Source organism: Halobellus sp. GM3, assembly GCF_052545375.1.
This window is the reverse complement of record NZ_JBQWLT010000002.1, coordinates 1-54,680: the sequence shown is the minus strand read 5'-3', so window position 1 is coordinate 54,680 and position 54,680 is coordinate 1. Positions and strand designations below refer to the sequence as shown.

General features: G+C 66.9%; 57 protein-coding genes, 1 tRNA gene and 1 pseudogene (1 of these 59 running past the window's edge). 22 read left to right on the top strand and 37 right to left on the bottom strand.

Translation table 11 applies throughout. The annotated features are described in order from the left end of the window. On the top strand, positions 1-165 hold the end of the coding sequence (locus tag ACT3HL_RS03060) for an alpha-amylase family glycosyl hydrolase (protein ID WP_445085341.1). Its footprint begins 1,476 nt before the window's first position; 165 of the gene's 1,641 nt are visible here — the last part of the coding sequence; its start codon lies off the left edge, out of view; it ends in the stop codon at positions 163-165. 35 nt (positions 166-200) lie between these two features. Here ACT3HL_RS03060 and ACT3HL_RS03055 read toward each other — a convergent pair whose 3' ends face one another. Beyond that, the gene (locus ACT3HL_RS03055) at positions 201-611 is read right to left on the bottom strand and encodes a GNAT family N-acetyltransferase (RefSeq protein WP_445085340.1); all 411 of its coding nucleotides are present in this window, start codon (positions 609-611) and stop codon (positions 201-203) included. Positions 612-811: 200 nt separating this feature from the next. Here ACT3HL_RS03055 and ACT3HL_RS03050 point away from each other — a divergent pair, with 200 nt between their 5' ends. Then, positions 812-973 (top strand): DUF7838 family putative zinc beta-ribbon protein, encoded by a 162-nt coding sequence (locus tag ACT3HL_RS03050; protein ID WP_445085339.1) that lies wholly within the window; start codon positions 812-814, stop codon positions 971-973. Positions 974-1,003: 30 nt separating this feature from the next. Here the strand turns inward: ACT3HL_RS03050 and gcvPB are convergent, their stop codons facing one another. The 5 genes from gcvPB to ACT3HL_RS03025 all read right to left on the bottom strand — a co-directional run bounded on the left by gcvPB (position 1,004) and on the right by ACT3HL_RS03025 (position 7,090). Continuing rightward, positions 1,004-2,428, bottom strand: coding sequence for an aminomethyl-transferring glycine dehydrogenase subunit GcvPB (gene gcvPB / locus ACT3HL_RS03045; RefSeq protein WP_445085338.1), 1,425 nt, complete (start codon positions 2,426-2,428; stop codon positions 1,004-1,006). After that, positions 2,425-3,771 carry an aminomethyl-transferring glycine dehydrogenase subunit GcvPA gene (gene gcvPA, locus ACT3HL_RS03040; protein WP_445085337.1) on the bottom strand — a complete coding sequence of 449 codons (1,347 nt, stop codon included), beginning with the start codon at positions 3,769-3,771 and terminating at the stop codon, positions 2,425-2,427. The genes gcvPB and gcvPA overlap by 4 nt, the downstream gene beginning before the upstream one ends. Positions 3,772-3,891: 120 nt before the next feature. Then, positions 3,892-4,272 carry a glycine cleavage system protein GcvH gene (gene gcvH, locus ACT3HL_RS03035; protein WP_445085336.1) on the bottom strand — a complete coding sequence of 127 codons (381 nt, stop codon included), beginning with the start codon at positions 4,270-4,272 and terminating at the stop codon, positions 3,892-3,894. A gap of 33 nt (positions 4,273-4,305) precedes the next feature. After that, positions 4,306-5,403, bottom strand: a complete 1,098-nt coding sequence (gene gcvT / locus ACT3HL_RS03030) for a glycine cleavage system aminomethyltransferase GcvT (RefSeq protein ID WP_445085335.1) — start codon at positions 5,401-5,403, stop codon at positions 4,306-4,308. 142 nt (positions 5,404-5,545) lie between these two features. Beyond that, on the bottom strand, positions 5,546-7,090 hold the full coding sequence (locus ACT3HL_RS03025; protein WP_445085334.1) for a methyl-accepting chemotaxis protein: 1,545 nt from the start codon (positions 7,088-7,090) through the stop codon (positions 5,546-5,548). A 131-nt stretch (positions 7,091-7,221) separates the two neighbouring features. Between ACT3HL_RS03025 and ACT3HL_RS03020 the strand changes: the two genes are divergently transcribed. Then, entirely contained in the window at positions 7,222-7,740 is a 519-nt protein-coding gene (locus tag ACT3HL_RS03020) for an NYN domain-containing protein (RefSeq protein ID WP_445085333.1), read from the top strand. 554 nt (positions 7,741-8,294) lie between these two features. After that, positions 8,295-9,143 carry a TatD family hydrolase gene (locus tag ACT3HL_RS03015; RefSeq protein WP_445085332.1) on the top strand — a complete coding sequence of 283 codons (849 nt, stop codon included), beginning with the start codon at positions 8,295-8,297 and terminating at the stop codon, positions 9,141-9,143. A gap of 43 nt (positions 9,144-9,186) precedes the next feature. On the opposite strand, the gene ACT3HL_RS03010 is transcribed toward ACT3HL_RS03015, so the two are convergent. The 3 genes from ACT3HL_RS03010 to ACT3HL_RS03000 all read right to left on the bottom strand — a co-directional run bounded on the left by ACT3HL_RS03010 (position 9,187) and on the right by ACT3HL_RS03000 (position 10,454). Continuing rightward, on the bottom strand, positions 9,187-9,372 hold the full coding sequence (locus tag ACT3HL_RS03010; RefSeq protein ID WP_445085331.1) for a hypothetical protein: 186 nt from the start codon (positions 9,370-9,372) through the stop codon (positions 9,187-9,189). Continuing rightward, on the bottom strand, positions 9,369-9,728 hold the full coding sequence (locus ACT3HL_RS03005; RefSeq protein ID WP_445085330.1) for a HalOD1 output domain-containing protein: 360 nt from the start codon (positions 9,726-9,728) through the stop codon (positions 9,369-9,371). Before ACT3HL_RS03005 ends, ACT3HL_RS03010 begins: the two co-directional genes overlap by 4 nt. Before the next feature lie 84 nt (positions 9,729-9,812). Continuing rightward, positions 9,813-10,454, bottom strand: a complete 642-nt coding sequence (locus ACT3HL_RS03000) for a helix-turn-helix domain-containing protein (RefSeq protein WP_445085329.1) — start codon at positions 10,452-10,454, stop codon at positions 9,813-9,815. A gap of 104 nt (positions 10,455-10,558) precedes the next feature. Here ACT3HL_RS03000 and ACT3HL_RS02995 point away from each other — a divergent pair, with 104 nt between their 5' ends. The 3 genes from ACT3HL_RS02995 to hmgB all read left to right on the top strand — a co-directional run bounded on the left by ACT3HL_RS02995 (position 10,559) and on the right by hmgB (position 13,236). Beyond that, positions 10,559-11,008: a DUF7344 domain-containing protein gene (locus tag ACT3HL_RS02995; RefSeq protein WP_445085328.1), complete on the top strand. Its 450-nt coding sequence runs from the start codon at positions 10,559-10,561 to the stop codon at positions 11,006-11,008. 75 nt (positions 11,009-11,083) lie between these two features. After that, entirely contained in the window at positions 11,084-11,680 is a 597-nt protein-coding gene (locus ACT3HL_RS02990) for a DUF2150 family protein (protein WP_445085327.1), read from the top strand. A 218-nt stretch (positions 11,681-11,898) separates the two neighbouring features. Then, positions 11,899-13,236 (top strand): hydroxymethylglutaryl-CoA synthase, encoded by a 1,338-nt coding sequence (hmgB, locus tag ACT3HL_RS02985; RefSeq protein WP_445085326.1) that lies wholly within the window; start codon positions 11,899-11,901, stop codon positions 13,234-13,236. Between the two features lie 56 nt (positions 13,237-13,292). Here hmgB and ACT3HL_RS02980 read toward each other — a convergent pair whose 3' ends face one another. After that, entirely contained in the window at positions 13,293-14,000 is a 708-nt protein-coding gene (locus ACT3HL_RS02980) for a helix-turn-helix domain-containing protein (RefSeq protein ID WP_445085785.1), read from the bottom strand. 156 nt (positions 14,001-14,156) lie between these two features. Here ACT3HL_RS02980 and ACT3HL_RS02975 point away from each other — a divergent pair, with 156 nt between their 5' ends. Continuing rightward, on the top strand, positions 14,157-14,861 hold the full coding sequence (locus tag ACT3HL_RS02975; protein ID WP_445085325.1) for a metal-dependent hydrolase: 705 nt from the start codon (positions 14,157-14,159) through the stop codon (positions 14,859-14,861). Between the two features lie 253 nt (positions 14,862-15,114). Here ACT3HL_RS02975 and ACT3HL_RS02970 read toward each other — a convergent pair whose 3' ends face one another. After that, the gene (locus ACT3HL_RS02970) at positions 15,115-15,711 is read right to left on the bottom strand and encodes a transporter (RefSeq protein ID WP_445085324.1); all 597 of its coding nucleotides are present in this window, start codon (positions 15,709-15,711) and stop codon (positions 15,115-15,117) included. A gap of 48 nt (positions 15,712-15,759) precedes the next feature. Beyond that, complete coding sequence (locus ACT3HL_RS02965; RefSeq protein ID WP_445085323.1) at positions 15,760-16,212, bottom strand: pyridoxamine 5'-phosphate oxidase family protein; 453 nt, start codon at positions 16,210-16,212, stop codon at positions 15,760-15,762. 143 nt (positions 16,213-16,355) lie between these two features. On the opposite strand from ACT3HL_RS02965, the gene ACT3HL_RS02960 reads away from it, so the two are divergent. After that, positions 16,356-17,855, top strand: coding sequence for a replication factor C large subunit (locus ACT3HL_RS02960; protein ID WP_445085322.1), 1,500 nt, complete (start codon positions 16,356-16,358; stop codon positions 17,853-17,855). Positions 17,856-17,927: 72 nt separating this feature from the next. Here the strand turns inward: ACT3HL_RS02960 and ACT3HL_RS02955 are convergent, their stop codons facing one another. Both ACT3HL_RS02955 and ACT3HL_RS02950 read right to left on the bottom strand, forming a co-directional pair. Continuing rightward, the gene (locus ACT3HL_RS02955; RefSeq protein ID WP_445085321.1) at positions 17,928-18,467 is read right to left on the bottom strand and encodes a hypothetical protein; all 540 of its coding nucleotides are present in this window, start codon (positions 18,465-18,467) and stop codon (positions 17,928-17,930) included. Positions 18,468-18,518: 51 nt separating this feature from the next. Continuing rightward, positions 18,519-19,397 (bottom strand): COX15/CtaA family protein, encoded by an 879-nt coding sequence (locus ACT3HL_RS02950; RefSeq protein WP_445085320.1) that lies wholly within the window; start codon positions 19,395-19,397, stop codon positions 18,519-18,521. Between the two features lie 190 nt (positions 19,398-19,587). On the opposite strand from ACT3HL_RS02950, the gene ACT3HL_RS02945 reads away from it, so the two are divergent. After that, a complete protein-coding gene (locus ACT3HL_RS02945) occupies positions 19,588-20,808 on the top strand; it encodes a M24 family metallopeptidase (RefSeq protein ID WP_445085319.1) in 1,221 nt (406 codons plus the stop codon). Between the two features lie 199 nt (positions 20,809-21,007). After that, positions 21,008-23,251, top strand: coding sequence for a phosphate acyltransferase (locus ACT3HL_RS02940; protein ID WP_445085318.1), 2,244 nt, complete (start codon positions 21,008-21,010; stop codon positions 23,249-23,251). A gap of 146 nt (positions 23,252-23,397) precedes the next feature. Here ACT3HL_RS02940 and ACT3HL_RS02935 read toward each other — a convergent pair whose 3' ends face one another. After that, positions 23,398-24,099 (bottom strand): ribonuclease HI, encoded by a 702-nt coding sequence (locus tag ACT3HL_RS02935; RefSeq protein WP_445085317.1) that lies wholly within the window; start codon positions 24,097-24,099, stop codon positions 23,398-23,400. Positions 24,100-24,194: 95 nt separating this feature from the next. Between ACT3HL_RS02935 and ACT3HL_RS02930 the strand changes: the two genes are divergently transcribed. Further along, positions 24,195-24,716 (top strand): CBS domain-containing protein, encoded by a 522-nt coding sequence (locus tag ACT3HL_RS02930; RefSeq protein ID WP_445085316.1) that lies wholly within the window; start codon positions 24,195-24,197, stop codon positions 24,714-24,716. Between the two features lie 74 nt (positions 24,717-24,790). Then, complete coding sequence (locus tag ACT3HL_RS02925; RefSeq protein WP_445085315.1) at positions 24,791-25,720, top strand: EamA family transporter; 930 nt, start codon at positions 24,791-24,793, stop codon at positions 25,718-25,720. An 87-nt stretch (positions 25,721-25,807) separates the two neighbouring features. Here ACT3HL_RS02925 and cmk read toward each other — a convergent pair whose 3' ends face one another. Then, positions 25,808-26,422, bottom strand: coding sequence for a (d)CMP kinase (cmk, locus tag ACT3HL_RS02920; RefSeq protein WP_445085314.1), 615 nt, complete (start codon positions 26,420-26,422; stop codon positions 25,808-25,810). A gap of 302 nt (positions 26,423-26,724) precedes the next feature. Between cmk and ACT3HL_RS02915 the strand changes: the two genes are divergently transcribed. The 3 genes from ACT3HL_RS02915 to ACT3HL_RS02905 all read left to right on the top strand — a co-directional run bounded on the left by ACT3HL_RS02915 (position 26,725) and on the right by ACT3HL_RS02905 (position 28,412). Continuing rightward, on the top strand, positions 26,725-27,009 hold the full coding sequence (locus tag ACT3HL_RS02915) for a hypothetical protein (protein ID WP_445085313.1): 285 nt from the start codon (positions 26,725-26,727) through the stop codon (positions 27,007-27,009). An 81-nt stretch (positions 27,010-27,090) separates the two neighbouring features. Further along, complete coding sequence (locus ACT3HL_RS02910; RefSeq protein ID WP_445085312.1) at positions 27,091-27,672, top strand: DUF1684 domain-containing protein; 582 nt, start codon at positions 27,091-27,093, stop codon at positions 27,670-27,672. Between the two features lie 44 nt (positions 27,673-27,716). Then, the gene (locus ACT3HL_RS02905) at positions 27,717-28,412 is read left to right on the top strand and encodes a bacterio-opsin activator domain-containing protein (protein WP_445085311.1); all 696 of its coding nucleotides are present in this window, start codon (positions 27,717-27,719) and stop codon (positions 28,410-28,412) included. Between the two features lie 36 nt (positions 28,413-28,448). Here the strand turns inward: ACT3HL_RS02905 and ACT3HL_RS02900 are convergent, their stop codons facing one another. Further along, a complete protein-coding gene (locus tag ACT3HL_RS02900) occupies positions 28,449-28,763 on the bottom strand; it encodes a HalOD1 output domain-containing protein (protein ID WP_445085310.1) in 315 nt (104 codons plus the stop codon). 169 nt (positions 28,764-28,932) lie between these two features. Here ACT3HL_RS02900 and ACT3HL_RS02895 point away from each other — a divergent pair, with 169 nt between their 5' ends. Then, a complete protein-coding gene (locus ACT3HL_RS02895; RefSeq protein WP_445085309.1) occupies positions 28,933-30,024 on the top strand; it encodes an aminopeptidase in 1,092 nt (363 codons plus the stop codon). 96 nt (positions 30,025-30,120) lie between these two features. On the opposite strand, the gene ACT3HL_RS02890 is transcribed toward ACT3HL_RS02895, so the two are convergent. The 3 genes from ACT3HL_RS02890 to ACT3HL_RS02880 form a co-directional block, all read right to left on the bottom strand. Then, positions 30,121-31,239: a GNAT family N-acetyltransferase gene (locus ACT3HL_RS02890; protein WP_445085308.1), complete on the bottom strand. Its 1,119-nt coding sequence runs from the start codon at positions 31,237-31,239 to the stop codon at positions 30,121-30,123. A 94-nt stretch (positions 31,240-31,333) separates the two neighbouring features. Continuing rightward, entirely contained in the window at positions 31,334-32,437 is a 1,104-nt protein-coding gene (locus tag ACT3HL_RS02885; protein ID WP_445085307.1) for a hypothetical protein, read from the bottom strand. A 69-nt stretch (positions 32,438-32,506) separates the two neighbouring features. After that, positions 32,507-33,274, bottom strand: coding sequence for a DUF1405 domain-containing protein (locus ACT3HL_RS02880; protein WP_445085306.1), 768 nt, complete (start codon positions 33,272-33,274; stop codon positions 32,507-32,509). 140 nt (positions 33,275-33,414) lie between these two features. On the opposite strand from ACT3HL_RS02880, the gene pdxS reads away from it, so the two are divergent. Then, positions 33,415-34,323: a pyridoxal 5'-phosphate synthase lyase subunit PdxS gene (gene pdxS / locus ACT3HL_RS02875; RefSeq protein WP_445085305.1), complete on the top strand. Its 909-nt coding sequence runs from the start codon at positions 33,415-33,417 to the stop codon at positions 34,321-34,323. Here pdxS and ACT3HL_RS02870 read toward each other — a convergent pair. Further along, positions 34,320-34,481, bottom strand: a complete 162-nt coding sequence (locus tag ACT3HL_RS02870) for a hypothetical protein (RefSeq protein WP_445085304.1) — start codon at positions 34,479-34,481, stop codon at positions 34,320-34,322. The genes pdxS and ACT3HL_RS02870 overlap by 4 nt on opposite strands. A gap of 15 nt (positions 34,482-34,496) precedes the next feature. After that, on the bottom strand, positions 34,497-35,372 hold the full coding sequence (locus ACT3HL_RS02865) for a homoserine kinase (protein WP_445085303.1): 876 nt from the start codon (positions 35,370-35,372) through the stop codon (positions 34,497-34,499). A gap of 133 nt (positions 35,373-35,505) precedes the next feature. Here ACT3HL_RS02865 and ACT3HL_RS02860 point away from each other — a divergent pair, with 133 nt between their 5' ends. After that, positions 35,506-36,882 (top strand): FAD-dependent oxidoreductase, encoded by a 1,377-nt coding sequence (locus ACT3HL_RS02860; RefSeq protein ID WP_445085302.1) that lies wholly within the window; start codon positions 35,506-35,508, stop codon positions 36,880-36,882. Positions 36,883-36,902: 20 nt separating this feature from the next. Here ACT3HL_RS02860 and ACT3HL_RS02855 read toward each other — a convergent pair whose 3' ends face one another. From ACT3HL_RS02855 to ACT3HL_RS02825, 7 genes are all read right to left on the bottom strand, one after another. Beyond that, complete coding sequence (locus ACT3HL_RS02855; protein ID WP_445085301.1) at positions 36,903-37,520, bottom strand: DUF6149 family protein; 618 nt, start codon at positions 37,518-37,520, stop codon at positions 36,903-36,905. A 252-nt stretch (positions 37,521-37,772) separates the two neighbouring features. Beyond that, positions 37,773-41,018 carry a carbamoyl-phosphate synthase large subunit gene (carB, locus tag ACT3HL_RS02850; protein WP_445085300.1) on the bottom strand — a complete coding sequence of 1,082 codons (3,246 nt, stop codon included), beginning with the start codon at positions 41,016-41,018 and terminating at the stop codon, positions 37,773-37,775. 144 nt (positions 41,019-41,162) lie between these two features. Next, entirely contained in the window at positions 41,163-41,387 is a 225-nt protein-coding gene (locus ACT3HL_RS02845; RefSeq protein WP_445085299.1) for a hypothetical protein, read from the bottom strand. Positions 41,388-41,529: 142 nt separating this feature from the next. Beyond that, a complete protein-coding gene (locus tag ACT3HL_RS02840; protein WP_445085298.1) occupies positions 41,530-42,063 on the bottom strand; it encodes a DUF5815 family protein in 534 nt (177 codons plus the stop codon). 61 nt (positions 42,064-42,124) lie between these two features. After that, positions 42,125-42,376, bottom strand: coding sequence for a hypothetical protein (locus ACT3HL_RS02835; protein WP_445085297.1), 252 nt, complete (start codon positions 42,374-42,376; stop codon positions 42,125-42,127). Positions 42,377-42,467: 91 nt separating this feature from the next. Beyond that, positions 42,468-42,716: a hypothetical protein gene (locus tag ACT3HL_RS02830; RefSeq protein ID WP_445085296.1), complete on the bottom strand. Its 249-nt coding sequence runs from the start codon at positions 42,714-42,716 to the stop codon at positions 42,468-42,470. Positions 42,717-42,856: 140 nt separating this feature from the next. Then, on the bottom strand, positions 42,857-44,077 hold the full coding sequence (locus tag ACT3HL_RS02825) for a CBS domain-containing protein (RefSeq protein WP_445085295.1): 1,221 nt from the start codon (positions 44,075-44,077) through the stop codon (positions 42,857-42,859). Between the two features lie 119 nt (positions 44,078-44,196). On the opposite strand from ACT3HL_RS02825, the gene ACT3HL_RS02820 reads away from it, so the two are divergent. After that, positions 44,197-44,631: a DUF2267 domain-containing protein gene (locus ACT3HL_RS02820; protein ID WP_445085294.1), complete on the top strand. Its 435-nt coding sequence runs from the start codon at positions 44,197-44,199 to the stop codon at positions 44,629-44,631. 481 nt (positions 44,632-45,112) lie between these two features. Here the strand turns inward: ACT3HL_RS02820 and ACT3HL_RS02815 are convergent, their stop codons facing one another. From ACT3HL_RS02815 to ACT3HL_RS02795, 5 genes are all read right to left on the bottom strand, one after another. Continuing rightward, the gene (locus ACT3HL_RS02815) at positions 45,113-45,397 is read right to left on the bottom strand and encodes a type II toxin-antitoxin system RelE family toxin (RefSeq protein ID WP_445085293.1); all 285 of its coding nucleotides are present in this window, start codon (positions 45,395-45,397) and stop codon (positions 45,113-45,115) included. Beyond that, the gene (locus tag ACT3HL_RS02810) at positions 45,390-45,662 is read right to left on the bottom strand and encodes a ribbon-helix-helix protein, CopG family (protein WP_445085292.1); all 273 of its coding nucleotides are present in this window, start codon (positions 45,660-45,662) and stop codon (positions 45,390-45,392) included. Before ACT3HL_RS02810 ends, ACT3HL_RS02815 begins: the two co-directional genes overlap by 8 nt. A gap of 190 nt (positions 45,663-45,852) precedes the next feature. Beyond that, on the bottom strand, positions 45,853-46,887 hold the full coding sequence (locus tag ACT3HL_RS02805; RefSeq protein WP_445085291.1) for a DUF4352 domain-containing protein: 1,035 nt from the start codon (positions 46,885-46,887) through the stop codon (positions 45,853-45,855). 509 nt (positions 46,888-47,396) lie between these two features. After that, positions 47,397-47,470 (bottom strand) — tRNA-Ile (locus ACT3HL_RS02800). 79 nt (positions 47,471-47,549) lie between these two features. Continuing rightward, complete coding sequence (locus tag ACT3HL_RS02795) at positions 47,550-48,035, bottom strand: FxsA family protein (protein ID WP_445085290.1); 486 nt, start codon at positions 48,033-48,035, stop codon at positions 47,550-47,552. A 127-nt stretch (positions 48,036-48,162) separates the two neighbouring features. Here ACT3HL_RS02795 and ACT3HL_RS02790 point away from each other — a divergent pair, with 127 nt between their 5' ends. Next, entirely contained in the window at positions 48,163-49,950 is a 1,788-nt protein-coding gene (locus ACT3HL_RS02790; RefSeq protein ID WP_445085289.1) for a DUF255 domain-containing protein, read from the top strand. A gap of 73 nt (positions 49,951-50,023) precedes the next feature. Further along, positions 50,024-50,845, top strand: coding sequence for a DUF7436 family protein (locus ACT3HL_RS02785; protein ID WP_445085288.1), 822 nt, complete (start codon positions 50,024-50,026; stop codon positions 50,843-50,845). A 46-nt stretch (positions 50,846-50,891) separates the two neighbouring features. Here ACT3HL_RS02785 and mptA read toward each other — a convergent pair whose 3' ends face one another. The 3 genes and pseudogenes from mptA to ACT3HL_RS02770 all read right to left on the bottom strand — a co-directional run. Continuing rightward, positions 50,892-51,827: a GTP cyclohydrolase MptA gene (gene mptA / locus ACT3HL_RS02780; RefSeq protein ID WP_445085287.1), complete on the bottom strand. Its 936-nt coding sequence runs from the start codon at positions 51,825-51,827 to the stop codon at positions 50,892-50,894. A 78-nt stretch (positions 51,828-51,905) separates the two neighbouring features. Then, a complete protein-coding gene (locus tag ACT3HL_RS02775) occupies positions 51,906-54,554 on the bottom strand; it encodes a PAS domain S-box protein (RefSeq protein WP_445085286.1) in 2,649 nt (882 codons plus the stop codon). A gap of 57 nt (positions 54,555-54,611) precedes the next feature. After that, positions 54,612-54,680: pseudogene (locus tag ACT3HL_RS02770) on the bottom strand (IS6 family transposase); the annotation flags it as partial.

The following is a 54,680-nucleotide window of genomic DNA, read 5'->3' as shown; positions in this document are numbered from 1 at the left end:
CACAACCTCACCGAGGCGTCCCGCGCCGTTTCCGTCGACCTCGACGCCGGCCCGGGCGGACACGTCCAGCCCGTTCTCGGAAGCCCGACGTACCGCCGGGAGCGCGAGGGGACCTACGAAATGGATCTCGATCCGTACGAGTACGCGTGGTTCGAGGTCCACTGAAGCGGCTAACGGGCGCTGAGACCGCGGAGCGCCACCTAGAGCCGTTTCTCGATGACGTACCCCCACCGATCGAACGCACGGTTCTCGTAGAATTCGTGAACGTCGTGCTTCGCCAGCGGCGACGCCAAGGCGACGTACTCACACCCGTTCTCTTCGGCCCACCGCTCGACGAACTCGAGTAGTGCGGTGCCGTATCCGTTCTCTCGCTCGGGTTCGTCCACGACGAGGTCGTACAGCCACGCGTGGCGAACGTGATGGAGGTGCCGCGACAGCAGGACACCGGCCACGCCGACTAACTCGCTGTCGACGAATCCGCCGAACAGGTGGTAGTCATCCTCGGCCGTCCACGCGATCACGGACTCCGGATCCGCGTCGCCCCACAACTGACGGACAATGGGGACGGCGCGGCGCCGTTCGGCCTCGTCTGTCAGTTCTCTCACGTCCATCGCTCGTTGATGCACGTGCACTATCGAAAGCGTTGGGGGGGCGGCATAGTGTATTTTGCGAGGAGATAGCTGCATCTCACGATCAAGCTGGCCAAATTATATCGCGGTAATCAATTTATCGGGGAAAATTCCTCGCGCAGACTCCGCCGTCCATCACGCAAATCAGTATCTTCAACATCGGCCAACGCAACAGGCGACCTATGAGTCTCGAACGCGAGTACGAGTGCCCCAAGTGCGGTCACGACGGCTTCTGGAAGACGGCGTCGATGACGCTGCACCTCGGGACGAAGACGAAGTGGACCTGCAACGAGTGCGGCTACGGCTTCATCGAAATCAACGGGATCAGCACCGCAGAAGCGTAGCGAATCACCTTCTCAGGTGATCGACAGCGGCTACTCTTCGTCGTCTATCGCTTGCCACGAGAGCCGCGGGTTCCGCGCGGCGTCCGCCTGATCGATGCGACGAGCGGTCGTCTTCGACGGCGACGCTTCGAGTTCCTCCTCGGAGTCGGACACGGCCGCGTTGAACGCGGCCGCGAGGTCGTCCAGTGACTCCCGGCTCTCTACCTCTGTGGGCTCTGTGAGCATCGCCTCGGGGACGAGTTCGGGCCACTTCGTCGTCGGCGGATGGACGCCGTAATCCAACATCCGTTTCGCCACGTCGGCGGCGTCGCGGTCGCCGGCCGTCGCCGCGAACTCGTGGTGGAACGGCTCGTACGGGACGTCGAGATCGATCCGCGAGGCGAGGTAGTTCGCGTTCAGCACCGCTTTCGCGGAGGCGTCTTCGAGCCCGGCGTCTCCGAGTCGCGCGATGTAGGCGTACGCCTTCACGAGCACGAGCCAGTTGCCCTGATAGCCGTGGACCTTCCCGATGCTCCGCTCGGGTTCGTACAGTTCGTACCGACCACTGCGTTCTCGGACGTGCGGATTCGGCAGGAACTCGGCGAGTTCCTCGGTCACGCCCACCGGTCCGGCGCCGGGGCCGCCGCCGCCGTGCGGCGTCGCGAACGTCTTGTGAACGTTGTAGTGCATCACGTCGAAGCCCATATCGCCGGGGCGCGCGCGGCCGAGCAGCGCGTTGAGGTTCGCGCCGTCGTAGTAGAGGAGGCCGCCGACGTCGTGGACGATGTCGGCGATCGCTTCGATGTCGCGCTCGAACACGCCGACGGTGTTCGGATTCGTGAGCATCAGCGCCGCGGTTTCCTCCGAGACCGCGGCCTCGAGGGCGTCGAGGTCGACGCGGCCGTCCTCGCCGGACGGAAGTTCGACGACGTCGTAGCCGGCCATCGCCGCGCTCGCGAAGTTCGTCCCGTGCGCGGAAGCGGGCACGATCACCTCCGATCGATCGCCGCCCCCGTTGGCCTCGTGGTACGCCTTCGCGACGAGGATACCCGTGAACTCGCCGGCCGCACCAGCCGGCGGCTGAAGCGTCACCGCGTCCATCCCGCCGATGCGCGCGAGGTAGTCCTGCAGACCGTACAGGAGCTCGAGCGTGCCCTGTACGCTCTCGTCCGATCGGTCGGGATGGACGGCCGCGTGCGGGTTCGCGGCGACGTCCTCGGTGAACGAGGGGTTGTACTTCATCGTACACGATCCCAGTGGGTACGGACCGCTCTCGACGCTCCAGTTCATCTGCGAGAGCCGCGTGTAGTGACGGGCGAGTTCGGGCTCCGAGAGCCCCGGCAGTTCGAGGCTATCGCGCGTCAGCTCCGCCGGGAGAGGGGAGTCGTCGCCGACCTCGACGGCCGTGGTGTCCTTCTCCGCGAGGAGCGATTCGTACCGGTCGTCGTCACCGTAGCGTGCCTGATCGTAGTTCATAGTGCCTCCGCGAACGCGTCGACGAGCGCCTCGGACTCCCCAGCGTTCACGTCGGTGACACACACCTGTAACAGGTGGTCGCCGACGACGTGGACCGCGAACCCCTCGGATTCGAGGTCCGCCGCGACCGCCGAGGCCGGCTGGTCGGTGCGGGCGAGGAACTCCCGGAAGTGGTGGCGGTCGCTTACGGGCGCTTTGATCCCCCGCAGGTCGTCGAGCCGAGCCGCGAGCGAGGACGCCTCTCGAACGCACTCGCTCGCGAGGTCGACGAGCCCGTCCGGGCCGAGCCACGCGAGGTGCATCGCCGTCCGCAGCGCCACCCACGCCTGGTTCGTACAGATGTTCGACGTCGCGCGCTCCTTGCGGATGTGCTGTTCGCGCGTCTGCAGCGTCAGCGTGTACGCGCGCTTGCCGGCGGCGTCCTCGCCCGCGCCGACGAGTCGGCCCGGGACCTGCCTGAGGAACGCCTCGCGCGTGGCGAACAGGCCGAGCCCCATCCCGTATGCGGTCGGGAGACCCAGCGCGTCGGCCTCGCCGACGACGACGTCGGCGCCGACGCCCGCCGGCTCTTCGAGGAGTCCGAGCGCGACGACGTCGGTGCCGAGACAGAACAGCGCCTCGACCTCGTCTGCCACCGCTCCGACGCCTTCCAAGCGCTCTTCGATGGCTCCATGGACCGTCGGGTTCTCGGCGTAGATCATCGCTGTCTCGCCGTCGGCCGCGTCCGAAAGCGCGTCGACGTCGACGTTGCCGTCGGCCATCGGGTACGTCGCGACCGAAAGCTCAGTGCCGTCGACGTAGTTCTCGAGGACCGCGCGCTTGTTCTCGGGGAGGATCTCGGGGACGAGGATACGCGTTCCCGAGGCCTGCCGGACGCGACCCGCGAGCCGGGCCGCCTCGCCGAGCGCCGTGGCCGCGTCGTACATCGAGCAGTTGGCGATCGGCAGTCCCGTGAGCTCTACGACGAGCGATTGGTACTCGAAGAGCGCCTGCAGGAACCCCTGTGTGATCTCGGGCTGGTACTGCGTGTAGGAGGTCAGAAACTCCGAGCGCCGCGAGAGGTCCTCGACCATCGAGGGCACGTAGTGCGCGTGGTGGCCGCGCCCGAGGAACTCGGTCAGGTCGTCGTTCCGCTCGAACGTCGATGCCAGCTCCGCTCGGAGCTCGCGCTCGCTCCGCGAGTCGATCCCGAGGTCGCCGTCGAATCGCACTGCTGAGGGGACGTCGAACAGGTCCGCCTCGCTTTCGGCGCCGATCGCCTCTAGCATCTCGGCCGTCGTCTGGGGCGAGTGCGGCGCGTAAGGGCTTCCGGTCGCCCGTTCGTGCCGGCCGCTCTCAGTCATCGCTTCGGCACCCCGACTACAGACCCGCTCATACTCGAACTGTCTCCGCCCGTCGTCGATCTCTGTCTTCCATCGTCGATTGATCTCTCCATCGTCATTGCGTGTTCGTCACCGATTCGCTCACTCGGTCTGGTCGCGGTACGTCTCCGCCGAGAGGAGGTCGTCGAACTCGGCCTCGTCCGCGACGTCGACCTCGAGCATCCACCCCTCGCCGTAGGGGTCCTCGTTCACCAGTTCCGGCTGGTCGAACAGCGCCTCGTTCACTGCGCTCACCGTGCCGGAAACGGGCGCATAGAGGTCTGACACGGCCTTGATCGACTCGACGACGCCGAACTCCGCTCCCTGCGTGATCTCCTCGCCGACCTCCGGGAGTTCGACGAAGACGATGTCGCCCAGTTCGTCCTGCGCGAAGTCGGTGATGCCGATCTTCGCCGCGTCCGATCCGGTGGTTGCGTACTCGTGCGATTCCTGGTACTTGCGGTCTGCTGGTACTTCGAACATCTATCTATCTTCGGTGATTGTCGCGGGCACTTATCAATCCTGTACGAACGGCGTCGCCGCGACGTCCGCGCGCTTCTCGCTGTCGCGAACGACGACAGAGAGCTCCGTCCCCGGCGCAGACAGCGATGTCGGCACGTATCCGAGGGCGATCGCCTCACCCAGCGTCGGGCTCATCGTCCCGCTCGTCACGTGGCCGACGACGTCGCCGTCGGCGACGATCTCGTGTCCGTGCCGGGCGATCCCGCGCTCGCGCAGGACCAACCCGACGAACGTCTCTTCGGCGCCCTCCTCGGCGACGCTCGCGAGCGCGTCGCGCCCGACGAAGTCGGTGTCGAGAGCGACTGTCCATCCGAGACCGGCCTCGTAGGGCGTCCGGGGCTCCGACGCCGGATCGAAATCCTGCCCCGAGAGGAGATACCCCATCTCGATGCGGAGCGTGTCCCGAGCCCCGAGACCGCAGCGCTGACAGTCGGTCTCTAGCGCCCGCCAGAGCGCCTCTACCTCGTCGCTCGGACAGAGTATCTCGAACCCGTCCTCGCCGGTGTAGCCCGTCCGTGACACCCACGAGTGGACGTCTGCGACTTCCGCGTACGTCCCCTCGCCCTTCGAGAGCGCCGTGACGTCGGCGGCGTCGTCGCAGTGACGCTCGACGGTCTCGGGCGCGTCCGGTCCCTGAACCGCCAACATTCCCCACGAGTCGGTCTCGTTTCGGACCTCTGCGTCGAGGGACCACTCGTCTCGGTGTGATTTCCAGCGCTTGTACATCTCGTCGTCGTGGCCGGCGTTCGGGACGAAGAGATACCGCGCGGTGTCGCCGTCGGGAAGCCGATAGACGATCGTATCGTCGAGGATCGTCCCCGACTCGTCAGTGATCATCGAATACTGAGAATCCCCGGACTCGAGGTCGGCGACATCGTTCGTGGTGAGCCGTTGCATCAGCGCCGTCGCGTCTGGGCCGGTGATCACGATCTCGCCCATGTGCGAGACGTCGAAGAGACCGACCGATTCTCGAACGGCCGAATGCTCGGTCCGGATCGAATCGAACTCGACCGGCATCTCCCATCCGCCGAAGTCAGTGAGCGACGCGTCTGCGCCGTACACGTCGTATAGCGGCGTCTTACGTAGGCCCATACCTGCGCTCGGGTCGGGAACAGGAAATGCTTTGGTATGTGCGGTCCGCTGACCGGTGAATCGGCGACTGATAAATCACATACAGCGATATAAAAAGTCTACAATTAGCGAGCGAGCCGCCAGCGCGGGCGCGTCCGCCGTCTCACCGACCGGGTCGATCGCCGTCCCAGTCGTCCGCCGCTGTCAGTTGCTGGACCGTCTGTGCGATCGCGCTGACGCTCGTGGACTGCTGCTCGATGGCGTCCCCGACGTCGACGATCTCGGTTTCGATCGCCTCGGCCCGCTGACTCGCTTCGTCGATGGTCGCGGCGAGTTCCTCGGTGCTCGCCGCCTGATCGTCGGTCGCGTCCGCGACCTCCGAGATGCCGCTCGAGGTTTCCGCGACGGCGTTGGCGATGTCGTCCAGTTTGTCCATCGCCGCGTCGACGCTCTCGGTGCCGGTGTCGATCCGTTCGGTCGTGGTCTCGAGACTCGAGACCGTCTCCTCGGTGTCCGTTTGGATCTCGTCGATCATCGATTCGATCTCGCCCGCCTGCGTTTGGGACTTCTCGGCGAGCGATTTCACCTCGTCTGCGACGACCGCGAAGCCGTCGCCCGCCTCGCCCGCGCGGGCCGCCTCGATTGACGCGTTCAGCGCGAGCAGATTGGTCTGATCGGCGATGTCGTTTATCACCTCGACGATCTCGTCGATCGCGTCGACGCGGGCTTTGAGCCGTTCGACGTCCTCGGTCACCTCGTCGGCCGCCTCGCCGACGTCGTCCATCACGTCGCTGGCCTCTGAGGCCGACGTCCGCCCCTCGCTCGCGAGGTCTGCGGCCCGCTCGCTCGTCGCCGCGACCTCGCTCGCCGTCGAGGCGACCTCCTCGACCGTCGCGCTGAGGTTCGAGACCTCCCCGGAGATCTCGACCATACTCTCGGCCTGTTCCGTGGTGAGGCCCTGTATCTGCTGTGAGCTCTCTGTGAGTCCATCGCACGTCTCCCGAAGCGCCGAGAGCGAGGACTCGACGTCGTCGGCGACGTCCTGCTGCCGCGAGAGCTCCCGCTCGATCCGCTGGGTGTACGAGTGCAGGTACGTGTCCATCGCGACCTGCTGGTCGAGGTTGATGAGTTTGAGCGCCGAGAGCGTCCGATCGACCACTTCGTCGATCGCGTCGTCGGTCACGTCGCCGCTCCCGCGCGCTCCGCCCGCACTCGCATCGGACCCGCCGACGTCACCGGCCTCCACGCGGTCTTTCACGTCTTCGGCGATCCCGCGCATTATCCCCTCGTAGTAGACCGAGTACGCGCCGAAGTAGATCTTCGGTCCGAGGTCGAGCATATCGTGAATCTTGCCGATCCGCGCCCGGCGGTCGAAGTACGACTGGTCGTACTCGCCGCGGCCGAGGTCCCGAAGGTACTCGGTCTGACTCTTCTTCAGCGCCTCGATCGATTTCGAGGACGAATCGAGGATGGCAACGGTCTCCGAGTACGACTGGACGTGGCCGTAGAACTCCTCGACGAGGTCGTCGGCGACGGCATCGAAGACGTGCGACGTCCGCTCGAGGTTGCGTCGGTCGCTCTCGTCGAACTGCGTAAAGTCTTTGCGCCAGTTGATCTCGCCCCCGTCGATACCGATCTGATCGGTGAGTCGCTGCCCGTCGACGCGATTCCGTTCCTGCTCGGAGATGGCTATGTCACTCACGCCCATATGCACGCAGTTATATAACTCCTATAATAAACTCGTCGACAGATTATCAGCGTTGATACGCCGTGTCGCCGGAACCGACCGCCGTCGCGGACATCGTCGGCGTTATGTCGATGCCTCGCGGAACCACCCGTATGGACCTCTTGGGACGCCTCTTCGCCGAGGATCGTGAAGAGGCGAACGAGGCGGCCGCGGCCGACAAGCCCCGGGTCGCGCTCTTCGTCGACGGGCCGAACGTCCTCCGCGACGAGTTCGACGTCGACCTCGACGACGTGCGCGAGGCGGCCGCGGCCGCCGGGCAGTTGACCGCGCTGCGGCTCTACCTCGACGAACACGCGACGCCGGGGCTGATTCAGGCCGCCGAGGCGCGCGGCTTCGAGGTCGTCGTCACCAGCGGCGACGTCGACGTCCGGCTGGCGGTCGACGTGACCCGCTTCGCCGTCGAGGACCGCGCGGACGTCATCGCGATCGCCTCCCGCGACACGGATTTCAAGCCCGCGATCGAGACCGCCAACGCCTACGGCCGCCGGACGTTCGCGATCGCCCCCGGCGAGTTCGGTCGCTCCGACGCCCTCCGGAACGCCGCGACCGAACGGGTCACGCTCGAGGGCGACGCGGACGACGGGCCGACGCTCGTCGGCTACGACACCTGATCTCGGGTCGGTGCCGCGGTACCTTTCTCGGGAATCTCGACAAATCGTTCAGGACGGTTAGAACGACTCTCGAGACAGTATTCACACTCACGACAAACTAGCCACTGGAGCATATCGGCGATATGCTGCACAAGTGTGTGGCCACCTAAGCGGCGGCAAAACTGTTGCTGTTCTACTCGTTAGCTAACCACCCGAATATATTTATCAGTGTTACAGAGTGGACAGTTTCCATTGCTTAGATCACTATCGTCCCAGTTCCTCCCACACTCACTACATTGGTACACCGTCATACGGTCTGGCCATATGTAGTATTCCATTAAATAGATCTGGGACGATATGAAACCGAACCGTATCGATAAAGAATTCTCCAGTATACTCATAGCAGCGCAAATTGAGAGTCTTTGGGCGCCTAATAATCGAAAGAAATAGCGATTCTCTCACCGCAATCGTGGCAGGGGATGTTTTGTCACCACGCAGACTCGTTCTAGTGGCAGATTCACCGTCGCGGAGTCGAAAGTGGGCGGATTTTTGGATCGGAACGCCGAGAGGACCGTATGGAAGACCTCGGCACGCCGGTCCTGGACAACCACCTGCATCTCGACCCCGAGCACGGTCGCGGGCTGGACGCGGTGCGCGACTTCGCCCGCCTCGGCGGCACGCACCTGCTGGTCGTGAACAAGCCCTCGTGGCATCTCGGCGTCGATCCCGAGACGGGGCCGGAGTTCCGTCCGGTTTTCGAGACGACGGTCGACGTCGCCGAGGCCGCGACCGACCTGCTCCCCGGCCGCGCGTGGCCCGTCCTCGGCGTCCACCCCGGCCTCGTCTCGCGACTGGTCGACGACCGCGGGCTGTCGCCCGAGGCGGCGGGCGACCTGATGCGCGCCGGCCTCGACTGCGCGGCGGAGTTCGTCCGCGCGGGCGAGGCGCTGGCGCTGAAGTCGGGGCGGCCCCACTACGAGGTGAGCGAGGCGGTCTGGGAGTCCTCCAACGAGGTGATGCGGCACGCGTTCGCGCTGGCCGCGGACCTCGAGTGCGCCGTCCAGTTGCACACCGAGGCGAGCGAGGACTTGACCGAGGTGGCCGCCTGGGCAGACGAGCGAGGGCTGCCGTCGCATCGGGTGGTGAAACACTACGCTGGCGGGCGGCTCGCCGGACCGACGCCGTCCGTGATGAGCGAGAAGGATCGGCTAGAAGTCGCCGCCGAGTCGGGCGAGCCGTTCCTGATGGAGACGGACTTCGTCGACGACCCCGACCGCCCGGGGATGGTCCTCGGCCCGAAGACCGTGCCGCGTCGCGTGCGGTGGCTCCTCGAATCGGGCCACGACGAGGCGGTCGAGCGCGCTCACGTGAGGACGCCCGAGCGGGTCTACGGGATCGACACGCGCGCGACGTTATCGAGGTGAGGGCCCGTCGGGACCGGCGGACCCGTGCGCGCGAGTGGGCGAACTACTCCGAGCCCTCGGTCTTTCGCACTTCCGTGACGATAATGTCCCAGTCGGGATAGTCGGTCCCGTTTCGACACTCCCATCCGCCCTCGACGTCGACGCCGTTGGCGTGCGCTCGCTGAAGGAGCGATTTCAGTTCCGCGCCCAGTGCCGATTCGGTCGTGAGCGGGCGCTCGTCCGCTGTCATTTCTCGGTTGCCTCGGTCCGGTCCTCGTCCTCCGATTCGACAGTGATCACACCGTGGTTGTGAATGGTTACTGTATATCCCTCCTGCGTCCACGTGGTGTGAACCACTCTCTCAGCGGAATCTCCGCCGGACGCGAGCGCGTTGAGCGCGTCAGGATCGATCGTTTCTTGGAGTGGATCGAGCGATATCGGATCCACGCCCATCACTTCTGAGAGCGCCGTCACGACGGCCATACTCGGGGGAGTCGTTGTCTGATCGTACTGGAATTGGTATGTCGCCGGACTACGGAGGGCCGTCTCCGAATTTTGCGGATTCCCATCCGACTGCAACTCGAACCCAGTTCGTGTGGCGGTCATTCTATCCCATCGTTGTCGCCTGACTCGGTTTAAGACAACTACTGATTATACAGAGGGTTTAAACGTAATCGCGGGGGATGAAATTCACTCTTGGACGATCGTCGCGGCGATGAGCCGCCGGTGTCCGCGTCTGAGCCGGGAGGAGAGGGACTGTTGGGTGATTCCGAGGTCCCCGGCGACGTCTTCAAGCGACGCCTCGCGAGGCGAATTGAAATACCCGCGTTCGTAGGCCGCCACCAGCGCCTCTCGCTGCGTGTCCGTCAGCTGGTACCCTTCGTCCTGTATCGGGAGGAGCGCATGCACGGCCGTGATCTCTATCTGAATATGGTTCTGCTGGCAGTACTCCCGGAACTCGCCGATGTCGTCGCGGCCCTCGCCGCGCACCTCGAACCGCCAGCCGTCTCGCGTCCCCACTCCCGTGAGAACGACGAGGCGCGCCTCGGCGAGGGCGTTCAGGATGCCGACGTACTCTCGGTCCCACGCGGCGCGCAGGAGGTACTCGTCCTCAACGCTGTCGATGAGCCTGATGTCGCGCACGCCGGCGTGGGCCGCGAACGCGGCTTCGATATCCTCGGCCTCCGCGCCGCGGACCCAGAAGTACGGAATAATGAGCGTCTCGTGTGGGATGAGGCGCTCCAGTTCGACCGTCACCCCGGGCAAGGTCTCGAAGACGCTTCCCAGCGGGAACTCCGCCGCCGGACTCGTGAACTCCATAACGGTCGCCATAGGTGACGTTCGCCTCGAAGACCGATAATCCACGTGGGTGGTGCACCAAGGTTCGAGCGCGGTACTTCAACGGCAAAAATTTGATACCTATCTGAAACGTACTGATGAGCAGCAAGCACCGCATTTTAACGGGCTTGGTATACCAAGCCACCCCGTTTTGTACGGGCATACACAACGGACATTCAAGAGCGAGTAATGAGTGTCATTGCGGAATTTCAGATCCCATCTACATCTTTCGAACTCGGGCGAATTCTCACCGTCGAAGGGATGTCGTCCATCGAACTCGAAAGCCTCGTACCGACGGGGGACGCCACCGTCCCGCTCTTTTGGGTTCACAACTCGACGCGACCATCGTTCGGACGGACGAGGTAGACGTCCCCAACGACGATCATCGGCGGCGCGTTCGCACGGAACTGTATCACAATCACCTCCCGAAACTGCAGATCTGCGGGATGATCGAGCACGACACCGAAACCGGGGCGGTCAGGAACGCGTCCAGCGGCCTCGGGCGGGAGCTCCTGACGGTCGTCGAATCGCACGAGCCGAGCGAGTGATTCTGTCGCCCGCAAAACCCCCCCGAACGGCCGTCGACAAGAAAGGCATTTGAGTCCCGGCGGGAATGGTGGTGTATGACCGAGGCCGAGGAGACCTACTACACCGAAGAACGCTGGCAGAACTGGCTCTCGCGCGTCGAGGAGGAAGACCTCGACCCCGAGAACGAAGACTCCGCGCGGCTGCTTTTGAACCTCCAAGACGACGCCGCCATCGCGGTGGCGAAGATCGTCTCCGCCTACGAGGAGGGCCGCCTCGACGACGAGGAGGCGATCGAGGAGCTCGAACGCGTCCGGACGATCATCCTCTCTGAGCCGGACCTCGAGATCGAAGACGACGCCGCGCGCGAGGACAAAACGATCCTCGTCGACGGCGTGCAGACGAGCCTCGTCTGCGTCTTCTACGCCGCCGAGGAGTTCATCATCGCGGGCGCGGCCGAGGAGGCCCCGATCGCCGAGTACGTCGAGGCCGCCGCCGCCGCCGAGGCCGACGACGACATGGACGCCGCGCTGGGCTACCTCGTGCAGGCCGGCACGCGCATCATCGACGGCGACGAACTCGATATGGCCATCGCCGACGAACTGGAGTACGGACTCGTCTCCGAGTGGGTCAACGGGCTCGACAGCCTGCAGAGCGCGATGAGCGACCCCGAAGTCGTCGAAGAAGAGGACTGACGCCGATCGGCCCCCGGCCCTCGGCCTCGGATTTCTCGCACGACGGACTGTCGCGGACGTGACGCCTCTCAGCGACGCTGCCGGCGGCCCGTCGAGGTATACGCTGACGCCTCGTCGATTCCGGTTCCGTCAACGTCGCCGCCGACACCGGCTCCTTTCGACAGACGACGTACCGATTCATCGACAAACCCATATGCACAGCCCGGAAACTCGGGGCTATGACTGCCGTCGGCATCGACGCCATCGAAATCCGAACGGGCAAACTCCGACTCGACCTCCCCGGGACCTTCGCACCGGTGAAGGGCGAAGAGCCCGAGAAGTACAGCAAGGGGATCGGCATCGAGTACTCCTCGCTGCCGGACGTCTACGAGGACATCGTCACGATGGGGGCGAACGCGGCCAAGCGGCTGCTGGACCGAAAAGGGCTCGCCCCCGACGACATCGGCCGGATCGACGTCGCGACCGAGTCCGCCTTCGACAACTCAAAGCCCGTCTCGACTTACATCGCGGGCTGTCTCGAGCAGGTGTACGACGGCGACTTCCACCACGCGAACAAGGGCGAGCGGAAGTTCGCGTGCCTCTCGGGGACGCAGTGTCTCGACGACGCGTACAACTGGATCCGCGCGGGCCGGAACCGCGGCCGCGCGGCGCTCGTGATCGCGACCGACACGGCGCTCTACGAGCGCGGCGATCCCGGCGAGGCCACGCAGGGCGCGGGCGCGGTCGCGATGCTCATCGACGAAGATCCCGACATCGTGTCGCTCTCGACCGAGCAGGGGTACGGCAGCGCCGACGAGACCGACTTCCTCAAACCGAACCAGCAGTTCCCGAGCGTCGATGGCAAGCGCTCGGTCCAAGTGTATCTCGCGCGGATGCGCGAGGCCCTCGAGGACTACGAGTCCGTCGCCGGCGACACGCACTCCGAGGACTTCGTCTACATCCCGTTTCACACCCCGTACCCCGGGATGGTCAGAAAAGCCGCCCTGCTCGGGTACCGACACATCACCCGCGGGACGGAGATCGAGGAGGCGCTGGCCGACGACATCGGGATGCAACCGCGAGAAGACGACTTTGCCACGCGCGAAGACTACGAAGAGGCGATCCGCGCGTACATGGACGAACTCAAGGAGACCCGCCGGTACCGCGAGTGGTACGAGCAGACGATCGATCCCACGGTAGATATCTCGGGGCAGGTCGGCAACTGGTACACCGGCTCGGTGCACGTCGCCCGGCTATCGGCGCTCCGCGCCGCGGCGGAGGCGGACAGGGACTTCGCCGGCGAGCGGATGCTCGTCGGCTCCTACGGCTCCGGCGCGCAGGCGGAGATCCACGCCGAGACGGTGCGGGAGGGCTGGCGAACCGAGGTCGACGCCGTCGACGTCGAACCACAGCTCGACGAGCGCTACGACCTCTCCTTCGAGGAGTACGAACTCGTCCACGACGTCCACAACCACGGCAAGGACGTCGAGGTCGAGGAGTTCACCCAGCCCGACGCCGAGTTCGTCTTCACCGGCTGGGGACGGATGAACGAGCGTCGCTACGACTACGTCGAATAGCGGCGTCGCGATAATCACAGAGGCCGTAAATGCTCTCTCCCGATCTTTTGTGCCCGTCAGGGTAACCGACGCAGGTCCTCCAGCATCTCGTCGAGATCGCGGTTCGAGATCGCGAGCGAGAAGCCGTCGATCGTCGCGAGCGCGGGCGCGTGCTCCCAGAGGTCCTCCTCCTCGAGCCCGTGGAGGATGACCGCGTTCGGCGTCGGATTGACGACGCGCATCGCCACCAGCGGCGACTCGCCGCGCGTGACGCCGGTGAAGACCAGCGCGCGCGAGGTCGACTGCCCATAGAGGCGGTAGAACTCCTCCGAGGAGAGCCGCGTGATCGCCTCGATGCTGTTGATCACCGTGTGGCCGCTGATTCTGTCCTGGTCGCCGCGGACGAGTTCGGTCGCGTCCATCGCCTCATACAGCGTCTCCAGCGGGATCGAGGTCGGGTACTCACGGAGGTCCTGGACGATGTCGCTCTCGAAGCCGGCGGAGATGACCCGCGCGTACTGGCGGATGCGGCCGCCCCCGCGGGACTCGTCGATGTCGAGGAGCGCCTCGACCATTCGCCGGACGACGCCGATCCCCGGGCTCTCGCGGCGACCGCTCTCGTAGTCGGAGATGACCGACGAGGAGACCTCGAGCTGCTCGGCGAGCGCGGTCTGTGAGACGTCGAAGTCCGTACGCCACTTCCTGAGCGTCGCGCCGGGGTCGTCACTCAGCGTGATCTCGCCCGCGATCCGCCGCGCGAGATCCTCCCGCGGAACCGTCGTCACGCCCCGGGCCCCTCCCCGATCGGGCTCTCTCGACACATACTGGCCTATCTCGGGGTGGCGACCGCAAAAGCGTGTCGAACGGTGCATTCGACGAACGACGAGTCGGCGCCAACGGGCGCAGGAACGTTCAAGTCCGACCCCGTGGCAGTGACTGTCGTGCCCTCGACGCTCGTCCACATCGCTCTCGCGCTCCTGCTCGCGGCGGGCCTCCTCGGAGAGGAGTTCGACGGTCCGAGCGCGCTCGTCGTCACCGGCGCGACAGCGCTTCCCGATCTCGACGTGGCGCTCGAACCGTTCGTCTCCGGCGCGCACCGTTCGGTCGGTCACACGCTCTTGCTGCCGGCGGCGGGGTTCGCGGTACTGCTGTGGGACGTTCGACGAGGCGAGCGCTCGTACGTCCGCCGTCGGTACGGCGCCCGCGGGGTCCGCGTCGCGTTCGTCGCCGTGTTCTGCGTCTTCGGGGCCGCGATCGTTCCCGATATGGTCGTCGGAGGCGTGAACGCCTTCTATCCGCTGCACGACGCGTTCTACACGGTCGACGGGCGGCTGTTTTACTCGACTGATCGAGGGTGGGTACAGACGTTCATAGAGCGCTCACCGGGGGCGACCGCAGAGCCGCGAACGACGCGAAACTTCGCGTTTCGGACCGTCCTCGACGCCGAGCCGACCCTCGGCGTCGACCAGACCGGGTCGGGGGGCGACAGCGGCGACGCCCCAGAGCGCGTTGAACGGATCTTCCCGGTCGCGATGACGGGGTTTCGCGCGTGGCTGCTGCCGCTCTCGGCGGTCGTCACCGGTGTCAGACTGTGGCAGGCCCATCGCACGGTCCGCGAGGGCGACAGCGACCCGCCGGCGGGGTAAGCGAGTACGTCGGTAAGTGGTCGTCTCTCGGCCGGAGGTTTATGTACCGTCAGGAGGCCAGAACCCCCGTGACGTAGCAGTCGCCCCGCGCCGTTTCGCGGTTGTTCGGCACCTCGGTTCGGGGAGCGGCCGGGACGGCAGTCCCGGGATCGGCGTGCCGACTGTTTGCCCAACCACGGCGCATCGGCGTGAGGAGAACGGCCGTCTGAGACCTCTCGGTATCGACACCTCCAGAGCACCGTCACCGACTGTCTCACTCGCGTCCGGACGACACCATCGAACCAACAGCGCCGCCGAGGGCGCCGAAGACGAGCGGGTAGACGAGGCCGGCGAGAAGGATCGCCGTCGCGAGCGTCGGCCCGGCCGTGGCGTCGCCGACGGAGAGCGTGAAGACGAACGCGCCCCCGACCGCGAGCGGGAGGTACCCGAGCGTGACCGCGGCGCCGCCGATCGCCCCCGAGAGCGGCGTCGCGGGGCGCGTCGCGACAGCGACGAGGGCGCCCGCGAGCGCGAGCACGACAGGCGGCAGGGCGAAGAGCGCCGGCGAGAAGGTGTCGCCGCGGCCGACGAGGTTCACCGCCGTCGATCCGAACAGCCCCGGGATCTCGGCGGTGACGAAATGCGCGTTGTAGAACACCCACCCGACGATCTGCCACGTCCCGGGGTCACCGGTCGCGATCTCGAGGACCCGCGCAGCCAACGAGTTCGAGATCTGCTGACCGGTCGCGGCGTACGTGATCGCATACGAGAGCAGATACGCGAGGCCGCCGAGCGCGGCGGCGACGCCGAGCGTTCGACCGTCAACAGCGCGGTCCGTTCGGGACGTCGGGGCCGATTCGGGGCGTGACATCGGTGGTACGAACCCACCCACACGTAGGTATCTTCTGGTTATCGATCGTCACTCGATCCCGACCGGGGGCTTCTCTCGCCGACCGGTCACCTCGTCCGGATCGAGCCGGTACAGCGTGTACTCCAATTCGCGGGGCGGCTCCTCGTAAATCGTGAAAAACGGAATATCGATCGAGCGGATCGCCTCGACGACCGTCCCGTCGATGCTCGCCTCGGGAACCTCCGAGAGGGGGCCGCGGACGACGACCGACTCCCAACCGCGGTCGCCCTCGGCGGTGACGACGAGCGCGGCCCGGTCGGAGCTGGCGAGATAGCGGCGCTTCTCTGAGTCCTCGCCGAACCCGAGTCGGAGGTACACGTCACCGGCGTCGTACCCGTACGAGACCGGGATCGCGTAGGGATCGTCGCCGTCGGCGAGCGCGAGTACCCCGACGCCGCCCGTTCCGAGCAGTTCGTCAATCGACTCTCGGTCCATCACGACGGCGCTCTCGTCTTCGCTCATACGAAAAAATTCGTCCTACAGAACCATAAACTGTTGCTCGCTCGCAACGAGGTGTCCGCATCTCCGGTGCGGTGGCGAGCGGCGTCATCAGTCCGGCGTGCAACCCCGCAATCACTAAACGGGGCTCGCCCCTTCCACCGGTAATGACCGACTGGACCGAACGGTACCGCCCGACGACGCTCGCGGAGGTCCGCGGCAACAACAAGGCCCGCGACGCCTTCCGGGAGTGGGCCGAGACGTGGGACGACCACCGCGAGCCGGTCGTCATCCACGGCGCGCCGGGCGTCGGCAAGACCTCGGCCGCGCACGCGCTGGCGAACGATATGGGCTGGGAGATCGTCGAGCTGAACGCCTCCGACGACCGGACCGCGGACGCCATCGAGCGGTTCGCCGGGCGGGCCTCGCGCAACACCACCCTCGCCGGCTCCGTCGGCGGCGCGGGCGGCGGCCGACAGCTCGTGGTGATGGACGAGGCGGACAACATCCACTACCAGTACGATCGCGGCGGCAAGCGCGCGATCACGGAGCTCCTGAAGGGCGCGAACCAGCCGATCGTCCTCATCGCCAACGAGTACTACGATATGTCGCAGGGCCTCCGGAGCGCCGCCCGCGAGATCGAGTTCCGCGACGTCTCCGCGCGCTCGATCGTCCCCGTTCTCCGGGACATCCTGCGGAAGGAGGGGACCGAGTTCGACGAGGAGGCCCTCGAGCGAATCGCCGACGCCAACAGCGGCGATCTGCGCGCGGCCGTGAAGGACCTCCAAGCGACCGCCGAGGGGAGCTCGCGCGTCACGCTCGAAGACGTGACGACCGGCTCGCGGAACCGCGCGGTCGGCCTCTTCGAGTTCCTCGACGCCGTACTGAAAGAGCAGCCGGCACAGGAGGCGCTGCAGACAGCCTACGACGTCGACGAGACGCCCGACGACCTAGTCCAGTGGGTCGAGGACAAGGTCTCGCTCGTCTACGAGGGCGAAGAGCTCGTCCGCGCCTACGAGTTCCTCTCGAACGCCGACGTCTGGACGAGCCGGGTCTACGCCACGGACTTCGACTACACGTGGTGGCGCTACGCGACGGACAACCTCGCCGGCGGCGTCGCGGCCGCGCGGGATCGAACCCGCGGCGGCTGGACGAAGTACGGCGGCGCGCCCTACCGCTCGACGCGCGATTCGACCCGCGACGGGGTCGTCCGTTCGATCGCCGATTCGGGGGGGTTCTCGATGACGACGGCCCGACTCGACGTGCTCCCGTTCCTCGCGGCGATGACGCATCACTGCAAGCCCCGAGAGCTGACCGTCGCGATGGCCGCGTGGTACGACCTCGACGAGGCGGCCGTCTCGTACATCACGGGCAGCGGCGAGACGACCAACAAAGTCCAATCGATCGTCGCGGACGCGAGCGAACTGCGCGCGGCGGAACTCGAAGATCACGCCGGCGACGCGTTCCTCGCGCGCGAGCGCGTCGAGACTGACGATGACGCGGCAGGCGACGACGACACAGAAGACGAGAGCCAACAGACGCTGGACGCGGACGTGATGAACCGCGAGGAGGACGGCGAAGGCGAGACGGACGACGAGGCGACGGCGGCTGACGAGGCGACGGCGGGCGACGACGACGGGCAGGCCGGGCTGTCTGACTTTATGTGAGCGGTGGTCCTCCACGACCGCCCGCACGGTAGCTCTTCGGCGGTGTACAGCGGTCGGACCCACAGGAGGCGGTCACGAAACCGATTCGGGACGGCGGAGCCGCGCCGCCGCCGTTTCGAGACACGCGCTCCCGAGCGCGGCGGGCGTCGCCAGCAACGCGCCGGCGACAGCGGCTTCCACCCTCCCAGTGAGGAGCACGCCCGCGAGCGCCCCGCCGACGCCGCCGCTCGCGTACCCCGCAGTCGCGTACCACAGCGCGCGTTCACGCGAAGCGTCGACGAACAGCACCGTCAGAAGCGCGCCGAGTCCGATCGGGACTCCCTCGGCAACGGTGGCGACGAGCAGTCCGGCGAGGAGGACGCCGAGCGTGAACCGGAGGAGGCCGAACGCGGCCCCGAGCGGCGCGTCTTGAAAGAGCCCGGTGGAACTGCCGACGGCGAGGGCGACGGCGCCGAGGATCGCGGCCGCGTGGACGCCGAGGAGCGTCCACGCGAGGTCGCGATCGAGCGCGCTCGTGACGAGGAGGCTCGCCCCCGCGAGCGCGGGGAGGGCGACTATCGACGCGGCCGCTGCGAGGAGGAGGACGAAGCCGACCCCGGGGACGTTGGTCATGACCGAGAACTACGGGCAGGGGCTAAGTGCTTTGTCGCTGACGGGACGTAGTCAGTCGCCGCCGGGGACGCCGCGGGACTCCGTCGATCGACCGCCCCGACGGAGCGCGTACCACGCGGCCGCGACGAGCGCGAGCGCGCTGAGTGTCCCGCCAAGCGAGACGTACTGGAGCGTGCCGCCGTAGACCAGCCGTCCGACGACGAGGAGGGAGACGACGATCGCCGCCGCGGTGGCGGACAGACCGCGGACCCGCGAGGCCGTGCTGAGGCGTCCCGTCTCGCCCGTCGACGCCGGCGACGACCACACCGTCACCGCGAGGAGCGCGGCGTAGACGCCGAGACCGACGGAGTAGTACACCGCCTGCGTCGTGGGGCCGAACGAGACGAAGGCGTGCGGCGTCAAGACGATGAGAACCGGCAGGAGGACGCCGGCGGCGCCGAGCGCCGACCGAACGTGACCGGCGGAGTCGGCGGCGTCCTCGGCGCCGGATCCACTGGCTCCCGTCGGCTCGTACGCCCACGCGGCCGCCAGCGCGACGCCAGTGAAGATGATCGAGGCAGTTCCGAAGTGCGCGAGCAGGACCGCCCACTGATAGGTCGCCACCGTGAGCGCGCCGAGGATGATCTGTGAGGGGAGCAGGATGGTCGCGACCGCGAGAGAGCGACGGACCCGTCTGTCGGCGCCGCGGCGCCACGCAAGAACCGTCGTCCCGAGGACGACGAACCCGGTGATCATCGCGACGAGGCGGTGGAACCACTCGACGAAACTGCTCCAGTTCGCCGGGAACAGCCCGAGGTAGCCGTCGCAGAAGGGCCAGCGGCCCGCGCAGGTCAGTCCCGCACCCGTCGCCGCGGTGTACACCCCGAGCACCATCAGGATGCCCGTGAGCGCGGCCGAAACGCCGACGAGTCGGCGGAGGCGTGCGTCCATACGCGCACGTCGGGGTCGCGGCTACTTGAATCGCTCTTTCGACGGCCGGTCGCCGGTGAGGCGTATCGCTCGTTCTCGCGTCGGCCGCTCGGCCTCGCGTCGGCCGCTCGACCGCGAGGACGTCACCGCCGGCTGGCTCCCGCCGGGGCGGATCCGACACGTTTCCGTTCCCCGCGGCGAAACGTCCGTTATGGTCGATGAGACGCCACCGCCCGGCGACGAGACGGGCGGGACGGTCGAGGATCCGACGCAGCGCCACCTCAGCCACCGCCGCGAGCGACTCGCGGAGTTCCTCGACAGCGAGGGGCTCGACGCGGTCTGGTTCGGTCGACCCAACTCCTTCGCGTGGCTCACGACCGGGAGCAACGTCGTCGACCGCGACGCGGACGTGGGCGTCGCCGCCGCCGGCTTCACCCGCGCGGACGGCTTCGTCGCCGTCACCGACAACGTCGAGGCCGAGCGACTCGCGCGCGAGGAACTGCCCGACGCCTTCGGGGTCGTCTCGGTCCCGTGGTACGAGTCCTCGCTCGCGGCCGCCGTCGCGGACGCGACCGAGGGCGCGGGCGCGGCCGACTTCGACGCGCCGGGGCTCGACCCGCTCGACGCGAGCCGGCTCCGGCGGCCGCTCTCCCCGACAGACGTCGAGCGCTACCGCGCGTTGGGCCGTGAGGTCGCCGCCGCGCTCGAACGGGTCGCGCGCGAGCTCCAGCCCGGCGATACCGAACACGAGGTCGCCGCGGGGCTCCGCATCTCGCTCGCGACGCGGGGGATCGAAGCGCCCGTGACGCTCGTCGGCGGCAGCGAACGCGCACAGCGGTTCCGGCACGCAACGCCGACGCGGAGCGAACTCGGCTCGTACGCGCTGCTCTCGGTGACCGCCGAGCGCGGCGGGCTCTACGCCAGCGCGACGCGAACAGTGGCGTTCGAGGACGCCCCCGAGTGGCTCGCGTCGCGCCACGAGACGGCGATGCGCGTCGAGGCGACCGCGCTCGATGCGACGGCGCGTGCGGCCGCCGGCGAGCCGCTCGGCGCACCGGGGGCGGACGCCGGCGAGCCGTCGTCCGGAACCGCCGGCGACGTCTTCGGGGCGATCGCCGACGCCTACGACGCGCTCGGCGAGCCCGACGAGTGGAAGCGGCACCACCAAGGCGGGGCCGCCGGCTTCGCGGGGCGGGAGTGGTTCGCCTCGCCGGAAAGCGACGAACCGGTGCAGGCGCCGCTGGGATACGCGTACAACCCGACGGTTCGCGGGGCGAAATCCGAGGACACCGTTCTCGTCACCGAAGACGGCGTCGAGGTGCTGACGCGTACGGGTGAGTGGCCCAGCCGACCGGTGGCGTCGTGTCTGGCGGACGGCGCGGTCGAAGTCGACCGTCACGACGTGCTCTGGATCGGGGACGGCGGCGCCTAGTCCGTCCTCGGTCGCCCTCGTCAGTTGCCGATCCGCGATCGCTCTCGCCAGTTGCCGATCCGCGATCGCCCTCGCCAGTTGTCCGTTCTCGCGTACCCGGACTCTCGCACTGTCGCGGCGGACCTTCCCGGTCTTTCGTTATTTGTCGAATTACGATTCGACAGATAGCTTTTTTTGTGCCGGTGCCGTCGCCGCGGATATGGGACTCGACGACGACGCGAGAGCGTATCACCGCGAGGAGCCGCCGGGAAAGATCGAGATATCGACGACGAAGCCGACGAACACCCAGCGGGACCTCTCGCTCGCGTACTCGCCGGGCGTCGCCGCGCCCTGCCGCGACATCGACGCGGACCCCACCCGCGCCTACGAGTACACCGCGAAGGGGAACCTCGTGGGGGTCGTCTCCAACGGGACCGCGGTGCTCGGCCTCGGCGACATCGGCGCGCAGGCCTCGAAACCGGTGATGGAGGGCAAGGGCGTCCTGTTCAAGCGCTTCGCCGACATCGACGTCTTCGACATCGAACTCGATCTCGACGACCCCGGCGACATCGTCGACACCGTGCGGGCAATGGAGCCGACGTTCGGCGGGATCAACCTCGAAGACATCAAAGCCCCGGAGTGCTTCGAGGTCGAGTCGCGCCTGCGCGAGGAGGTCGACATCCCGGTCTTCCACGACGACCAACACGGGACGGCGATCATCTCGGGCGCGGCGCTCCTGAACGCCGCCGACGTCGTCGGAAAGGATCTCGACTCCCTGAACGTCGTCTTCTCCGGCGCGGGCGCGTCCGCGATCGCGACCGCCCGGTTCTACACCTCGCTTGGCGTGCGGCGGGAGAACATCGTGATGTGTGACTCCTCGGGCGTCATCGGGACCGACCGCGACGACCTCAACGAGTTCAAAGCGGAGTTCGCCGCGGACACCGACGACGAGACGCTCGCGGACGCGATGGCGGGCGCGGACGTGTTCGTCGGCCTCTCTGTCGGGGGCATCGTCGCCCCGGAGATGGTCGCGTCGATGGCCGAGGACCCGATCGTCTTCGCGATGGCGAACCCCGACCCCGAGATCACCTACGAGGACGCGAAGGCCGCCCGCGACGACACGGTGATCATGGCCACCGGCCGCTCTGACTACCCGAATCAGGTGAACAACGTCCTCGGGTTCCCGTTCATCTTCCGCGGGGCGCTCGACGTGCGCGCCACCGAGATCAACGAGGAGATGAAGCGCGCCGCCGCGAAGGCGCTCGCCGATCTCGCGCGGCAGGACGTCCCCGACGCCGTGGTCAAGGCCTACGGCGACCAGCCGCTGCAGTTCGGCCCCGACTACGTCATCCCGAAGCCGCTCGACCCCCGCGTGCTCTTCACGGTCGCGCCCGCGGTCGCCGAGGCGGCGATGGACTCCGGCTGCGCCCGGACCGAGGTCGATCTGGACGCCTACGAGGAGCGCCTCGAAGCGCGTCTCGGCAAGTCCCGCGAGATGATGCGGGTCGTCCTCAACAAGGCGAAATCCGACCCCAAGCGGGTCGCGCTCGCGGAGGGCGGCGACGAGAAGATGATCCGCGCGGCCTACCAGATGAGAGAGCAGGGGATCGCCGAGCCGGTCCTCGTCGGCAACGCCCCCGCGATCGAGGAGACGGCCGCCGACCTCGGGCTGGACTTCGAGCCGGAGATCGTCGATCCCCGGAGCGGCGACTGGGACCGTTACGCCGACCGCCTCTACGAACTTCGGCAGCGCGAGGGCGTCACGAAACGCGAGGCGCACGAGCTCGTTCGCGGCGACAGCAACTACTTCGCGAGCGTGATGGTCGAGGAGGGCGACGCCGACGCGATGCTCACGGGGCTGACCCACCACTACCCCTCGGCGCTCCGCCCGCCGCTTTCGATCATCGGCACTGCCCCCGACGCCAACTACGCGGCCGGAGTGTACATGTTGACGTTCAAGAACCGGGTCATCTTCGCCGCCGACACGACCGTCAACCTCGACCCCTCCTCGGACGTGCTCGCGGAGATCACGAAACACACCGCGGAGCTCGCCCGACGGTTCAACGTCGAACCGCGCGCGGCGATGCTGTCGTACTCGAACTTCGGGAGCGTCGACAACGAGGGCACGCGGAAGATCCGCGACGCCGTCTCGACGCTCCACGGCGACGCGGACGTCGACTTCCCGGTCGACGGCGAGATGCAGGCGGACACCGCCGTCGTCGAGGACATCCTCAACGGCACCTACGAGTTCTCACAGCTCGAAGAGCCCGCGAACGTGTTAGTGTTCCCGAACCTCGAATCGGGGAACATCGGCTACAAGCTCCTCCAGCGGCTCGGCGGCGCGGAGGCCATCGGCCCGATGCTCGTCGGGATGGACAAGCCCGTCCACGTGCTCCAGCGCGGCGACGAGGTGAAAGACATCGTCAACCTCGCGGGCGTCGCCGTCGTCGACGCTCAGGAGTGAACCGCCTCGGGGTCAAGCCCCGAGGCACTCGCCTTGCTTATCTGTAGACCGCACGGACAGACGGCGACGTTCCACGCGGCGACTTTTTCCCGGCGACGTTCCACTCAGCGACGCTTTTTTCCGCGACGTTTCACCCGAGGACGGGATCAGTCGCTCGCGCGGCCCTCGAAGCGCGACGGCGGCGGGATCTGCGGCTCGTCGCTCTCGGCCGCGTCAGCGGGTACCGAGGCCGCGTCAGCGGGTGGCGTGGCCGAGCCACGGTCCGACGCGCCGGCGTCGGGCGATCCGGGACGCACGCGACGGTCCGTCCGCCGGTTCACGTGGGCGTACTCGCCCGGCGCGTTCGCGAGCGGGTGCGCAGGGTTCTCCCGGCCGTCGATCTGTGCCGCCCGGAGCTCCGCAAAGCCCGCGATTCGGGCGCGAATCCCCCGCCAGTGCGACTCGCTCCCGGGGGGGATCTGCCGGCGGCCGCCCGGTCGCCAGCCGTCGTCGCCGCCGCTTCCGGCCAGCACCTCGCCGTTCACCGCGGCCGCGAGCTCGTCGTGGTCGACGAGGACGCCGACGCGGGAGTCCGCGGGGACCCGCGCGGCGAGCACGTCGAGGCCGAGATGGAGCGCGCGGTACTCGGCGACGTTGTTGTCCGGCGCGGCGTCGGGCAGCGACAGGCGGGCGATTCGGGTGCCGTCCCGCGCCTCGATCACGGCCCCGAGCCCGCCGCCGTCCGGTCGATACGACCCGTCGGTGGCGACGTAGAAGTGTCGGTGGTGTGTGCGCGGCGGGTGCGCGATGTGCGGCGTCGGCGAGTCGTCGAACAGGTCACGGAGGGTCGGACGGCCGTGAGCGGCCATACCCCAGCTTGCTCCCGGGCGTTCTTAAATATATCCCGGATAACGGCGGGTGCGCACCCCAAACAGTTAGACCCCGAGCCGACGAAGCGATCGATATGGCTCGGATTGCCGATCTGACCGCCCGCGATCTGATGACGACCGACGTCGAGACCGCCTCGCCCGACGACGACGTGAGCGAGGTGCTCGGCCGGCTCGCCCGCGCCGATTTCAACGGCTTCCCGGTCGTCGACGAGGCGGGGAGCGTGGTCGGTATCGTGACCCAGCACGACCTCGTTGGCCTGTTTCAGACGAAAGAGCGGACGCTCTGGATCCCGGTCGGCTTCCCGCCGTTTCTGGAGACGCTCACGTACGCCGTCGACGTGTCGTGGGACGACCTCGATCTGGGGATCGACCTCCTGCGGAACACCAACCGACCGATCAGCGAGGTGATGACCGCGGACGTCGTGACCGTCGGGCCGGACGCGTCGCTGGATGAGATACTCGACCGCCTCGCCGACGAGGAGCGCGACATCAACCGCCTGCCCGTCGTCGACGACGGCGCCCTCGTCGGGATCGTCGCCCGGCAGGACGTCGTCCGCGCGATCCGCGACGAGCGGCGGTCGACTCGATCGCCGTAGCGACTGCCTAGCGGACCCAGATCGGGACTAGAGCCAAACGAAACGTTGAGGAACGCCCCCGGTGCAGTTTCGCTGTGTCCCGGTATCGAAACCTCCTCCTGTTCGCGCTGCTGGCGGCCGCGTGGGGATCGGCGTTCATGGCCATCAAGGCCGGACTCGCCTACATCCCGCCGGTGCTCTTCGCCGCGCTGCGGTACGACGTCGCGGGCGTGCTGATGCTCGCGTACGCCGCGTACGCGACGGACCGTCCCGTCCCGCGGGGGCGCGAGGAGTGGCTGGTCGTCGGCGTCGGCGCGGTGTTCCTGATCGCCGGCTACCACACGCTGCTTTTCATCGGCGAGACCGACCCTGCCGTCACCTCAGCGGCGGCGGCCGTGCTCGTGAGCCTGAGCCCGGTGCTGACGACCGTCTTCGCCGGCGTCTGGCTCCCCGCCGAGCGACTCACGACCGTCGGCACCGCCGGGTTGCTCGTGGGCCTCGTCGGCGTCGCGATCCTCTCGAACCCCGATCCGAACAACCTCCTCGAGGGCGGGGCCGTCGCGAAGCTCCTGATCTTCGGCGCGGCCGCCGCGTTCGCGTTCGGGTCGGTGCTGACCCGCCGGATCGACGCCGAGCTACCGATCGAGACGATGGAGGCGTGGTCGATGGTCGGCGGCGCGCTCCTCATGCACGCGATCAGTCTCGGGATGGGCGAATCGCCGGCCGACGCGGTGTGGAACCTCGAGTCGGTGGCCGCGCTCGCGTACCTCTCGGTCGTCGCGAGCGCGCTTGGATTCCTCATCTACTTCGACCTGCTGGATCGCCTCGGCGCGATCGAGATCAACCTCGTTTCGTACGTCGCGCCGATCTTCGCGGCGATCACCGGCTGGGTCGCGCTCGGCGAGGTCCCGACCGTCTACACCGTCGTCGGCTTCGTCGTCATCTTCGCGGGGTTCCTGCTCTTGAAGCGCAGCGCGATCCGGGCGGAACTCCCCCACATCCAACAGGTGCTACGGCGACCCTAATCGCGTGTGGTGACGGCACCGAGCCCGCCGAGAAAGGCTTCTTGGCCTCCCACCGGGAGAGAGGGCTTCTTGGCCTCCATCAGCGATTCACAGCTCGACGTCTTTCGTGCGGAAGGCCCCCTCGTCGACTTCCGGATCGTACTCCTCGATCGCGGTGAGGACCATCTCGAGCGTCGACTCGGGGCTCCACCGCGCGGTGTTTATCGAGAGGTCGTAGAACGACTGATCGGCGACGTCGATACCGTAATACGATTTGTACCGCCCGGCCTCGCTGACCTCGCGGACGCGCATCTCGGCCTCCATCTCCTCTCGGTCCCGGGTCCGGTCGACGCGGACCTCCTCGGGCGCGTCGAGCCAGATCCGGAGGTCCGCCCGGTTGCCCGCCAGCCACCCCGCGAGGCGCGATTCGAGGATGAACGGCTTGCTCGATGCCCCCCACTTCTCGGCGATCGTTCGGAGGCGGCGATCGAGCGCGCGGTCGATCTCGTCGGTCTCGTCGGTCTTCGCGATGAGCTGTGAGAGCGACAGGTCGCGTTCGTCGGCGAGGTCGCGAAAGATGTCGCCGCCGGAGACGTACCCGCAGTCGAGCGCGGCCGACAGCCCCTCACACAGCGTCGTCGCGCCACACCCCGGTGGCCCCGACACGGTGAGAAAGAGGTTGCTGTCGACCGACCGCGCCGTCGGGACGTCGTCGTCTGTCATAGACGTTGAGGACTTACCACGAGAACACAAAAAGCCGCGGGACCGAGCGCCGCTTCGACGGGTGCGAACACGTCTCGAATTCGGCCCCCGTCGTGGTCGGGACGGTCGCTGCGTCGGGTCACCCCATCCGACAGCACGACAAAGAATGAGCGGCGTCGGTAAACAGTATCCGTCGATCTGAAACCGTATTAGCGAGGGGCTACCGCCTCTCCGACGGCGTGAACACAACTGAATCGACGCCAACGCTCTGGCGGCTATATGGTCCTCGATCCGGTAGGGGAGACTGAGGTGCCCGCCCACTGATGTCTAACTCCCACCGCCCGTTCGGCACCGAACGAATCGACAGCGCCCGCGAAACGATCGCCGCCTCCCGGAAGGCCCTCCAGACACCCCTCGCGTTCCTCGCACCGCCGTTGCGGTTCGTCGCGTTCTGGGCCGCCGTTACGCTTCCCTTTCTGTATCTCCCGCTCCTCGCCGGCGGCCTCGAAGGCGGCGAAACGCTCGTCTTCGGCGCGCTCCTCGCGGCGAACGCCCTCACGCTCGTTCTCGGCCACGGCTACCGCGCCGCCGAGGCCGCCGAGGAGTAATCCCTCCGTTCCCGCCCGTAGGCGGACGAGTCGGACGCGTCGAACCGTCAGAGGTTACGGTATGGGGGCCGTGACTCCGCTATGACCGATTCAGACGTCGAGGAAGAGACCGACCCCGACGACGCCGGCGCGTACGTCGCAGAGCTCCGAGCCAAGCGCGAGGAGAAAGACGAGTTCTTCGGGTCGCATCCGCAGTCGCCGATTCCCCCGGGCGAGCGCGAGGCGTTCGACGGGCTGTCGTACTTCGATCCAGACCCGGCCTACCGCGTCGAGGCGACTCTCGAGGTTCACGACGACCCCGAGCCGGTGCCGATGGAGACGACCGCCGGCAACGAGGTCCGATACGTCCGCGTCGTCACGTTTTCGTTCGACCTCGACGACGGAAACCACGAGCTCCACGGCTACAGACAGCGCCCGGACGACGACGAGGAACCGATCTTCGTGCCGTTCCGCGACAAGACGACCGGGCAGGAGACCTACCGCGGCGGGCGGTACCTCGAATTTCACCCCGAGGGTGCGGTCGGGAACAGCGACACCGCGGTCCTCGATTTCAACCTCGCGTACACGCCGTTCTGCGCGTTCAGCGAGGCGTTCGAGTGCCCGCTCCCGCCGGAGGAGAACTGGGTAGAGACGGCGGTCCCCGCGGGCGAACGAGACAGGTAGCCCTCAAGATACTTACGCGAAGGCTCCGTAGTACGCGCGGAGCGATGTCCGAAAACGGCCAAAGCGGCCGATCGGAGCCGACCGAAATCGAGTTCTCCCTCCGGGGTGGGTCGCACCCGTTCGTCGAGGTGTCCGAACGGGAGGGGTGCACCTTCGAGCTCGCGGAGATGCTCCCCCGGTCGAACGGGCGGTACGCGGAGTTCTTCACCGTGACGGGCGTCGAGCCGGCTCGGATCGCCGCTCTCGACGCCGAGAACCGGGACGTCGAGATCACGCTCCTCACGGCGGGCGACGACAGCGGCCTCTTCGAGTTCCTCGTCGCGGACGACTGCCCGGCTCTCAGCCTCGCCGAACTCGGGGCGCTCCCCCGGACGGTGCGGGGCAGCGACGGAGACGGGCGAATCGTCGCCGAAGTGCCGCCGAACGACGACGCCGCGGCGGTCGTCGACGCGTTTCTGGACGCCCATCCCGACGCGGAGCTCACCGCGAAGCGCGAGCTGGAAGCGATTTCGTCGTTCGCCGGCCGATCAGCGGTTGAGCGGCTGCTCCGAGCGCATCTCACCGACAGACAGCGCGAGGTGCTCGAGACGGCCTTCGAGTCGGGGTACTACGACTGGCCGCGGACGTGTACGGGCGAGGAAGTCGCAGAACGGCTTGACATCACGTCGGCGACGTTCTCCGAACACATCCACACGGCCGAGCGCAAGCTGTTCGCCGTGATGTTCGACGGCAGGCGGTAGTTCGGTGTTGGCGGGGGCGGTTCGATCGGCGGGCGATCACTCGACCGACGGGCGCGAGACGACCGTCCGCCCGTCGGCGTACACGGACACCGCACAGCCCTCGAACCGGAAGGCGACGCAGGCGTTCGACGACCCGCGCTCCGGGCCGGCCGAGTCGCAGATCGCGTCCAGCGCGTCGGGGTCGATGACGTCGTACAGCGGCCTGAGACGGGCGAGGTCCGTGCCGGTCGCCTCCGCGACGGCCTCGATGACGCTCCACGAGGGCTCTTCGTCGGGACCGCGCATCCGTGTGACCGCGGACGAATCAGTCACCGGCTCGTCGCTCGCTCGGTCGAGATTGTGTCTGTTCATATAGGGGGTGCATCCGACACTGGATAGTTGGAGGGACATCGTTTAGTTCGGGGGCCTACACATCAAGGGTCTACCCGTCGGTGTCGGCCGCGACGGGTGAGCGGAACCGAATTCGCACGCTCCGGCTGCGGTGCGAAAGGCGTTTGGTCCGCACGGACGACCGTCGCGTATGGACCCCCGAATCCGCGAACACGCACGGATCGTCGCCGAGCACTCGACCGGGATCGAAGCCGGCGACCGGGTCGTGATCAGCGCGCCGGCCGCGGCGTCGGACCTCGTCGTCGCGCTCCACGAGGAGTGCGCCGAGCGCGGCGCCCACCCCGTGTCGATGAACAGCGACTCGCGCGCGACGCGGGCGTTCCTCCGGAACCGCGACGGCGACTTCGAGACGCCCGAACACCTGCTCGCGATGTACGAGGAGATGGACGTCTACGTCGCCGTCCGCGGCGACGTCAACGCCACGGAGACGGCCGACGTCGACCCCGAACGCAACGCCGCCTACCGCCGCGCGATGAAGCCCGTCCTCCAAGAGCGGCTCTCGAAGACGTGGTGTCTCACGCAGTATCCCACCACCGGCAACGCCCAGCTCGCCGGGATGAGCACCGAGGCCTACGAGGGGTTCGTCTGGGACGCAGTGAGCCTCGATTGGGACGCCCAACGCGAGCACCAGGCGCAGATGGTCGAGATCCTCGACGACGCCGACGAGGTCCGCATCCGCTCGGGCGGGGAGACAGACGTCACGATGAGCCTCGCCGGCAACGAGACGCTCAACGACTTCGGCGAGGCCAACCTCCCCGGCGGCGAGGTGTTCACCGCGCCCGTCCGAGACGAAGTCGACGGCGAGGTCTACTTCGATATGCCGCTGTACCGGCAGGGCCGAGAGATCGAGGACGTCCGCGTTCGGTTCGAGGACGGCCGCGTCGAGTCCTACAGCGCCGGCCGGAACGAGGACGTCCTCGACGGCATCTTCGAGACCGACGAGGGCGCGCGCCACCTCGGCGAGCTCGGCATCGGGATGAACCGCGCGATCGACCGCTTCACGTACAATATGCTCTTCGACGAGAAGATGGGCGATACGGTCCACATGGCCGTCGGATCGGCGTATCCCGACACCGTCGGCGAGGAGAACGAGATCAACGAGAGCGCCGAGCACGTCGACATGATCGTCGATATGAGCGAGGACTCGGTCATCGAGGTCGACGGCGAGGTCGTCCAGCGCAACGGGACGTTCGTGTTCGAGGACGGCTTCGACGAGGCCTGAGACAGGCGGTTCTCGTCTCGTATCGGCGACCGCCACCGGCGGAGTGGGCGATCCCCGGCCCGTCGCGAGACCGAGCAGGACCAGCGGGCGGTTCCGCTACTCGACGTCGCGGTCGCCGAGCGCCAACAGCCAGTTTTCGGGGTCCCGCACGTCGCAGCCCAGCGCGTCGTCGACCGCGTCCGACAGCGGGCGGACGGCGTGCGTCGTCGCCGTCGCGACGCGATCGAACGGGAAGGCGGCGTCGCTCAGGAACCCGTGTCGCCGGAACACGCCGGGGAACGGGGACGCCGGCGCCTCGATCAGATCGGTATCGGCGTGGTCCCGGAGGAGCGTCGCGAGGGCGGCCGAGAACGCGCGGGCCCGTCGATCGCTGGTCGTCATCGGCTGGACGTCGAGCACGCGGGCGAGGCGCGAGTCGCCGACACGTTCGGTCGCCACGATGCACGTCGCGAGCGGACGGGCGCCGAGGCGGGCGACGTACGTTTTCGTCTCCCACCGCGGGTTCGCAAAGCGCCACTCGAGAAACGCCTCCTCCCGGGGGACGTGGATCGAGGCGGGCCGCGTCGCCTCGTAGACGGTTCGGACGTCGCGGACGGCGACACCGTCCACCCGGTCGACGGTGATCGCCTCCGGGGGCGACGCCGTCGCGTCGAGCGCCCCTAACCACGCCCCGAGGACCGGCGAGCCGACCCGCGCAATCGCCGAGAGGGCGGGCGAGTGCTCCGCTCGGTCGTCGGGGACGATCCGGGCGGGATCCTGCACGCGGTACCTCGTCGCGAGGCGCTGTAGCTCGGCCCAATCGAACTTCTGCAGGCCCGGTCGGAGGGGGTCGTTCGGAAAGTTGAACAGGAGTTCGGCCCGCTCGCCCGCCGCCGCGAGGAGTTCCTCGGTCATCCGCGTGAAGAGCCCGCGGCGGCGGTGATCGGGGTGGACGATCCAATCGACGGGCTGGAAGCTGTCGATGCGTCCCCTGTCCGTGGCGAGCCGGAGCGGGAGCAGCGGTTCGGCGCCGACGATCGTACCCCGGTCCTCGGCGACGACCATCTGGACGCCGTCCGCGTAGGGGTTGTCGGCGAACCGCCAGTCGAACCACGCCTGTCCCTTCGAACGCCCCCAGACGTCCTCGTACAGCGCGAGGAATCCCGAGCGGTCGCGGGGACGGTAGCGACGAATCTCGTAGTCCCCGTCGGACGGGGCCGGCTGTACTTTTGCCATACCGATACGTACGCCCACCGTACGCCGTTAGTATAGACCCGTTACCGGGGTAACCGCCGGCATCCGCGTCCGCGACGCAGCGGGCGACCCGGGGTCAGATCCACGACAGCCCGAGCTCGTTTTCTGGCGCGTCCAGCGGGCTCGTCGGCAGTCCCGAACTCACGTCGGGGTCGTTGTACCCGCCGGGCGCGACGTCGTTCGGTCCGTCGGGATAGAACAGCGACGCGAGCAACTGCACGTGTTCGCGACCCACGCCGAGCTCGAACTGCCCGCCGCCGTACAGCGAGACGTCCCGCTCCTCGGCCCACTCGATCGTCTCGAAGAGCGACGCGACCGTCCCGAACCGCGAGGGCTTGATATTCAGCCACGACGGCTCGAAGGGGAGCGCCTCGACGGACGCGACTCCCGTGATCGGATAGTCCCACGAGACGCGCTCCTCAGCGCCGTCGAAGAGCGGGCGCGTCTCCGCGGTCAGCGCCGGGTCCTCGAAGACGGCCTCGGGGAACGTCGAGAGCAGGCGCTCGTAGAGGGCGGGGTCCGGTTCGGCGTCGACTTCGGTCCCCTCATAGAGGCCCTTCAGGTCGAGGATGCGGACCGCGTCCGTCGCCGCCACCGCCTCGACGACCTCGTCGGTCCACGCCGGCGTCGGATCGAGTTTGAACTCGGTGCCGGGGTAGGCGTCGAGGACCGACGCCACGCGCGCGGTCGTCGGCGGATCGCCGAGCCGCGTCGAGACGACGAACCGAACGGGCTCGGGCTCGCGGCCGAGCGCCGTCGCGAGCGACAGGTCGTTCTGCCGAAGCGCGAGGTCCAAGGCGGCCGATTCGACCGCCCAGCGGCGGTAGTGGCGCGCCGTCTCCCGTTCCGGCGGCTTCGTCGGGAACAGATCGACGTCGTCGAGGCGCGCCGAGAACGAGGCGAACGTGTACTCGCCCGCGAGGTCGAGCGCCGGCGCCTCCGCGAGCGCGTCGTGGTCTTCGGTGTCGTAGGTGACGTCCTCGCCGCGGCCGACGTGTTGCTCGTCACGGTCGGGGTGAGCCCCGTCGGCCGCGCCCACTTCGACGCGCTCGGGGCCCGTGAGGTGAAACGTGGTCGTCGTCCGGACGAAGCCGCTCGAGGTGTCGCGCTCGCGTCGCGTTCGGTCGGTCGATTCGACGGCGAGCGGGAGGTCGGCGACGGCGTCGAAGAGGTCGCTCATCGGCTCGTCGTACGGGCGGCGTGTGGAAAAGCGTTCGTCGGGGGTCCGCGCCAGCCGAGGGACGAGACCCTACGCCAGCCGACGCTCCAGCTTCTTCACGCGCGTCGCCAGCGCGAAGAACGTCGCGAGGAACGTGAGCGCGACCGCGCCGGCGGCCGCGAGCTGGAGCACCGTCGAGCCGCCGCCGACGGCGACGACGGCGTCGTCGGCGAGCGGGAGCGACGTGTGATGGGGATCGCCGACGATCGGAACGAAGTAGTCGACGACGTCGTTGAGGCCGTACCACGCGAGCGCGACCGCGACCGCGCGGACCGGGAAGTCGGAGATCCGATGCAGCACGAACGCCTGGACGACCATCGCGAGGTGGCTCACGAACAGGAACGCATAGAGCGGGAGCCACGTCACCGACAGGAAGGCGTCGGCGAAGACGGTGAGGACGTAGGGCGTCCACAGGCCGAGCTTCCAGCAGCCGAAAAAGGCCAGCGCCGTGAGGTACTCGTTCGCCCGCCCCAGTTTCCACGCGGCGAACGCCGCGGCGATGAAAAGCGTCGCCATCGGGCTGTCGGGGACGAACGGCCACATCGCGACCGGCTCGGTCGCGAACTGCCACGTGATGAGCGGATCCGACAGCGGCAGCGGGTGAAAGCCGTAGTACCAGAACCCGAACGCGGTTCCGAGCAGATTGATCGCGACGACGAGCCAGACGAGCCGCAGGCCGACGTTTTCGAGCCACGTCGGCAGCGGCGCGAGCCACCGCGGAAGTCCGTCGGACTGGGGGAGTCCCTCGCCCGAGGCGAGGCGGCGCAGGGCGGACGGCCGAGCGCGAGACGGTGCCATACCCTCCGGTCGAAGCGCGGTGAAAAATGGATGCCGGTTTTGGTCACCGAGGCGCGTCCCCGCCGTCTGCCTGCCCCGCTCGTCGTCCGTGCGGCGGCGTGACTAAACCGTTTAAGTGCGTCCGAACGCAACCGCGTAGTATGTCTGACGAGACCGATCTGTCCGAACTCCGCCGCGGGACCGACCTCATCAAGCGCGGGTTCGCACAGATGCAGAAAGGCGGCGTCATCATGGACGTCGTCGACGCCGAACAGGCGAAGATCGCCGAGGAGGCCGGCGCTGTCGCGGTAATGGCGCTTGAAGCCGTTCCCGCGGACATCCGGAAGCGCGGCGGCGTCGCGCGGATGGCCGACCCCGCGGACGTCGCGGAAATCGTCGAGTCGGTCTCGATCCCGGTGATGGGGAAATCCCGCATCGGTCACACGAAGGAGGCCCAGATCCTCGAGGCCGTCGGCGTCGATATGATCGACGAGAGCGAGGTGCTCACGCCCGCGGACGACCGCTTCCACATCGACAAGCGCGACTTCACCGCGCCGTTCGTCTGCGGCGCGCGCAACCTCGGCGAGGCGCTCCGCCGGATCGACGAGGGCGCGGCGATGATCCGAACGAAGGGCGAGGCGGGCACCGGCGACGTGAACCAAGCCGTCCACCACCAGCGGACGATCAAGGGCGCGATTCGCGAACTCGAAGGCAAGAGCCACGAGGAGCGCGAGGAGTGGGCCCGCGAGAACGAGGCCCCCGCGGAACTCGTCCACGAGACCGCCGAGATGGGCCGGCTCCCGGTCGTGAACTTCGCCGCCGGCGGCATCGCCACGCCCGCGGACGCGGCGCTGATGATGCACCACGAGTGCGACGGCATCTTCGTCGGCTCCGGTATCTTCGGCGCGGAGAACCCCCCGGCGATGGGCGAGGCGATCGTCGAAGCCGTCAACAACTGGGACGATCCGGACGTGCTCGCGGAGATCGCCTCGAACCTCGGCAAGGGGATGAAAGGCGAAGCCAACGTCAGCCTCCCGGACGAGGAGAAGCTGCAGGGCCGCGGCGTCTAGGCGGTCGTTGACACGGCACTCGGAGCGCCGTCGACGCCTTCGCTGAGGCTGATTAACGCGGTTCTGTTACTGTCCTGCCGTCGGTGTCGGGTGTCGATGACCCTCCCAAACAACGGCGTCGCCGGCACCGGCGTCATTACGGCGTCGCCGGCGTCCATACGTCGTCGATGAGGTCAATACAGCGTCGCACCCTCGCTCACGCGGGTCTGATACGCGCGCGAGTCGACGTCGACCTCGGCGAACGCGTCGACCATCGCCGCGGCGACGTGCCGGCGGTTCGACTCGCGGCACGGCGCGAGGATCGCCGGTCCGGCGCCGGAGACTGTGACGCCAGTGGCGCCGGCGTCCAGCGCGGCCTCCCGGACGGCGTCGTAGCCGGTGATGAGCTTCGCTCGCGCGGGCGTGACGACGCGTTCGTCCATCCCGGCGCCGACGAGTTCGGGGTCGTTTCGGCACATTCCGACCGCGAGCGTCGCCGCGGAGCCGACGGTGTGGACGACGTCCTCCATCGACGCGGACTCGGGGACGACGCGGCGGGCGTCCCGGGTCGAGACGGCGATCTCCGGGAGGCACGCGACGAGCGGGATCGACGCGTCGACGGCGGTCACGGCGCCCTCGCGGGCGACGGTGAAGCCCCCGAGGAGCGCCGGCGCGACGTTGTCGGCGTGCGCCTCGCCGGAGACGACGGCCTCGCCCTCCGCGGCGATCGGGACGAGTTCCTCGCGGGTGTGCCCGCGGTCGTAGAGCGCATTCAGCGCGACGGCCGCCGCGGCGGAACTGGCGGCCGAAGAGCCGAGCCCCGAGGAGGGGCGGACGCCCTTGTCGATCTGGATGTGCGCCGGGGCGTCGAGCGCCTCGGCGACCGCGCCGACGACGTTCTTCTCGGGGTCCTCCGGGATGTACTGACTGCCGACACCGGTCATCTCGATGGTGGTCCGCTCGGCCTTCTCGACGCGCACCACGTCCGCGGGACGGTCGAGGGCGACGCCGAAGACGTCGAACCCGCTGCCGAGGTTCGCGCTGGTCGCAGGTGCCCTGACCGTCTGCATACGCGTTCGGTTGCCAAACTGCGGGTAAAAAGGTAGCGAACGCCAAACGGCTCTGCACCGCAGTCGATGACGGGGCATCGCGGCCGAACAGACTGAACGGAAGGCACTTTCCCCGCAGTCGAGTAGAGGGGGTATGATCGGCGTCGTCGGCGGCGGGATCGCGGGACTCGCGGCCGCCTATCGGTTGCAACAGCGCGGGCACGACGTACAGGTGTTCGAGGCCGCAGATCAGGTCGGCGGGCTCGCAGCCACCTACGAGACGCCCGGCGACGACATCGAGAAGTTCTATCACCACCTCTCGAAATCGGAGGAGACGATCGTCGAACTCACAGAGGAACTCGGCCTCGGCGATCGGATCGAGTGGCGCGTCGGCACCAACGGCTACTACGTCGACGGCGTCGTCCACCCGCTGGACACGCCGTGGGAGATCCTCGCGTACCCGCACATGAGCCTCTACGACAAGTTCCGGCTCGGGATGCTCACGCAGGGAATCGACGTCCGCGGCGTCGTCCCCGACCTCGACGCGTACGACGACCTCTCGGAGTACGAACACGTGACGGTGCGGGAGTTCGTCGAGGAACACACCACAGAGAGCGTCTACGAGAACTTCGTCGACCCGCTTTTGGATGGGAAGTACGGCGACCGGAAGGCCGACGTCTCCGCGGCGTGGTTCCTCGGGCGGGTCCGGTTCCGCGGCGAGCGCGACCTTCTGCGCGGGGAGATCCTCGGCTACTTCGACGGCGGGTTCGGCGTCCTGCTCGACGCGCTCGTCGACGCCGTCGGCCGGGAGAACATCTCGACGAACGCGCCCGTGACAGACCTCTCGGTCGACGACGGTCGGGTGCGGTCGCTGACGGTCGCTGTGGACGACGGAGGTACAGCAACTCACGAGGTCGACGCCGCGGTCGTGGCGACGATGCCGAACGTCTTGGAGTCGCTGACGGGGTACGCCTGCGACGTCGACTTCCAAGGCGCGATCTGCGGGCTCGTCACGATGGACGAGTCGCTTCTCGACACCTACTGGCTGAACGTCGCTCACGACGCCCCCTTCGGCGCGCTCATCGAGCACACGAACTTCATCGAGCGGGAGCGGTACGGCGGCGACCACCTGCTGTACGTCGCTGCGTACGTGCAAGACAGTGATGAAGCGCTGTGGCGGATGGACGACGACGAGGTGCGAGAGGCGTGGCTCGCCGAGATCGAGTCGATGTTTCCCGACTTCGACCGGTCGTCGGTGTCGCAGTTCCGCATCGCTCGCAACCCGCGCGCCGCGCCGATCTACGAGTGCGGCTACCTCGACCTCGTCGTGCCGTACGACCTCGGAGCGGAGGTCGGCGAGGGCGTCTACTACGCCGGGATGGCCTCCGGGGCCCAGTACCCGGAGCGGTCGCTCAACGGCGGCGTCGTCGCGGGCTATGAGGTCGCCGACCGGATCGACGCGTCGCTCTCGGCGTCGGACGTCGAATCAGGCGACGAGGAGGGCGGATTCGAGTTCGGCCTCGAGACGTAGCGGTCGGTCTGACAACCCAGTCAGGCCTCGGTCTCGTCGCGCTCGCCGTCGGCCTCGCTATCGACGTCCTGCAGTCCCGGCGCGATCCCGACGTCCACGTCGTCGGGTTCCTCCTGCCCGCCGATGCGGAGTTCGCCCTCGCCGTCCTCGACGTAGACGTCGTCGGCGAAGCCGCCCTCGGCGTGCGGGTGTTCCGGATCGTCCAGTTTCTCCGGCGTCGACGGCGCGTCGGGGATCTCCCGGGTTCGGAAGTCGCCGAGCGGGTTCGCGATGTCGATGTCGTAGCGCTCGAAGAACGCCTCATAGCGCTCGTAGTGGTCCTCTAGTTCGTTCACAGGGAACTCCATCATCTCCGTCCAGCCGTGGTTGTAGAAATCGAAGTTAGCCTGGATGTGCGTGATCTCGCGGGCCTCGGCCTCGGTGAACCCCTCTTCGAGCGCGCGGACGTACGTGTCGAAGGTGCACTCGAAGAACCGCGCCATATGGATCTCGCGCTCGTCGCGGCGCTGCGGGTCGGCGCGTTCGCCGAAGACGCGAACGTGGAGGTCGACGAGTTTGTCCGTCGCGATGTCGCCGACGACCGGCATCGTCAGCGCCTTCTTCGCCGCGAAGTGGCGGATGTTCTGTCGGAGCTTCATTACCGGGACGTGGGGCCGACGGGACTTGAATGGCACGCGTCCGCGTACAGCGACTCTCGTCTCGTTGGGACGCGTCGAGCCCACTGGTGGCGAACAGGCGGCGCGCTGTCCCCCCGCGCCGACGCGCCGCGCAACCGCAGCCCGACGCGGGGTGGCTTGTCAGATCACGGGGGCTCTGGCCCCGTTCTCGTATATAACCCTCAGCAATCCGCGATTGTTCGCAGAAAAGTCCCTTTGGGTGAGTAACTGCGCTCAGTCGTCAGAGCGCGCGCCCCACGACGCCGCGCGGCGCGGGCGGTCGGAGACGGCTTCGACGTCGATCGGATCGTCCTTCGCGTCGAGCGCTTCCAGCGCCGCGAACGCCGAGGCGGTCGTCGAGAAGTACGTGATCTCCTCTTCGACGCAGATCTCGAGGGCGTCGCGGTCCCTGGAGACGACGAGGTCGATCTCGCCCGCGCGGATCGCCGAGACGAGGTCCTCGTCGTCCTCGAACGTCGCGAGGTCGAAGTGGACGTCGAACCCGGCTTCGAGGGCCTGACCGTCCTCGCTGTCGGGCTCGGGGAACTCCTCGGCCGAGAGGTCGACCCACGCGGTTCCTGCCTCGGGGATCGACTTGCCCGTCGCGTCCTGGGCTTTGTCGTAGGCCTTCCCGAACGTCGACGCCGTGCCCATCACCTCGCCGGTGGACTTCATCTCCGGGCCGAGGCGTGGGTCCGATCCCGGCAGGCGGTCGAACGGCAGCACGACCTCCTTGACGCTGATGTCCTCGGGGATCTGCTCGTCGGCGTCGAGCTCGTCGAGCGTCTTCCCGGCCATCACCTTCGCGGCGAGCTTCGCGATCGGGACGCCGGTCGCCTTCGAGACGAACGGGACGGTGCGCGAGGAGCGTGGGTTTGCCTCCAGCACGTAGACCTCGCCGTCTTTCACGGCCAGCTGGACGTTCATCAGCCCGACCGTATCGAGCGCGGTCGCGATGTCTTCGGTGACCTCGCGGACGCGGGCGAAGGTGTCCTCATCGAGCGACCGCGGCGGGATCATACACGCGGAGTCACCCGAGTGAACGCCCGCGCTCTCGACGTGCTCCATCACGCCGCCGATGACCGCGCGCTCGCCGTCGGAGACGGCGTCGACGTCGAGTTCGATGGCGTCTTCGAGGAACTGATCGATGAGGATCGGCTTGTCGGGGGAGACGCGAACGGCCTCCTCGATGTACTCTTTCAGCTCCGCGTCGGAGTGGACGACCTGCATCGCGCGGCCGCCCAGCACGTAGGAGGGGCGCACGAGCACCGGGTAGCCGAGGTCGTTCGCGAGGTCGAGCGCCTCGGACTCGCTGGTCGCGGAGCCGCCCTTCGGCTGGAGGATCCCGAGGTCGTCCATCAGGCGGTTGAAGCGGTCGCGGTCCTCCGCGAGGTCCATCGCGTCGACGCTCGTCCCGAGGACCTCGCAGTCGAGGCCGCGGCGGTCGATCTCGGATTTGAGCGGGTGACCGATGTTGACCGAGGTCTGGCCGCCGAACTGGACCATCACGCCGTCGGCGTCGGCGGCCTCGATCACGTCGGCGACCTCTTCTGCGGTGATGGGCTCGAAGAACAGGCCGTCGGAGGTGTCGTAGTCCGTCGAGACGGTCTCGGGGTTGTTGTTCACGACGTGGGCGTCGATGCCCATCTCCCGCAGCGCCTGCACGGCGTGGACCGAGCAGTAGTCGAACTCGACGCCCTGGCCGATGCGGATCGGGCCGCCACCGACGACGACGACGCTCTCGACGTCGCGGTCGACGCGGAGTTCGCCCGCGGCGGCGTCGCCCTCGTAGGGGCCGGTGTAGAACTCCGGCTTGCGCGAGGAGTAGTAATACGGCGTCTGCGCGGCGAACTCGCCGGCGCAGGTGTCGACCTGCTTGTACGTGCGTCCGGGGACGTCGGTCTCGACGTCGCCGACCGACGCGCCCGTCGCGGTCGCGATCTCGGCGTTCGTCACGCCCGCTGTCGCGGCGGTCGTGAAGTCGCCCTCCTGGGCGGCGTCCATCGCACGGGAGACGCGCTGGTAGCGTTCGAGGTACCACTCCTTGATGCCGGTGAGCTCCTGTACGTCGTCGACGGAGTACCCGCGGTCGAACGCCTCGAAGATGGCGTAGGTGCGGTCCGGCGTGGGACGCGCGAGATACTCCGTCTCGAGTTCGTCGTCGGAGAGCGACTCGACGTCGGTCGCGGGCTCGTACTCCGTCGAGCGGATCGCCTTCAGCATCGACTCCTCGAACGTCCGGCCGATGGCCATCGCCTCGCCCGTCGACTTCATCGCCGTCGAGAGCGTGAAGTCGACGTCGTCGAATTTGTCCTTGGGCCACCGCGGGATCTTCGTGACGACGTAGTCGATCGCGGGCTCGAAGGCGGCGGTCGTCTCGCCGGTGATCTCGTTTTCGATCTCGTGGAGCCGCTTGCCGAGCGCGACCTTCGCCGTCACGCGGGCGATCGGGTAGCCTGTCGCCTTCGACGCCAGCGCGGAGGAGCGCGAGACGCGGGGATTCACCTCGACGACGCGGTACTCGCCGCCGGGCGTGCCGTCGTCGTGCCACGCGAACTGGATGTTACAGCCGCCCTGAATCCCGAGTTCGCGGATGACCTCCAACGCGGCGTTACGCATCTCCTGGTGGCCCTCGTCGGGGATGACCTGCGAGGGCGTGACCACGATGGACTCGCCGGTGTGGATGCCCATCGGGTCGATGTTCTCCATGTTGCAGATGATGATACAGGAGTCGTCGGCGTCGCGCATCACCTCGTACTCCAGTTCGACCCATCCCGAGATGGACTCGGTGATGAGCACCTCGCTGTTGCGCGAGAGGCGGAGGCCCTTGCGGACGCGTGAAACGAGTTCGTCCATCTCGTGGACGACGCCCGATCCGGAGCCACCGAGGGTGTACGTCGTCCGGGAGATAACGGGGAGGCCGCCGACGGCGTCGACGGCGTCCTCGACGCGGTCTCTGAGGCCCTCCTCAGTCATTCGCTGGACCGACTCGCCGTCGTCGAGCGAAATCGTCGTCGACGACGGAACCGGCTGGCCGATCTTCTCCATCCGCTGGCGGAACAGGTCGCGGTCCTCGGTGGCGTAGATAGTGTCCAGTGGGGTCCCCATAATATCGACGTCGTACTCCTCGAGAATGCCCTGTTCGGCCAGTTCTGCCGTGACGTTCAGTCCGGTCTGGCCGCCCAGTCCGGCGATGACGCCGTCGGGCTTCTCCTCGCGGATGATCTCTCCGATCGCCTCCGGCGTGATCGGTTCGATGTAGACCCGGTCGGCCATCTCCGGGTCGGTCATGATCGTCGCGGGGTTCGAGTTGACGAGGACGACTCGCGCCCCCTCCTCCTGGAGCGCCCGGCAGGCCTGCGCGCCGGAGTAGTCGAACTCGGCCGCCTGTCCGATCTGAATGGGTCCACTGCCGATGAGCAGGATCGTCCGGTCTTCGGACGTCGCCTCACCGCCTGTCGAGGTGTCCTCGTCAGTCATCACTGTGTGAAAGTCCGCACATCGTAATAAGCCCGGCGAAATACTACGAGAAGCGAAATCGGATTTCGAAATTCGTAACGGGTGAGCGCCTCGGACAGAGCGTTTGATAGGGCAAGACCGATCGACACCGCCGACCGACTGACACTACGTCTCGAGGCGGTAGCGGTACGGGCTCCCCTCGACGACGACGATCGAGTCGTCGTGCGCGGCGACTCGCCCGAGGACGGTCGCGACGCGGTGTGCGGTCTCGAAGGCGTCGACGTCGCGTTCGCGCAGGCGCTCGAGAACCTCGCGGGCGGTCAGCGGTTCGTCAGCCGCGGCGAGAACGTCGTGGACCTCCTCATACCCGGGGGGCCGGGTCGCGATCATACCGGGGATACGGGACGGGCGCGGCTTAGCTTTCAGTGCGACAGGCGTCAGACGGCGGCCGGGAACCGACCGCGACACGCGGGGAGCGGGGACGGCCGACCGCAACGTGCGAATAGTGGAGACGAAATGGCGGAAGTGGCACTCACACGTACGCGTCTTCTCTGGAGAGGTCGCGCTCCTCGCGGTACTCGTCGACGAACTCGCTCACGTCGAATTCAAGCATCTGCCGTTCGAACTCCGAGACCGCCGCGTCGTCCTCGGCGTGGCTGACCGCGTGTTCCATCAGTTCAACGACGAGTTCGACGACGATCTCGTGGAGCCGCCGCGAGTCGAAGGCAGTCACCCAGACGATCCCCGCGCCGACGTCGCCGTCGTCGCTGAGGTCCGCGGAGACGACGTCGTTCGGGAACTCCTCGAGGACGATGCCCATCAGGTGCGCCGTCCCGAACTCCGGCATCTCCTCGCTGGTCGTCTCGACCGCCTCACGCAGAACCGCCACGAGGAACTCCGGGAGGAACCGATCCGGCGGGTGGACGTCCATCACCACCGCGTGCGACTCCCCGCAGGGGCACTCGAACTCCCGCATCCCCAGATCGAGCGACCGGACCGACTTCGTCTCGCCACACGGTAGTTCGAGGCTCTCACCGCCTCCACCGGGGACCTGCGGCTGTGTCATACGCGTCGTTCTCGACGACAGCGGTTAAACGTCGCGCTCCGGAAGCGGTGCGGCGGCCGGGTTACCGGCTCGCGGTCGCGTACAGGAGCGGGCCGACGACGAGGAGGGCGAGTCCGAGGAAGAGATACGAGATCGGCACCAGCGACTGCGGCGTCAGGGCGAACAGGAGCCCGAACACGATCGCGTTGAGCGCGAGCAGCTTCTGTGATTTCAGGGGGAGCACGCCCACCGTCGCGACCACGAAGACGAGCAGTAGCGCCTGTCCGATGTGGTACTCGAGCAGGAAACTGTCGACGAGCTGTAGGGGGAGCATCCTTGTCCGGAGTTTCGGCGCGAATCGAGTATTAAAGTTCCGTTCTTGGCGGGAGCGGAGACCGCCGCCGCAACAGCGGTCGAACCGTCGATCAGTCCGGCCCGGTGAGATCCAGGGGCCGGATCCACCCGTACCAGATCGCGACGACCATCCCGCCGTAGCCGAGGATAAAGACGACGGCGCCGAGGTCGTTGTAGCCGAGTTCGCCGAGCAGCCGGCGGACGAGCCCGGACCCGGCGATCCCGACGAACAACAGCGCCGCCAGCAGCAGCTTATCGCGCGTCAACTCGAAGATACGCCCGTCCCCCTCGCGTTCGCTTCGGGTGTCGTCCTCGGCCATCCTCTGGACGATGGGACCGAAGGGGCCTCAGGCTGTCGATACGGATTCGCCGTTCGGATGAGGACTGCTGTCGCCCCGTCCCGGCGGTCGCGCGACCGGGAGTCGCGACCACCGAGAAAGCGTTACGACATCCGCAGCGATCACTCGGCCTCGAGCATCCACCCGAAACGCTTCTCCCAGTACTCCTCATCGCGTGGCTTCTTCGTCCGCCCGTAGGTCTTCCGATCGCGGATCTGCCGCTCGAGGACGTCGCGCGCCTCGTTGATCGCGTGGCTCGCGCCGTAGCCCTCGCCCGAGGCGATGTAGCGGCCGCGGTCGGTGTGCAGGCGGATGCGGGCGAGGAGTAACGGCGTGCCGCGACGCTTCTCGTCGTGTTCGTGCAGGTGGATCCGCGCGTCGAGGACGCTCATCCCGTGGTCTCTGTCGTCGAATTTGTCGATCATCGAGACGATCTCGTCGTAGCTCACATCGTCGATGAGATCGGTTCCGTACACCTGCACGGCCCGGTTGCCGCCGGCCTCCCACGTGAGCGAGTCCAGAACGTCCGTCTTCGTGAGGATCCCGTACGGACGCCCGTTATCCGTGACGACGAGCGAGGAGCCATCGACCTCGAACATCGCTTCGACGGCGTCCTCGAGCGTCGCATCGGGCTGGATCGTTCGCACCGGCGACGCCATCACGTCGCGGACGGGGAGATCGAGGATGCGGGCCAGCTCCCCCTCGCGGGCCCCGAACCCGCCGCCGCGCGAGCGGCCGGCGCTATCGGAGAGGTCGCCACCGAAGGAATCGGTCCCGGTCGCATCCCCGCCCTGACTGCGCTCTTGGCTCCGAACCGTGACGCCAGTCAGATCGTAGAGGCTCAGGATGCCGACCGCCGATCCGCCGTCGACGACCGGGAGGTGCGTGATCCGGTTCTCCCGGAGGACGTGCAGCGCCTCCCCGAACGTCGAGTCGGGATCGACCGCCACGAGGTCCTCGGAGAACGCCTCGGACACGGCCGCCGCGTCGAGGAACGGCTTGACTTTCTCCAGAAGCGCGTCGACGGAGACGACGCCGAACAGGTCGCCCCCCTCGAAGACGGGAAGCACCTGCGAATCGCTGTCGATCATCAGCTGAGCCACCTTTCGGACGTCCTCGTCGGGGGCGAGCCGGGGGACGTGCCACACCAGCGATCCGACCTTCTCGTTCGGCTGGTGGTGCGAAGAGGCGAGCTGTCTCCGCGTGACGATCCCCTCGAACTCGTCGCCGTGGACGACGACGCCCTTCAGCGACGAGTCTTCGAACGCCCCGAGGAGCTTCGAGACGGTGGCATCGGGCGTGAACTCGACGTATTCCGTGGAGACGATATCAGCGATGTCCATACCTGATTTTCGGCGGCGAATCCCAAGTATCCGCCGGTGGTTCCCGGCGATCGGTGTTCCTCCGAGCAGGCGAGATAACCACGGTAATTAATGATATTTGCGACCGAAATACGGGACGTATGGATTTCGACGAGTTCACCAGCACGATCCAGCACCGACTCGAGCTCCCCGGCACCGGCGAGGCGGTGCGGGCGATCAGGGCGACGCTCTCGACGCTGGGGGAGCGACTGCCCGCGGGGCACGCCGCGGATCTCGCCGCGTCGCTGCCGATCGAAATCAAGTGGTACCTGACCGGTGCCGTCCACGAACACGGACAGCGGTTCGACTGGTCGGCGTTTCTCGACCGCGTCAGCGAGATCGAGCAGACGGATCGAGCGGAAGCGGCACACCACTCTCGCATCGTCGTCGACCTCGTGTCGACGATCGTCCCCGACTCGGACTTCCGGCAACTACGCAACGCGCTTCCGGAAGGACAGGACGACGAGAACTGGCGAAAGCTCTTCGAGGTCGTCGACGCCGGAGGCTGGGACGCGGTCGAGGGCGGAGACGCCTGAGACAGACGGGCACGGACAGACAGTTACCGACGAAGATTCCGAGGTCGACGCCGCTCTTCTGCTGTTTCGAGTTCAGAAACGACTCTGTGTTCTGAGTCGCACGAAGTTATAGTAGCGTTTGCAACAGTTTGCACATCCGATCGCACGCAGTCGTGCGATTGAGTGTGCAATGACTTGCAAACGCTACTATAATCAATGACTGTTCGACGACACGGACGATGGATGTACCCCACTGACGAACGGATACTAGAACACTTGGCTGAAACTGCTTTTGCGACACCAAAGAATATCACTAGCGATCCACACTTACAAAAACTAGGTATCGACGATTTGTACATACAGCAGCGGTGCGAGCAGCTGATGGATAGGCAGATGATTGTCCCATTTACGACAATATGTATGAAATCACCTCTGAGGGGTTAGCGTATCTGCGGGGAGATCTTGATGCTGGACACCTTAGACGGTGGCCGCGACGGAAATTCTAATCGTCGTCAGCCTTGTACGCGCCTCTCCGCCGCTCTATCGTGTAGATATCTAAGATCATCTCACCGTAATCACATTCTGCCCCAAGCCGAAACTGGCCGATGCGGAGTTTGGAGTATGGTGCGCCGGTCAATGGTTCCAAATACTCGTCGGGATCGCGCCACTGGTCATGTACAATATCGTCGAGTTTGTCCGTGATCCGATTCTGGGTGTGTTCATCGAGATCGTCATACGTACGCTTCGCTGGCTTTCGGAACTTCCAGCTCCAACTGTCCTCACTCATCTTCGCCTAAGACTTCCTCACGAGAGAACGACTCACTCTCACCCGTCCGGCGAGCGTGTTCCACAGCGGCGATCTCTTTCCAGCTCTCTCGAGTAAGACCGGGATGGCGAACTGCATCGCGAAGCGCGTCACGGATGAACTCGCTTCGGCTGTTGTATCCCTCTTCTCGCCACGTAGCATCAATATCTTCGAGGAACATCTCAGTCACTCGGATATTGATGTTGGTCTTGTCGGGGCCTCCATCGGCTGTATCTGCATTCGACATACGTACGTATTACGTTCTGCGGATAATGAGTGTTCCGACGAGGTAACCTGCGCGACCCCCACGAGGAAGGGCCGCGCAACCTACTAGCAATCACCCATTTAAGTGGAGATATATGGGTGGTTGGATCGGTAGGTAGTTCATTTGAATTTTTAACTCTAATTAGCGTGAAACAACCGTTTGATAGAGGTGCTTATCGAAGTTTCCAAAACGTCTTGTTCCCGCTCGTCCAGAGCGTAAACTCGAAGATCCAATATAACGGTGACGCATCCTTCGGCACGGCGTACGCAACTTTTCCGCGGCGCGTCTCTCCATCGGCAAGCGCACTCCCCTGTTCGTAGTTCCGGTCCAGCTGAGAGGTCGCCATAAGGTCCAACCCGTAACTGAATCCCTTGCCGTCTTTCACAAGCATCTGCAACGCTGTCGAGATCGACTGCTCCTCGCCGGTGTTGTTCGTTGTCGTGATATCGACGATTGCGTATTCCTCGCCCTCCTCGGCTTGGGTAAACTGGCCGACCGAGTCCGTGAACTCAACACTGTTGATAGTGACTTCCGTACCACCGTACTCGACCGTATCCCCGTTTTGGTATGTCTTGATCTGGAGACTCTGACTGAGATTCTGAATCGAGTTCGCACTCGAACTCAGATCTATCTCAACACGGTCGAACTGGAAGAAAGAGACAGATTGGAAGTCGAACTGCATAATTAGCCCCGAAGCATCCTTCGGCACCTCGTAGACAATATCACCGCGAGAAACCTCACCAGGCGCAAGTTGCCCGCCGTCGAATGACTGGCCAGTCAGCGCCAGCGTCTGTTGGTAGGTGTATCCATCGCCATCTTTCAGTCGCGTCTGGAGGAGTCCTGAGAAGTTGATGAACGTATCCTTCGTGTCGTTCTTAATCGCGAGGCGGACGAGTTTGAACTCGTTACCTGAGTCGGCCTCTTGGAACTCGCCCAGTTTCTCGGTTGTTGAAATCTCTCGGACTACCATCGCCATCGAGTCGTCTTTCACGACCTGACCGAGCGAGACCTCTTTAGTCGTTGGACCTTGTGGCGTAGATGAATCCGGTTCCGTCTCGTCCGATGTGCCCGTCGTCAGTGCATCGGTCGAACCACTATTGCCAGAGTCTGACCCCCCCGTGACTTCCTGTGGTTCTTCGCTACTCGTACAGCCAGCGAGTGTGGAAAGCGCTCCCCCTGCGAGAACCAAGTAATGTCGGCGATCCATACATTCCACGGATTCCCGTCAGTAGATAAGGCTATTGATTATTTGTGGCATCTCCGTGAGCAGGTCAATCGTCATTCGGTAGGACGTGTCGAGGTACACCCGGATGAATTCGGTCAATGGGTTCGCCCCGATCGAGGACCGGGACTGAGTGACAGGATTCACAGAAATACAAGGAGGAAGCCCACGACTTCAGTCGTGGGTAACTGACACTCACGATATCGGGTCGAGAGTATGAACACGAGTTGATATATCCCGTTGCACAGGTCCGGCAGTAGTAGTGAACGTACCCGGAGAATGGACGGTCCAGCGTCACCGGCCACACCTCCGAGGACCGGTAGCACTGCTAGTTTCGGCTAACGCTAACCGCCCGACAGCGGGGAGGGTTGGTAAGAAACCAGCCCGTACAAAATGAAATACTGTCGTCTCAGAATCGTTAGAACGACGAAATTGGGTGGCTGGGGAGTTGCAGGCCCCAATTTCATCCGGCCCATAACGGGCCGGAATGTGCATGGGCCAACACGGATTTGAACCGTGGACCTCCCGGTTATCAGCCGAGCGCTCAACCTGACTGAGCTATTGGCCCAGGCGAGCGCATCTATTCGTTGTTCGATGAGTAGTTTAAGGGTTTCCTTTCGCCCCCGTCAACCCCCGCAGTCGCCCGATCAGGGGTTATCCTCGCCCGTCCGGCCGTACTCCTCGGGGTCGAGGTTCACCACGTCGTCGTCGCCCGGAAAGCCGCCGACCCAGACGTTCCCGGAGACGAAGCCGCCGGTCTGTCGGTCGAGGTACGGACGGACGACGTAGCGCTTCAGGAGCGCGCGGATGGGATACCGCGTCACGGGCAGCGCGAGCGCGAACCCGAGGGCGTCGGTGACGATGCCCGGCGTCAGGAGGAACGCCCCCGCGGCGATGAGGAGGCCGCCGTCGAGCAGTTCGTTCGTCGGCAACTCCCCCGTGACGGTCTTTCGCTGGAGTTTCGCGAGCGTGTGTCGACCCTCGGCGCGGACCAAGAGCATTCCGAGCAGGCCGGTGAGAACGACGAGAAGCACGGTCGGGACCAAGCCGATCGTCTGGGCGACCGGCAGCAACAGGAGCGTGTCGGCCAGCGGAACGGCCAAGAGGAGCGCGATGACCCAGCGCGTCTTCATACGGCCCCGTTTGGGGTCGCCGTTCATAGCCCTTGTGTCGCGCTGCCCACCTCCGGTAACGATCGATCGGGGCCGGGGGGACGGAGCACCTCGAAGGGCTTACCCACCGGCGCGCCCGAGAGCGCGTATGACCGACGACCGGACGCACGTCGAGTGGCGCGAGTGGGGCCCCGCGCCCTTCGAGGAGGCGCGCGATGCCGACCGACCGATCCTTCTCGCACTGACCGCGACGTGGTGTGACAGCTGTCACGAGATGGACGCCGAGACGTACGCCGAGCCGCGAATCGCCGCGAACGTCAACGACGGATTCGTGCCGATCCGCGTCGACGTGGACCGACGCCCGCGCGTCCGCGAGCGGTACAATATGGGCGGGTTCCCCTCGACCGTCTTCTGTACGCCCCGCGGGGAGGTCATCACCGGCGCGACCTACCTCGGCCCGGACGGGATGCGACAGGTGCTCGATTCGGTCCGTGAGGTCTGGACAGAGCGCGGCAGCGACGCCGGGCGCGTCCCGCGGGCGCTGGCCGGCGGGCCGACCCCCGGGGGGGAGGTCGACGAGCGGATCGAAGCCCACCTCGCGGGGCAGCTCGACGAGAAGTGGGACCCGCGGTTCGCCGGGTGGGGCGACGGCGCGAAGTTCCCACTCCCGCGGACCATCGAGTTCGCGCTGAAACGGTCGCGAAAGCAGGCGACCGAGACCCTCGGCGTGATCGCCGAGTCGCTGTACGACGGCGATCACGGGGGGTTCTACCGCTACGCCGAGGCCCGCGACTGGACGGACCCGCACCGCGAGAAGGTGCTCGATGCGAACGCCGCGCTCGTCCGGGCGTTCGCGAACGGCTACCTCTACACCGGCGACGAATCGCTGCTCGATCCCGCCCACGGGACGCGCGAGTTCCTCGTCGACCGCCTCTGGAACGGGACGGCCTTCGGCGGGAGCGTCGCGCCCGAGTCGGACGAGGGCGATGATGAAACGGCAGCGCCGCGCCGCGATCTGACCGGGTACGCGGGCGGGAACGCGCTCGCCGCCGACGCGCTCTTGACGCTCGCGGCGTACACCGACGACGAACCGTCGAGAACGTACGCCGAGCGAGTGCTCGCCGCGCTCGCCGACGAGTACCGGTCCGCGGGCGGCTCACGCGCCGCGAGCGAGGCCGGCGCCAGCGAGACCGACGACAGCGAGCCGAGCGGCCGGGACGGCGTCATCGCACACTACGTCGCGCGCGATGGCTCGGAGGCGCCCGAACTGCTCCTCGAAGACCACGCCCGCGTCGTCGCCGCGTTCACCCGCGCCCGCCAAGTGCTCGGCCCCGACGCGCTCGGACGCGGAGACGATCCGCTCGAGGTCGCCCGCGCCGTCGCCGACCGAGCGATCGAGTCGCTTCAGGAGCCGAGCGGCGCGTTCCGCGACGGACCGGACGCGGGCGTCGGCCTCCTCTCGAAGCCGCTTCGGCCGCTCGACGGCAATGTCGAGCTGGCGGAGGCGCTCCTCGACCTCGCTGCGCTGACCGAGGTGGTCGCCGACGGCCGTGCGGGGACTGACAGCCGCGGGGAGACCGACGATCCGACTGATTCTGTCGACGAACACCCCCACGAACGATACGCGGAGGCCGCGCACGCCGCCGTGGCCTCCTTCGCCGGCGCGTGGGACCGGATCGGCGTGCAGGTCGCCGGCTACGGGTCCGCGGCGGCGCGGCTGACGCGGCCGGACCTCGTCGTCGCCGTCGGCGGCGAGGCCGGGACGGACCTCCACCGCGCGGCGCTCCGGGTGGCCGACCACGAGGCGGTCGTGGTTCCCGACGCCCCGGGCGTCGAGGCGGGAACCGCGGTCGTCAGCCGCGGTGCGGAGCGGGCGGCGGCGACCGCTCCGGACGAGTTGCTCGACGCCGTCTCCGGGCTCACCAACGGCGCGTGAGCCGGGGAACGGAGAACTGGGGCAGTGTGTAAACCCCCGGTGTGTTTTTACGCTTCGGATCGCAGATACACGTATGGCTGATCTCAGAGACCTCGGCCTTTCGGAGTACGAGGCGCGAGCGTACCGGTCGTTGCTCCGGACCGGCGCGACAACGGCAAAAGAGTTGTCACGCACGAGCGACGTGCCGATGGGGCGGATCTACGACGTCCTCAACAGCCTCGAACAACACAACCTCGTCAGAAGCCAGGCGGCGAGTCGGCCCAAGAAGTACGTCGCGGTCGAACCCGACGCGGGACTCGACCGGCTGTTGGAGCGGAAGCGACAGGAGCTGCGGGAGAAAGCCGACCAGTACGAGAGCGTCGTCGACGAGCTCACCGACGAACTGGAGACCGCAGCGCCCGTACAGGGGCAGTTCTGGACCGCCGCCGTCGGCACCGAGGAGTCGGCCGACCTCCTCGTCGAACGGCTGGCTGCCGCAGACGAGTCGCTCGTCGTCGTCGCCGGCGCCGTGTCGCCGCAGTTCGACCTCGGGGCCGTGGGCGAACGCGTCGCCGAGGAACTGGAGGCGGCGCTCGACAGGGGCGTCGACGTCTCGGTGCTCATGACCCCGGCCCTCGTCGAGTCGCTCCCGGCGAGCGTCGGCGAGCGCTACACGGAACGGCTGGCGAATCACCCCGCGTTCGCGGTTCGGATCGCCCCCGGCCTCTCGGGGACGTTCGAGCTCATCGACGACGTGGAGGTCTGTATCGAGGTGCCGAATCCGCTCGACCCCGGCGAGGCGTTCGCGATGATCGATCTCAAAGACCCCGACTTCGCCGCGGACGTGCGCGCGATGTTCGATCCGCAGTGGGAGGCCGCCGAAGCGCTCTCGCTGTCGTCGCTGGCGGACGCGTAGCGGACGGGAGCCGATCAGCGCAGAGAGAACGGGCGGGCTCGCGTGACTACAGTTCGTCGCCGTTCAGTTCGGCGCGCAACTGTTCGAGCGTGACTTCGCGCTCGGCGTGGGCGTTGTGCTGGTGGATCGATTCGTCGTTGGACTGTTTCATCCGGACGACCGCGTCGTCCCCGAGGTGATCGAGGTCGTCGACGACCTGCTCGGCCATCGAGCGGACGCAGTCCTCGACGAACTTGGCGTTCGCGTGCGCGTGGTACGTCATATGGTCCTCGTCCGGGCGCTTCGCAAGGTTGTAGATGCGGGCGGACATCGAATCGCGCGCGATCTCGGCGAGGTCCATCAGGTCGACGTCGGGCGAGCCATCGGTCGTCACCGTGAGCGTCGCGTGTCCGCGCTGGGAGTGACCGGGCTGGGGGACCGCCTCGAGGAACGCCTCGATGGTGTCGTCGTCGACGTCGAGGTCGGACATCACCTCGCGGGCGCGGGAGGCGGACATCCCCTGCGAGCAGGGACAGACCGTCATCCCGACGACCTCCGCGCCGATCTCCTCGCGGGTCCCCTCCCCGGTCGCGGTCGCGCTGGCGACGATGGTAATCGTGCTCTGTGTCGGGAGCTCGCTCGCCGGCGTGTCCTCGCGGACGACGAAGTCCGCCGTCATCCGGACCTCGGCGGTCGAGGTGTACTCGTGCTTCTCGAGCAGCCGCTCGGCGGCGTCGCCGCACATGTCCTCGACGCGGTAGGCCGGCTCCGAGACCGCCGCTTCGAGCGTCTCGTCGATGACCTGCATATTCCGGCTCATATCGATCCCCTTGCGACCGCTGGGGAGGTCGACGAACACCTCGAACTCCGCCATCAACACGAGCGGCCGCTTCTCCCCCCGGTCAAGCTTGACGAGTTTGTCGACGCCCGTGACGCCGACCTGACTCAGCCCGACGGTGACGTCGGGCCGGCTTGCCTGTACGTCAGGCAACTGGTGACTCATTGTCACACGGGAGGGACGGCGGTCGATTAACGCTTTCGTTAGGTGGACTTGGGAGGGCCGGCGACCACCGACACCCTGCTACGTGCGCGTTGACTGTCCACCCAGAGGGACGATCAGCGTGACGACGCTCCCGCCGTCCTCGGCGTCCTCGAATCGGACGGTGCCGCCGGCTCGCGTGAGGATCCGCTTCACCAGCCACAGGCCCATCCCGCTGCTGTGCTGTAGCGGTCCGATCGACGCATCCTCAGAGAGCACCGCGCGCTCATCGGCGGGGATTCCCGGTCCGTCGTCGGCGACGCTGATCTCGACGGTTTCGTCGGCGTAGCCCGCCGTGACTCGTATCTGAGGGGAGTCCTTCTCGGCGTGTTCGATCGCGTTCTCGAGCAGTTCGTACACCGCCCGTTCGACCTCGGGGAGCGTCGTCAGTCGGAGCGGCGACTCGATATCGACGCTGATCGTCGCGCGTGGGAAGGCCGCTTCTAGGTCCGCCACCGTCTCACGGACCATCGCTTCGACGTCGAGTCGGGTCGGAGAGGACGGCTGTGTGAGTACCGTAACGATCTCTCGTCCCTTCTCCGCCTGCGTGAGAATCCGTCCTGCGGCGTCTTCGATCGCCTCGGCCATCGCCGCGAGATCGCCCGACGACCGCGTTTTGATCAGTTCCGCCCGTCCCTGAACGATGTTCAGCTCGTTCCGCAGATTGTGCCGCAACAGCCGATCGAGCGCGGCGAGTTGCTGTTCGCGTTCGAGCTGCTCGGTGAGATCTCGCATCGTGCTGACCACCGTCCGGACGCCGTCGCCGTCGGGGTCCTCCAGCGGGTGGTACCGAACGTCGAACGTGCGGTCCGGTTTGTTCTCGCGCGTCCGCGTCATCCGGTACTGAACGGCTTGACCGGCGAAGGCCCGCTCGACGTAGGGTCTGATCGTCTCGAACCGGTCCGGGCCGATCACCGCCGGCAGGGTCTCGCCGGCGAGGTCGTCACCGAGCCCGTGAAATTCCCGGTAGGCTGGGTTCGCAAAGCGGTATCGGTACTCCGAGTCCACGGCGGCGATCAGTTCGTCGAGGCCCTCGATAGCCCGCTCGTACTGCAGGAGCTGCTTTTCGCGCCGCTTCTGCTCGGAGATATCCGTCTGGATCGCGACGTAGGCCTCGATGTCACCGTCTTCGACCAACGGCGCGATCGTCTGATGAGCGACGTACAGCGCCCCGGATCGGCGCCGGTCACGGATCTCTTCTTCCCAGATGGCGCCAGCAGAGATCGTCGACCACAGCCGGTCGTAGTAGTCCGCGGACATCTCGCCGGAGTGCAGAATCCGGGGTGTCTCACCGACCGCTTCCTCGCGATCGTAGCCGGTGATTCGCTCGAACGCCGGGTTGACGTACGTGATCGTCCCCTCGGGATCGGTGATGTAGATCGCGTGGCCGGCCGCCTCGACGGCCCGCTGGAACCGACGGAACTGTTCGTGGCGTGCTTTCGACGCCGTGACGTCCCGCTGGAACCCGACGTAGTTGACGACCTCCCCGTCGTCGTTTCGGACGGGTGCAACCGTTACACGGTTCCAGAACGGCGTTCCGTCCCTGCGGTAGTTCCAGAGTCCGACGGTGATCGGCTCTGCGTCGTCGATCGCCTCGCGGAGTGTTGCGACGGTCTCCGGGTCCGTCTCCTCGCCCTGCAGGAAGCGAGAGTTACGGCTCAGGGTCTCGGACCGCGGATAGCCGGTGATCTCTCCGAACGTGTCGTTGGCGTAAATGAGCGGGTTGTCGGGCTGGGTCGCGTCCGCGATCGTGATCCCGATCGGCGCCTCATCCATCGCCCGGCTCCTGATGTTCTCGGCCGTGTTCGGAATGTCGTCTGTCGTCCGGGCGGGTCCAGAGGTGGCGCCACAGTATGGCGGGTCCGAACGCGATCTCGCCTCCGACGGGGGAACGCCGTGCGTTCGGTTGTCATCGCGGTCGGCAGCGACGAACAACGTCGAGTCCACGCCCGCCCATTCGGTACGTGCCGCGGCGAACTCCACGGGCGTGACGTAGCCGTCGCTCCCGAGGAGGTGGGCCTCGCCGCTGACGAACCACTGCTCGCCGCGCCGCACGGCCGCGAACTGTTCGGCGTGGGGGGCGTCGAGACGGCGGGTGATGAGTCGATCGACCGTCCCCTCGCGATCGGCCACATCGTCGCTTCCCGCTTCGGGCCGATCGATGCCCAGCGAGGCGTGTCCCGCCTCGTTGAGGTAGACGAACCGATCGTCTCGCAGGACAGCGACGGCCTCTTCGGCCGAATCGAAAAGCGCCTCCGCGCGGCCGGTCGGCCCGGCGACACCGCCCCGGGCGCGGTAGTAAGCGACCGCGTCGGCAGCGAGCATAGCCACGCGTTCCCATCGCTCATCGGAGTCAGGGCGATCGAAACAGTCGGTAGCACCGAGCGCGATGGCGCGGGCGGTCTGCGCTGTGTCGAACCCCTCGACGAAGAAAAATACCGGTATCGAGGGTCGTCGCGCACGGACCGCACCGAGAAATGCAACGGCGTCCGCGGTCGCGTGGGGTTGTTCGCAGACGACACACTCGGGTGCTACGTCGTCATCGAGCGCCGCGAGTGCTGCTTCCACTGTGTCGACTGTCGTCACGCCGGCGTCGGCGACAGTCGAGAACCCCCGGGCCACCTCTGCGGCGAACCGTTCTGTGACCGTGACTGCGAGGACGCGAACGTCGGACACGGTCGGCGATTGCATCCGTTCGAAGGGTGTTCCGGATGTAAATATACTTTTGTGACGTTCCTCAGGTCGTGTTTAGTTAGGAGCATTGAGCCAGGCAGCAAATGCTTGGAGCCAATTTTCGGCAGTTTGGGGTTCAACGTG

Bases quoted from the DNA above. Each gene is read 5' to 3' on its own strand.
- ACT3HL_RS03055 (WP_445085340.1), bottom strand. From the start codon at position 611: ATGGACGTGAGAGAACTGACAGACGAGGCCGAACGGCGCCGCGCCGTC.
- ACT3HL_RS03050 (WP_445085339.1), top strand. From the start codon at position 812: ATGAGTCTCGAACGCGAGTACGAGTGCCCCAAGTGCGGTCACGACGGC.
- gcvPB (WP_445085338.1), bottom strand. From the start codon at position 2,428: ATGAACTACGATCAGGCACGCTACGGTGACGACGACCGGTACGAATCG.
- gcvPA (WP_445085337.1), bottom strand. From the start codon at position 3,771: ATGACTGAGAGCGGCCGGCACGAACGGGCGACCGGAAGCCCTTACGCG.
- gcvH (WP_445085336.1), bottom strand. From the start codon at position 4,272: ATGTTCGAAGTACCAGCAGACCGCAAGTACCAGGAATCGCACGAGTAC.
- gcvT (WP_445085335.1), bottom strand. From the start codon at position 5,403: ATGGGCCTACGTAAGACGCCGCTATACGACGTGTACGGCGCAGACGCG.
- ACT3HL_RS03025 (WP_445085334.1), bottom strand. From the start codon at position 7,090: ATGGGCGTGAGTGACATAGCCATCTCCGAGCAGGAACGGAATCGCGTC.
- ACT3HL_RS03020 (WP_445085333.1), top strand. From the start codon at position 7,222: ATGGACCTCTTGGGACGCCTCTTCGCCGAGGATCGTGAAGAGGCGAAC.
- ACT3HL_RS03015 (WP_445085332.1), top strand. From the start codon at position 8,295: ATGGAAGACCTCGGCACGCCGGTCCTGGACAACCACCTGCATCTCGAC.
- ACT3HL_RS03010 (WP_445085331.1), bottom strand. From the start codon at position 9,372: ATGACAGCGGACGAGCGCCCGCTCACGACCGAATCGGCACTGGGCGCG.
- ACT3HL_RS03005 (WP_445085330.1), bottom strand. From the start codon at position 9,728: ATGACCGCCACACGAACTGGGTTCGAGTTGCAGTCGGATGGGAATCCG.
- ACT3HL_RS03000 (WP_445085329.1), bottom strand. From the start codon at position 10,454: ATGGCGACCGTTATGGAGTTCACGAGTCCGGCGGCGGAGTTCCCGCTG.
- ACT3HL_RS02995 (WP_445085328.1), top strand. From the start codon at position 10,559: ATGAGCAGCAAGCACCGCATTTTAACGGGCTTGGTATACCAAGCCACC.
- ACT3HL_RS02990 (WP_445085327.1), top strand. From the start codon at position 11,084: ATGACCGAGGCCGAGGAGACCTACTACACCGAAGAACGCTGGCAGAAC.
- hmgB (WP_445085326.1), top strand. From the start codon at position 11,899: ATGACTGCCGTCGGCATCGACGCCATCGAAATCCGAACGGGCAAACTC.
- ACT3HL_RS02970 (WP_445085324.1), bottom strand. From the start codon at position 15,711: ATGTCACGCCCCGAATCGGCCCCGACGTCCCGAACGGACCGCGCTGTT.
- ACT3HL_RS02965 (WP_445085323.1), bottom strand. From the start codon at position 16,212: ATGAGCGAAGACGAGAGCGCCGTCGTGATGGACCGAGAGTCGATTGAC.
- ACT3HL_RS02960 (WP_445085322.1), top strand. From the start codon at position 16,356: ATGACCGACTGGACCGAACGGTACCGCCCGACGACGCTCGCGGAGGTC.
- ACT3HL_RS02955 (WP_445085321.1), bottom strand. From the start codon at position 18,467: ATGACCAACGTCCCCGGGGTCGGCTTCGTCCTCCTCCTCGCAGCGGCC.
- ACT3HL_RS02950 (WP_445085320.1), bottom strand. From the start codon at position 19,397: ATGGACGCACGCCTCCGCCGACTCGTCGGCGTTTCGGCCGCGCTCACG.
- ACT3HL_RS02945 (WP_445085319.1), top strand. From the start codon at position 19,588: ATGGTCGATGAGACGCCACCGCCCGGCGACGAGACGGGCGGGACGGTC.
- ACT3HL_RS02940 (WP_445085318.1), top strand. From the start codon at position 21,008: ATGGGACTCGACGACGACGCGAGAGCGTATCACCGCGAGGAGCCGCCG.
- ACT3HL_RS02935 (WP_445085317.1), bottom strand. From the start codon at position 24,099: ATGGCCGCTCACGGCCGTCCGACCCTCCGTGACCTGTTCGACGACTCG.
- ACT3HL_RS02930 (WP_445085316.1), top strand. From the start codon at position 24,195: ATGGCTCGGATTGCCGATCTGACCGCCCGCGATCTGATGACGACCGAC.
- cmk (WP_445085314.1), bottom strand. From the start codon at position 26,422: ATGACAGACGACGACGTCCCGACGGCGCGGTCGGTCGACAGCAACCTC.
- ACT3HL_RS02915 (WP_445085313.1), top strand. From the start codon at position 26,725: ATGTCTAACTCCCACCGCCCGTTCGGCACCGAACGAATCGACAGCGCC.
- ACT3HL_RS02910 (WP_445085312.1), top strand. From the start codon at position 27,091: ATGACCGATTCAGACGTCGAGGAAGAGACCGACCCCGACGACGCCGGC.
- ACT3HL_RS02905 (WP_445085311.1), top strand. From the start codon at position 27,717: ATGTCCGAAAACGGCCAAAGCGGCCGATCGGAGCCGACCGAAATCGAG.
- ACT3HL_RS02900 (WP_445085310.1), bottom strand. From the start codon at position 28,763: ATGAACAGACACAATCTCGACCGAGCGAGCGACGAGCCGGTGACTGAT.
- ACT3HL_RS02895 (WP_445085309.1), top strand. From the start codon at position 28,933: ATGGACCCCCGAATCCGCGAACACGCACGGATCGTCGCCGAGCACTCG.
- ACT3HL_RS02890 (WP_445085308.1), bottom strand. From the start codon at position 31,239: ATGGCAAAAGTACAGCCGGCCCCGTCCGACGGGGACTACGAGATTCGT.
- ACT3HL_RS02885 (WP_445085307.1), bottom strand. From the start codon at position 32,437: ATGAGCGACCTCTTCGACGCCGTCGCCGACCTCCCGCTCGCCGTCGAA.
- ACT3HL_RS02880 (WP_445085306.1), bottom strand. From the start codon at position 33,274: ATGGCACCGTCTCGCGCTCGGCCGTCCGCCCTGCGCCGCCTCGCCTCG.
- pdxS (WP_445085305.1), top strand. From the start codon at position 33,415: ATGTCTGACGAGACCGATCTGTCCGAACTCCGCCGCGGGACCGACCTC.
- ACT3HL_RS02870 (WP_445085304.1), bottom strand. From the start codon at position 34,481: ATGGACGCCGGCGACGCCGTAATGACGCCGGTGCCGGCGACGCCGTTG.
- ACT3HL_RS02865 (WP_445085303.1), bottom strand. From the start codon at position 35,372: ATGCAGACGGTCAGGGCACCTGCGACCAGCGCGAACCTCGGCAGCGGG.
- ACT3HL_RS02860 (WP_445085302.1), top strand. From the start codon at position 35,506: ATGATCGGCGTCGTCGGCGGCGGGATCGCGGGACTCGCGGCCGCCTAT.
- ACT3HL_RS02855 (WP_445085301.1), bottom strand. From the start codon at position 37,520: ATGAAGCTCCGACAGAACATCCGCCACTTCGCGGCGAAGAAGGCGCTG.
- carB (WP_445085300.1), bottom strand. From the start codon at position 41,018: ATGACTGACGAGGACACCTCGACAGGCGGTGAGGCGACGTCCGAAGAC.
- ACT3HL_RS02845 (WP_445085299.1), bottom strand. From the start codon at position 41,387: ATGATCGCGACCCGGCCCCCCGGGTATGAGGAGGTCCACGACGTTCTC.
- ACT3HL_RS02840 (WP_445085298.1), bottom strand. From the start codon at position 42,063: ATGACACAGCCGCAGGTCCCCGGTGGAGGCGGTGAGAGCCTCGAACTA.
- ACT3HL_RS02835 (WP_445085297.1), bottom strand. From the start codon at position 42,376: ATGCTCCCCCTACAGCTCGTCGACAGTTTCCTGCTCGAGTACCACATC.
- ACT3HL_RS02830 (WP_445085296.1), bottom strand. From the start codon at position 42,716: ATGGCCGAGGACGACACCCGAAGCGAACGCGAGGGGGACGGGCGTATC.
- ACT3HL_RS02825 (WP_445085295.1), bottom strand. From the start codon at position 44,077: ATGGACATCGCTGATATCGTCTCCACGGAATACGTCGAGTTCACGCCC.
- ACT3HL_RS02820 (WP_445085294.1), top strand. From the start codon at position 44,197: ATGGATTTCGACGAGTTCACCAGCACGATCCAGCACCGACTCGAGCTC.
- ACT3HL_RS02815 (WP_445085293.1), bottom strand. From the start codon at position 45,397: ATGAGTGAGGACAGTTGGAGCTGGAAGTTCCGAAAGCCAGCGAAGCGT.
- ACT3HL_RS02810 (WP_445085292.1), bottom strand. From the start codon at position 45,662: ATGTCGAATGCAGATACAGCCGATGGAGGCCCCGACAAGACCAACATC.
- ACT3HL_RS02805 (WP_445085291.1), bottom strand. From the start codon at position 46,887: ATGGATCGCCGACATTACTTGGTTCTCGCAGGGGGAGCGCTTTCCACA.
- ACT3HL_RS02795 (WP_445085290.1), bottom strand. From the start codon at position 48,035: ATGAAGACGCGCTGGGTCATCGCGCTCCTCTTGGCCGTTCCGCTGGCC.
- ACT3HL_RS02790 (WP_445085289.1), top strand. From the start codon at position 48,163: ATGACCGACGACCGGACGCACGTCGAGTGGCGCGAGTGGGGCCCCGCG.
- ACT3HL_RS02785 (WP_445085288.1), top strand. From the start codon at position 50,024: ATGGCTGATCTCAGAGACCTCGGCCTTTCGGAGTACGAGGCGCGAGCG.
- mptA (WP_445085287.1), bottom strand. From the start codon at position 51,827: ATGAGTCACCAGTTGCCTGACGTACAGGCAAGCCGGCCCGACGTCACC.
- ACT3HL_RS02775 (WP_445085286.1), bottom strand. From the start codon at position 54,554: ATGCAATCGCCGACCGTGTCCGACGTTCGCGTCCTCGCAGTCACGGTC.